Source organism: Bacillus cereus group sp. Bc010 (genome assembly GCF_027716745.1).
Classification (GTDB): Bacteria; Bacillota; Bacilli; order Bacillales; family Bacillaceae_G; genus Bacillus_A; species Bacillus_A pacificus.
Genome location: NZ_JAQFUY010000022.1, coordinates 1 through 57,214, shown reverse-complemented (window position 1 = coordinate 57,214; position 57,214 = coordinate 1). Strand labels below are relative to the sequence as shown.

Here is a 57,214-nt window from a genome sequence, read left to right as displayed (position 1 = left end):
TGATCCTGATCCACCGATCCATACGAACCATTGAATAAATTGCTCTGTAAATAAGTTTGGTAATTGATGTGCATTTCCTGTAGCTGTGAATACTTCCATATTTTCAAGAATTGCTGAATCCCACATTGGACGAATGATCGGTCCTAAAATCGCAGGCCCATGTATACCGAATGACCAGAAGAATACGATTAAGAATACTGTTAATAAACCGCCGAATAAATTATTTCCTACTAATACTGATTTTAGTGGCGCGATTAAATATGTGATTGTTGTATTTACATCAAATTTCAAACCGTAACGAATGCCCCAGAATAAAAGAATAACTGCTAACGTTGGAATTAATGCTGCAAACGAATTTGAAACTGCTGGTGGTACACTATCTGGTAATTTAATCGAGATATTATGCTTAATCATAAAGTGATAAATTTCTACTGCAATTAAAGCTGTAACAATTGCGCCGAATAAAGATGTTGCACTTAATGTTCCTACTGAAATGTATCTACCTGCATCAATAACACCTGGTACGGCTTTCGTAATTTGAATTGGTTCAACTGATGCTAGTAAAAAGGCGAGTACAGATAATAACCCTGCACTTAACTGATTGAGCTGATAAAAGTTCGCGAGTGAAGCCCCTACCCCAAATGCTGCGTATAACGCCATTAGTCCTACTGTAAATCGGAATGGAATATCTAAAATATGGCGAAACGGTGCAATCCACTCCATATATGCATCAATTGGTAAGTTTAAAAAGATAACGAAAAATGATCCGACAATCGTTAACGGCAATGTAGAAATAACTCCGTTTCGAATTGCTAATAAATGTCGCTGTCCGGCAATCTTTTGTGTTGTTGGCATAATCTTTTGTTCCATAAAACTCATAAAACCATTCATCAAAACCCCTCCTCTTTCTCTTTTCTATGAAAGGATGAAATAAAGTTATAACATTATAATGTTTATATTTAAAAAAATATAATTATGCTAAAACTAATTGTTCTGCTTGTTTCAGTACTTTCAAACCATCACACATGCCATAATCTCGTTGGTCTATAATCGCAACTGGTATATTGTATGAGTTTGCAAGAAACTGTACCGCTGGAAATAAATATTTCACTTGCGGACCAATTAAAACAACATCAGCATTTTTTATTTCCAGTTTCACAAGTTCTGAATCAACTGCTTTAATTTTATAATTCTTCCCTTGTTTCATTGCCTCTTCTTGCATTTTTCTTACAACCATACTCGTTGACATGCCTGCTGCACAACATAATAAAATGTACATCTTATACTGTCACTTTCTCTTCTACTCGTTTATGAAGAGTGATAAATTCTTCAGCAAGTTCTTTCACTGTAATTGCATTCATTAAATGATCTTGTGCATGCACTAACAGTAAACTGATTTCTGCATGATTTCCTCTTGCTTCTTCTTGAATTAAGTCTGTTTGAATACGATGAGCTGCTGAAATTTCTTCCCTAGCAAGTGTCATCTTTTCACTCGCATTCTCAAAATCTCCTTGTCTTGCAAAAGCAATTGCTTCAAGTGACGCGCTTCTCGCGTTGCCACCATGTAAAATTAACGCAAATGGAGTTTGCATATCAGTCATTTTAAATTCCCCCAAGCCATCTTTTTTCTATATTGTTATCTTATTATGAAAACGCATACAATTAAACATAAAAAACTTCCGTTGTGTAACGGAAGTTTTTATATACTTCTCTTATAACGATAATAATATCTCTTGAAAATCTTCAACCACTTCAGCCTGAGCTAATTTCTCTATCGTATTTTGATTAGACATAATATCATATAAAAAATCATAAAGCTTTTGTAAATCTTCATTATTATTGCGCTTTACACTAAATAAAATAATAACTTGTACTTTCTTATCTCCCCAGTCAACCGCTTTATCAAGTGTACAAAACATCAAAAATGTTTTCTCACTTAATAACTGCATCGGATGTGGAATCGCAACTAAATTCCCAACTGCTGTAGGGGATGTATTCTCTCTTTCCATAACAGAGTCATAAAAGCTTTCTGGTACATAGTTTTTCTCAGCAGCTTTCTCACATAAAAATTGGATAACCTCTTCCTTTGTAGAAGCACTGTGATTTAAAAAGATTAAATCTTCCTTCATATATTGCTGCACACTAGTATTCACATGCGCAAATAACTGCTGACCAATTGACTTAATCTCTTTATCATCAAATATTGAGTTTACTTTTATAACAGGCACAGGTAAACCACTTGGTATATGAATCGTACTAATAATACAATCTATCTTTTCTTTGTAGAGATCTTCTACTTTCAATTGATAATAGCCTGTAATCCCTACAATCTCTAATTTATCTCGGAACTGTGATAGAATTTTATATTTCAATAGTTGAGCACTTCCTTGACCAGTCGCACAAACTAATAAACATCTTTTCTTTTGATTCTGTTCCTGTAAACGACTCATCGCTCCGCCGAAGTGAATCGCAATATAACCAATTTCACTTTCCGGAATCGATTCTCCCGTATATTCACCAATTATATCTCCAACAAGAACCGCAATTTCAAAAGCATACGGATAATTCTTTTTCACTTCTGCCAAAAGAGGATTTCTCGTATTTAACTTATACTTCAAACGGTTTAATAACGTTTTTAAATGAACACCAAACCCGAATAATAATTCTTCATCATAATAAAAAATAAGATTCCGTTCTTCCGCTACTTTAAAAAGAATATGTTGCATGAATGCATATAGATCTTTTCCTAATAGTTCTTCCACATTTTCATAACGATTTTTCGCTGTAACAGCAGTACTTAATAAATGCATCGTCACATATAAAACTTCTTCTTCGGGAAATGAAAGATGCAACTCTTTCTCTAAATCCCCTAAAATCTCTTTCGCAATTGTATATTCTTTCTTTATTATAAGTTCAGCTTGCTCTGTATGTAGTCCTTTCATATAATGTTGATCTTCACAACGCTTTAATGCAATTGCAATATGAATGACTAAATTATCAATTTCTATATCTGATAAATATATCGCTCCTCCTTCGATATACTTTAATATAATCGAACGGATAAGCGGTATATGAGGTAACGATAAATATGTATCATTCTGCTCAAATTGCTCATGAAACGGAGTATGGTCATAACGCGGTAAACCATATTGTGATAAACAAGAACGAATATGAAACTCCTCTCCGACAATACGTATACCATAATATGGTCTCTTTTCAATTTGTAATTGATAGCGACCACATATATCTGTCACATCTTTCATAATTAAATTTACAGTCGATTTACTTACATAAATCTCCTCTGCTAGCTGTGAAAGCTTCACATACCCATCTGTCGTTAAAATACGTTGCAGAATGTAAGCTATCCTTTCTTCATAAGAAGTCGGGATTTTTTCTGTCTGTTTTTGAAATAGACTCACGCAAAACTCTTCAAACTTCTTCGCTTGTATAATTTCTAGTTCGTATCCAGTCCCTCTTTGCGATTCAATTTTCGCTCCGTTTTCTTCCAATATATCATTTAATAATTTTATATCTTTTTGAATCGTCTTCGTTGATACATGTAAACGGCTCGCTAAAAAAGCTCGATTTAACATCGATTTCTCTTCTAAAAACTCCTCTAAAATAGAAACTAATCGCTGATGCACCTTTGTCATAGCTCTTCCTCTCGCAATTTATATATAAAAAGGAAAAAGCTGCTGAGGTCAGTAGTTTTTTCCTTTTTTAATTTATCTATTTCTTTAATGTAAATCCGAATTTATCCCATGCTTGTAAATAGTCTAGTAAGAAAATCTCTTCTTCTACAATTCGACCAACTACATTTGTTTTTCCTGTATTCACCATATCTTTTAATGCAATTTGCAATTCACCTTTATATTGGCCATATTGCTCATTATCAATTAAAAGATCGCCGCGCTTAATTTCACGTGTATTATGAGGTTTAAACTCTTCTTTTTTATATTTCACACGGCTTTGTGTCGAACGAATCATATATTCAGATACATCCCCGCGATAAAAATGAGGTTCGTCTAATACGATAATTCTTTCTAATTCTGTCGTTGTATCATATAACTCTATATCAAATGTTTGTTTCTCTTTATTTAATGCACCTAGTGCTTGTAATTCTTCTTCTGATGCATAAGCGTTCGCAATAATAACATCATCAATTAATTCTGTCGCAAATAAATGCTTCGCCTGTGTTGTCATTGGTAGTTCACGATGCTGTTCTAACGTACATAATCCTTCTGTTACGGGCCAAGGTCCATATGTTGCATCAAATGATGAAATAAAAGCAGCCGTTCTCATACCGTAATCTTTAAATTGTTTCGAGCATGTAATGAAATGATCGTATGATAATCCAGAATAACGATGCGGATAAAAATTATGGCAACCAATTAAATTTTCACGATTTGGTCTATGGCTCATAATATTATCTACATACTTCGTACCGTTACTCATATTAATCTCAATTTTTAAGCCATACGGATTGTAAGTCATAATTGATTCTTCTAATCCTGAGAAACCAACATCTAAACGAATACCGTACGCACCTAGTTCATGGAAGAATGATAAATCATTATATGAAATACCTAGTTGTTCAAAAACAGCTGGACTAATATCAACTAATACTTGGAACCCTAATGCATTTGCATGAGAGATCGTTTCTTTAAACTCTTCTATAATTTTCTCTTTTTCTCCATCTACAGACAATAAGCATGTGAATACACGTGTAAATCCGTATTTACTTGCTAATGTTAAATATTCCTTATCTTTCTCTACTGTTGAATGTTCTGGATAAATAGAAATACCTAATCGTCTCATATGTACACGCCTCTTTCTTCATTGTTTTGTAAACCTTTTCAAATATATGTAGTGAAAAAGTATATATCCCCTTCTCATTCACTACTTTTTGAATCCGCTTTCTTTAAAGAAAAAATAGTTTCTATCATTCATACCAACTACAAGTCTATACATCTATACTTTACAACTTTTTTTCATAGTTGTGTAGCTTTTACACAAATTTGTCAGTTTTTCACCTCGAAAATTGTTGTACGTTTTCAAGGCACCTTCCTTGACTGTTACATTGGCCAATACATATACTCGAAAGAAAAGAGAAATTTTTTATATAGGGGATGAATACATGGGAGAAGCAATACTCGTAAAACGAGAACCGTTATGGACGAAAGAATTTGTCGCGCTAATTCTAGCAAACTTATGTATGTTTTTAGGATTTCAAATGTTAATTCCTACTTTACCCGTTTATGTGAAAGAAATTGGAGGTACAAGTTCCAATATCGGATTCGTTGTCGGCATGTTTACTGTTGCGGCACTTTTTGTTAGACCGCTAACTGGAAATGCCTTGCAAAAATTTAGCAAAAAAATCATTTTAATGATCGGTACTGCTATTTGTTTACTCGCTATGGGTAGTTACCTTTTCGCTTCAACTGTTTTCCTATTGCTTGCCGTTCGAATTTTACACGGAGCTGGTTTTGGTATTACAACGACTACATATGGAACTGTCGTTTCAGATTTAATTCCGCAAGCTCGCCGTGGTGAAGGCATGGGATATTTCGGTCTTTCTGGAACGATTGCAATGGCGCTCGGTCCACTTATCGGACTTTGGCTTATGCAAACATATAACTTCACGATTCTTTTTTTATGTGCACTTTCCTGTACAATTGTTTCATTAATATTAACGAAACTACTTCAAATCAAAAAATCGCCGCAATCACCACAGCAAACATCTGGTACCTTCCTTGATGGATTTATTGAACGTAAAGCTTTACTTCCTTCATTATTAATATTATGTATTACATTAATGTACGGAGGAATTGGGAGCTTTATTACATTATTTGCTACGGAAGTCGGAATTGCTGATATAAGCCTCTTCTTCTTATTTAATGCACTTGCAATCGCCGTCACTCGGCCGTTTTCTGGAAAATTATATGATGCGAAAGGTCATACATTCGTTATTATTCCAGGAGTTATTATTACGTTTATAGGTATTATTTTATTGTCGTATACAACTACAATTCCAAGTTTAATTATTGCGGCAGCATGCTACGGAAGTGGATTTGGAGCGATTCAACCTGCTCTACAAGCATGGATGATCGACCGAGTAGCACCTCACCGCCGAGGAGTTGCAACAGCTACATTCTTCTCAGCATTTGACCTAGGAATTGGTGCTGGCGCAATTATTTTTGGATTCATTGCACATTTTACAAACTACGCAACTGTATATCGTTATTCCTCTCTACTACTTATTGCTTTCCTGTTCATTTACATCACAAGTGTAAAAAAACAAAAGCACGGAAATAAAAACAGAGAAAAAGCTGCTGGATAATTTCAGTGGCTTTTTTCGTATTTTTGATGTTATAAAACTACATGCATTTTCCTACATATTTTTTTTACTTTCATCAAAAAATATACGATGAACTCGCAGACGCTTTCCTTCATATTCAACCGAACAATACTATTCTAAAAAGTGTGATTTCTTTACAAAATTAAGATTTATACAAGATAAAAACCAATAAAATACAGCCATTTCTTTAAGGAATTGTAAACTTTTCTTCCCTTTGTAAATTTAGTGTAAATTTTACGGATAAACCGTTTACAGTGCCTCAAGGTTCAGTTAATAATTACATCGTACATGAAATTTAAGGAGTGGAATGCGTGGAATATAATGTTCAAGATATGATCTTCCAGTTCATTGGTGGATTAGGTATTTTCTTATTCGGGATTAAATACATGGGCGATGGACTGCAACAAGCTGCTGGAGATCGTCTTCGCGATATTCTAGATCGCTTTACAACAAACCCACTAATGGGTGTACTAGCAGGTATGCTAGTTACTGTATTAATCCAATCAAGTTCAGGAACAACCGCTTTAACAGTCGGACTCGTAAGTGCTGGATTTATGACATTAAGACAAGCAATCGGTGTTATTATGGGTGCGAACATCGGTACGACAGTTACTGCATTTATTATCGGAATTAAAATCGGAGAATATGCTCTTCCAATTATGGCAGTTGGAGCTATCTTACTATTCTTCTTTAAAAATAAAAAAGTACATTCTTTAGGTCAAGTTATATTCGGTTTTGGTATGTTATTCTTCGGTTTAGAACTAATGAGCACAGGTATGAAGCCTCTTCGTTCTTTAGAGTCGTTCCAAGAATTAACAGTTAGCATGAGCGACAATCCAATTCTAGGTATTGTTGTTGGTACAGTCTTCACTTTAATTGTACAAAGTTCAAGTGCAACAATCGGTATTTTACAAGAACTATTCGGTCAAGGTGCAATCGATTTACACGCTGCCCTTCCTGTATTATTCGGTGATAATATCGGTACAACAATTACAGCAGTATTAGCAGCAATCGGTACTTCAATTGCTGCAAGACGTGCAGCATTGGTTCACGTTATCTTTAATATTGTCGGTACAATCATCTTTACGATTTTATTAATACCTTTTACAAATTTAATTCAATATTTCCAAACGTCATTAAACTTAAATCCAGAAATGACAATTGCATTTGCACACGGAACATTTAACGTAACGAATACAATCATTCAGTTCCCATTCATCGCTGTATTAGCATGGATTGTAACGAAAATTATTCGTGGTGAAGATGCTGCTATTGATTTCAAACCGCAACATTTAAATCCAATCTTTATTGAACAATCTCCAGCTATTGCTTTAACAGAAGCACAAAAAGAAATTATTCGTATGGCTGAGTTTTCATTACATGGATTAAAAGAAGCAAACCAATTTTTAAACACACAAGACAAAAAACACGCTGACATGGCTACTCAATTAGAAGGAGCTATTAACAATTTAGATAAAAAGATTACCGAGTATTTAGTTTTACTCTCAGAAAAACCACTTTCACCGACAGACTCTGAGAAGCATTCAGTTCTAGCAGGTGTTGTTGGAGATATTGAACGTGTCGGTGATCATGTAGAAAACCTTGTAGAACTTGTAGATTTCCAAATCTCAAACCGTGTTTCCCTATCAGACGAGGCACTAACTGAACTAAATGAAATGCTTGAGTTAACGATTTCAACATTACAAGACGCAGTTGAAGCTTTAACAAACTTCGATACTGAACTAGCTCAAACTGTTATTGCAAAAGAACGTAAAATCGATCAAATGGAACGTGTTCTTCGTAAACGTCACGTATTACGTCTAAACGAACGTAGCTGTTCAGGTGATGCAAGTATCATCTTCGTTGATATGGTAAGTAACTTAGAGCGTATTGGCGATCACGCTGTAAATATCGCTGATGGTGTTTTAGGTGAACAAGGTAAAGTCAATTTAAAACAATCATTATAATAAAAAAGAGACGCTAACGTGAGCGTCTCTTTTTTTATTTCATATTTACAACCGTTCTTCCTTTTAACTTTCCTTGCAATATAAGTGTAAATTTCTCATCTAATTCTTCTAATGTACATTCTTCTGTATAAGATCGTAACTCTTTATTTCCCCATTCATTGGCTAGGAGCGTCCACACATCTCTTCTCACATCCACTGGGCATTGCACTGAATCTATCCCTAACAGGCTGATACCTCGTAAAATAAACGGATATACCGTTGTTTGTAATTGCTGGCCTGCCACATTACCGCATGTCGTTACGCACCCGCCATACTTTACCGTTTTTAAAGCTGTTTCTAACATATGTCCACCTACAGTATCGATAACCCCGGCGTATATTCCTTTTAACATTGGTCTTCCTGATTCATCATTCAATTCCGCGCGATACATCACTTTTTTCGCTCCTAGACGTAGTAGCATCTGTTCCTCTTCCATTTTTCCTGTCGCTCCTACTACGCTAAACCCTAACTTACTTAAAATACTAACAGCTACACTTCCTACACCGCCTGTAGCACCCGTTACTAAAACATCCCCCATACTAGGCGTTACTCCTGCTCTAATAAGCTTATATACTGATAAAGCGGCTGTAAAACCTGCTGTCCCGTACATCATACTTTCCTTTAATGACATTCCCTCTGGTAAAGGGACAATCCAAGATGCCGGCACGCGAATATATTCTCCAAAACCACCAGAAGTATTCATCCCTAAGTCATATCCTGTTACAATGACTTGATCCCCTACCTTAATGGTAACATCTTCACTACTCACAACCACTCCTGCTGCATCAATTCCTGGCGTATGAGGATATGTTCTCGTAACACCTTTATTACCTGTAGCTGAAAGAGCATCTTTATAATTTAGTGAAGAATAATGAACCTTTATTAATACGTCTCCCTCAGGTAAACTACTTACTTCTCTCTCGACAACGTTTCTTACAAACTGCTTACTTTCTGTTTCGTTCACAACAATTGCTCGGAATGATGTATGATTCATTATGCCCTCTCCTTTATCCGTAAATTTCTTCTTTATTATATAGAAGAAATAATTAAACCTACTCATTTCTTCATGGCTATATTTCAACAAATCTTACTTCTCTATTACTTTCTCACAATACATATTTTCATTTCCACTAAAACAACTTATACTTATTCTACATCTCAAAAATAAAATATAAAAAATCTGACTTTTTATAAATAAATTGAATTTTTACGAAATGTAAATGTTTTGTAATGTTTTTTTTCGTCAAATTTCATTATAATAAGTGGATATGAGTGTCGTATTTCAATCCAAATGAAGGAGTACAGGAAATGGAGCAAAACCCATCTTTGCAAGAAAATACACGCAGTAAACCGAAAAAAAGTAAGAAAAAAACAAAAATTATTATAAGCGTTATTCTATTCTTTTTAATAGTAGGTGGCGGTTATACTTGGTTTTTAGTAAATAAAGCATCTTCTGCTGTTCGAAATGCCGCACACGATTTAGCACGCGGTGATAAATCTGATTTACGTGATAAAGTTGTAAAACCTATTACAAACAATGTCTCTGTCTTAGTAATGGGTGTCGATGAAAGCGATGTCCGAGGAAAAGAATATGGTGAAGCTATAAGAACGGATGCACTATTACTTGCAACGTTTAATAAAGATAGCAAAACTGTAAAACTATTAAGTATTCCACGAGATACATATACGTATATTCCAGTGGAAAAGAAAAAAGATAAAATTACACACGCTCATGCATACGGTTCTACTAAAAACGGAAAAGATGGTGGACCACAAGCAAGTATTGATGCAGTTGAAAAATTACTAAATGTTCCTGTTGATTACTTTGTAAAGTTTAACTTCAAATCATTTATGAAAATTGTCGACGATTTAGGCGGCATTGAAGTTGATGTACCAGTTGAATTTACGGAACAAGATAGTAATGATAATGCTGATGCAATTCACCTGAAGAAAGGTGTTCAAAAGCTAAATAGTGAAGAAGCTCTTGCTCTTGCTAGAACACGCCACATCGATAGTGATGCAATGCGTGGGCAACGTCAACAGCTCGTTATTGAAGCAATTTTAAAGAAACTAACAAGCGTTGGATCTGTAACAAAAGTTGGTAACATCATTGATGATATTAACGGACAGTTCGTTACAAACTTAACATTCGATGATATGCTTTCATTCTATAAGTACGGATCGGATTCAGAAATTGAAAAATTACAAATTCAAGGTGAAGACTGCTACATGGCAAAAGGTGATGATACTTGTAGCCAATCTGCTGGTGGCGGCCGAACGTATTACTACAATCCAGATAAAAAAGAATTAGCAAAAGTTACAAATGATCTTCGTACTCATCTTGGATTACCTGCATATACAAAAACAGACTCTGATTCGAAAAAAACAAGTACAGAGAAAACAAAAGAATCTAAGTCTGAAAATTCAAGTGAACGCGAATCAAGTAACAATGAAGTGAAAAATAAAAATAGCAATGAAGATACAGAAACATCGTCTAACGACAATGAATAATAAAGAAGCAGTTCTCTATGGAGGTAGAGTACTGCTTCTTTTTATTCCGTCACAATCAAAAATCAGAACTTTCTAACTATCTTTTTTAATATTTTTAAATTATAATAAATAGTAGCAATCTATTCCAATTATCAGGGGGCTCATACATATGAAAGCTGCAGTAAAACATAACATCTCAGATTTTAAAGACTACTTAAAGTCAAACGATATATACATGGAAGAAAATATAGATGAAAATGATGGTTCTGTTCATTTTTCAGTAGGGTTAGAGACAGAAGCTGGCGCAAAAATTCAACTTATCGCTGCTTTCCAAAACGAACATCCTACTGTAGATATATACTGCTTCAATGTTGCTCATGTACCTGATGCAACAGCAACAAATGATATTTTGCACGTTATTAATGAATTAAACACATCTTATCGCTTTGCAAAATTCACATTAAACAAGCAAAATGCAATTGACATTTCAACATCTCTTGCATTCTCAGAACCAAACTTTAATCCAGCACTTGTCTTTGAACATACGAGAATGCTATATAAATTAGCAAATGACGAATATAAAAACTTAATGAAAGTGATTTGGGCGTAAATGAAAGGATGGGCTGCAAGCAGCGCCATCCTTTTATTTCGATATCATATCAACCCACATCTTAATAGCAGTTCCTACAATCAAAATCGATAACATATATTGCAGTGCTTTTTGATTGATCCTCTTCCCAACTCGCGCTCCAAGCGGCGCAGCAAAGATACTTGCAATCGCAACAATAAGGGCTGGAACTACAACTACTTGCCCAGTTATCACTTTTCCAGTCGTAATCCCTACTGAGGAAATGAACGTAATAGCGATAGAGGTTGCTATCGTTGTACGTATCGGCAATTTTAAAATAACTAGCATAATCGGAACTAAAAGGAACGAACCTCCAGCACCTATAATGCCTGATGCTCCGCCTACAATAAATGCTAACAAACTTGCTAACCATTTATTATATTTTACTTCATCACCATTATTTCGTTTCGGTACGAACATCATAATAGCAGCTATTGTTGCTAAAGCTGCATAAACAACATTGACCGTATGTTCCTCTAATATGTTAGCACCAAAACTACCTATGAAACTTCCTATTAATATACTAGCTCCCATATATACAACTAGCGTTTTATCCATCTCATTACTTTTCCGATAGGCCCATGCCCCTGCAAAAGTTGCAAAGAATACTTGCACCGCTGTAATACCACTTACTTCATGTGCAGTATAGCCAGTAAATCCTAGCAATACCGGAATGTATAAGATCATCGGATAATTAATAATCGCACCGCCAATTCCAACCATTCCTGATATAAACGATCCTATAAACCCAATTATAAAGAGTAATACGACTAAACTCACCTTATATCCCCCGCCTTCTAAAAAGAAGGTGATTTAAATGAATAAGTTCACATTTCCATCCGAAGCATCTGCTAAATAAGCTCCTACTCCTGCAAACTCTATCCCTTCCATAATCTCTTCCTCTTTTAACCCTAATAAATCTACTGTCATTTGACAAGCTACAAGTTTAATCCCCTGTTCTTTCGCCAAATCTATTAAATCTGGTAAAGGCATCGCATTATGTTTTTTCATAATACCTTTAATCATCTTTGGCCCCATACCGGCAAAATTCATTTTCGATAATCCCATTTTGTCAGCACCACGCGGCATCATCTTTCCAAATACTTTTTCGATGAAAGTTTTCTTTACCTTCACATGCTCATCTTTCCTTAAAGCATTTAATCCCCAAAAAGTATGAAATATAGTTACCTCTTGATCATACGCCGCTGCACCATTTGCAATAATATAAGCAGCCATCGCTTTATCGTAATCTCCGCTAAATAAAACGATTGTTGTTTTCTTCTGTTGTTCCATGTTGTTCTCCCTCCAATTACCTATAGGGGTATTTTTATTGTTATAAAAAATCGTTTCACCCTATTCTACTTTCCCTTCCCACGCTAACATACCACCTACCATATTGATCGCTTGAAAACCGTAGCTCTCTAAAAATTGAACTGCTCGTGCACTTCTTCCGCCAGAACGACAAACGATGATATACTCTTTCTTTTTATCCAACTCATGCATACGAAACTCCAATAGTCCTAGTGGAATATTACACGCTTCTGGAATTTTCCCTTCAGCTACTTCTTCTACTTCACGTACATCTACGATATTTACTGCTTCTTTACGCAACAATTTTTCTTCTAATTCTTTTGCTGTCATTTCTTTCATTTTACATTTCCTCCTCACAAACCATTCATCCCGCCTGAAACATTGATAACGTGCTGAAACCCTAATTTCTTTAATACTTTTGCTGCTTGCTTACTTCTCATCCCGCTCTGACAAATAACGATTACTTCCTTATTTTTATCTAACTGACTTGCTCTACTAGCTAACTCATTTAAAGGGATATTTTGAAATCCTTTCATATGATTTCCTCTATATTCACTTACTGTACGAACATCGATAAGTTGTTTCCCCTTTTTTCCCGCTATATTCTTTAATTGTTTTCCACTTATATTTTGAACACCTTTAACTGGTAAAAAACGCGACATAACAACTACTACAGCAAATACAATGAAAAGCGTACTTAGTATTGTATTCATATAACCAACCTCTCTATATTTATAAAACTACTACGCCTTCTTAATCCAAAACTTCAGCACATCATCTTCTTCTACATGCTTTACAATGTCATGACCACTTTTATTTGCCCATGCTGGAATATCCTTAATAGACCCTTTATCCGTTACATGTACTTCTAACACTTCTCCCGTTTGTAAAGTATCCATCGCTTTCTTCGTTCTTACAATCGGCATTGGACACGCTAAACCTGTTGCATCTAATACTTGTTTTACATTCATCATCTATTCCTCCATTTTTTATTTATTTCATTATTCGTGCACTGCACAACGATTTGGACCAATCTCCATTTCACGCTCTTTATCCACACTTGGGTGAATTTTACCCATATTGGTTTGACGGATTTCTTCATATGCATTTGGCTGAGGTGGTAAGTTTTCTGTTACAGTTTTACGGAACTCTACCTCATCCTCAATATTTAACCCTGCATTATTCGCAAACAAATCTTTTAATTTTGCGCTAACAATACCACTTTCGGTCATTTCACTTACTTTTGAATAATGAGCTGGTAACACAACTAAATTTTGAGATAGCTCTTTATATCGGCTATACAAAGTATTACGTAAATCACTTACCCAATCTTCAGCCTTCCCAGCAAGATCTGGACGCCCGATTGAATCCACAAATAAAATATCGCCTGATAATAAATAGGAATCATCTACAATAAATGATGTACTTCCAATCGTATGCCCCGGTGAGTATAATGCGTCAATTCTAATTTTAGTACCCCCCACCGTAATAACAGTTCCTTCAACAAGCGGTTCGTATGAGAAAACAACTTCCTCCGCATCTTTTGGCGGTAACCAATACGTACCACCGACTTTTTCCGCTAGCTTACGTCCTCCAGAAATATGGTCTGCATGTAAATGCGTATCCATTACATTCGTAATCGTAACACCATGCTCTTTCGCAAATTCTTCATACGCTTCAACTGTTCTTACTGCATCAATAACTGCTGCTTCACCGTTTGAAACGACCATATAAGATAAACAACCTTTTCCAAGGCGGTTAAACTGATACATACTTCCGCCATTTTTTAAATCTCCAACTTTTATAGGCTTTACATATTCACTCCAAGCCTTCATACCACCAGCTAAATAATAAATATTTTCTAACCCAGCCTCTGTTAACTGCTCTGCCACAAATATAGAAGACCCTTCTTTTGCACATACTACTAAAACATCTTTATCTTTAGGCAATTCACTTGCAATATGATCTACACCCTCTAATAAATCAAAGTACGGCACATTCATTGAAGTAACTTCTTTTCCTTCAATTTTCCAATCTTCATAATCCGCCTCATTACGAACATCTAAAATAAACAACTCTCCGAATAAAACTTTCTCTGCAACATCTTTCGCTTGTAACGGTTTAACATTCATTCAATTACCCCCGTAAGTATATTTTTATTTAAAAAATTTTAATTCTTTATATTCCCTTGCCACTCTAACATGCCTGGAATGACATTCTTCACATTTACATAACCTTTCTCTTTCAACATGTGGCAAGCTACATCACTACGGTTACCAGTTCGGCAAACAACATAAATTTGCTTCGTCTGATCTAAAGCTGCACTGTCTAAATCTCCTAACGGCACGGAAACAGCCGATGGTATATGACCAAAAGCGAATTCCGCTGCTTCTCGAACATCTAATACAATATACTCTTCATCACTTAATAATATCTCTTCCAACTCCGTATTCGTAATTGTAAGAGGATACTTCGCTACTTCATTCAATTCATGTTCATGTGCTTTTCTAACGTAATGCCTCAAAACATCGCCCTCTTGTTTCGTCCCGATATATTGATGCCCTACTTTATTCGCCCAGCTTTGTATGTCTACTGTAGACCCTTTATCTGTTGCCTCAATCTCAATCACTTGTCCTGACGTCAATCCTTCCATCGCCTTCTTTGTTTTCACAATCGGCATCGGACAAGCCAAACCTTTACAATCTAAACTCATATCCACTTTTATACTCATAGTCGATTCCTCCACAATTTATATACATATACCTGTAGGGGTATATTAAAATGTTTTTGAAAATCTGTCAACTCTTACGTTTGACAGATTATCGGCTTTTTACAAGTAATTGAACAGCTTCTTTAATTAACTCTTCATTTGAACCATTACCTTTTTCAAACTGCTCACGTAAACATTGCTCTAGATTTGTTCCAACAACAAGTCCAATTGTACGATCAAGTGCAGAACGAGATGCCGTTAACTGTGTAATAACCTCTCGGCAATCTTTTCCTTCTTCCATCATACGAAGCACACCACGAACTTGGCCTTCAATACGTTTTAATCTATTTTTCATATCTTGATTGTATTCCACTATAGACCACCTCCGTAATTATAACTATATTATACATTACTTTGTAACTTTGTATAATATCATATACCCTTAAGGGTATATTGTAAAGCGTTTTATTTTTTGAAACCTTCTAAGGTATAGTAAAAATGCAAAAGCTACTGATTGTATTAGCTTTTGCATTTCTCAACTACACTGCATTATTATCTTACTTCTTATAAACTCTTGTTAAAAATATAATCCATTTCTCCACCTAACGCTGCCGCTGTATCACCCGTTTTTCTAAAATCATGTGTATATATTTCTTCAAATGTACCGAAATCTACTTGCTTATAAAATTCAAAACAAGGGAATCCATCATGCTCTCCTTGAACATCGATAGTACCATCCTTTTTCACACAGACATGTAATACATAATCTACAGGAGGTGCATATACATTTAATGGATTACTTGCACTCGCACTCATTTTAAATTGTACGCCACCGGAATTCCATACGATATCAGTACACACAATATTTTCCGTACTCGCTTTTCCAGTTCTTTTATTCACCGAACCATCTGGATTCGTAACCTTCTCTGTCGTAATACCCGTATTCGCATATGAAAACACTTCTTCTTTATAAAAATCCACTACTACCTCTTGCTCCACTCTAGAGCGCATCGTATTTACCGCATGTGGTGTAAATTCACGTGAATCACCTTCAAATTGGATTACTTGTCCTGTTTCCATATCCTTCTTAGCTTCAGTCCAAGACATTGGAATAAATACACTGGCTCTAATTTTTACGATATTAGTCATAAGAAACACCTCTATAATTCTAATTTTATATACTGCATTATTTAATAAAAAATCCACCATTTCAGCTACATAATTAAAGCCTTTCTCTTTTATGTTGGCTACTTCCTTCATAAAAATGGTGCTATATTTTCGTTTTAAAGTTATATTCCATTTCTCCAGCTAGTGCTGCTGGAGTATCATTTGTTTCTCTGAAATCATGTGTATATATTGATTCAAACGAACCAAAATCTACTTGTTTATAAAATTCATAGCAAGGGAAACCATCATGTACACCTTCAACATGCAAAGTACCACTTTTATTAACTCGTATAGCCAACAAATAATCAGCTGCGGGTGCCGCCGCATTTAACGGATTACTTGCACTTGCTCTCATTTCAAATGAAACTTCATCTTCACTCCATACAATATTAGTACATGCGATGTTTTCTGTACTTGTTTCTCCCTTTTGATACTCAATTGAGCCATCTGGATTTGTAATTTTTACAGTAACGATGCAAGCATCTGCATATGTGAAAATTTCTCTTTTATAAAAATCAACAATCACTTCTTGTTCCAATCTTGAACGCTTTGTATTTACAGCGTACGGTGTAAATACACGTGCATCTCCAGCGTATTCAAACACTCTTCCTGTTGCAGCATCCTTAATAGGCTTCAGCAATGCATACGGTGCAAATACACTCCCTCTAATTTTTACGATATTAACCATGTGAAACCTCCATTGATTCTATATTATATAAATCATTATTTGTTCTACAACATAATATAGTCAATTTGATTGACTATATTATGCATAGTACAATAAGCATCATATATAGTCAACTTAATTGACTACAAATACGGAGGTTATATACATGGATCAAACATTTAACGAGTTAGATCTTACATCGCTTTTATCATTATCATTTAGCACATTAATTACTGAACTACATGACAAATTAAATGAATTGGGATTTGAAGATATTAGGCCAGCACATGGTTTTATGTTCAAACGCATTCTACCTAATGGAGCAACGGGTATAGAACTAGCTGAATATTTAGGGGTTTCAAAACAAGCTGTAAGTAAAATGGTGGATTCTCTTGAGAAGAGTGGCTACGTTACACGCAAAACACATCCTACTGATAAAAGAGGGAAAATCATTGTTTTAACCGAACGTGGTTTGTCAGTATTGAAAGCAAAAGAAAAAATAGTAGCTGAAATAGAGCAACAATGGATTGAAAACATAGGTGCTGAACGAATGCAAATGCTCAAAGAAGATTTAACAACATTCGTTACGAAAGAAAATACAGGAAAATTATCATCAAATATACGACCTGTCTGGTAAACAAAAACTCCATATAAAAACGAATCCATTTTGATTATTCTTTTTCAAAATGGATTCGTTTTCTACAATAATATATTTATTACTCTCGTTTCATCTCTATCATTAACCCTAACTATTTGCGTCTCACTATTTGGTAAAAATACGATATAATTTCCCTTCCTCACATTCTTCCAAATAACTTTCCCTTCTTCATCCGTTTTCCCTATTGAAATCCCAATTTCTTTACTCGGCTCAGGTGATTCATCTTTCATAAGTATAATTTCAAAATCTTTTATTGGCTGTTTTTCTTTATTTTTCACGTGAAAAGTTACAGAATTAACAATCTTACTAAACTTCTTTTCATTATTTGCTATAGAACTAGACATTATGATAATGACCAATATACAACATAAAATCCATATAAACTTATTATATTTATTCAGACCATTTTTTAAGATTATTAAAAACATCATCTGTCACCCGATTTCCAGAATTCCAAGAATTCCTTCCTACTGTATGGGTAGCTATTATTGTTACACCCGTACGAGAATAGTCATGATATACAGGTGCTCCACTTTGACATCCATAAGTGTCCATCTTATATGTTAAAATTCTAGGACTAGTTCCTTCAATTGGTCCATAATCTGTCCACATAGTATATTTTTCATTTCCTACTTTATCACACGGATACCCTGGAACTACTGCAAGTAACCCCTTTGGAGACTCTACATTAGTAGTTCTATATCCTAACCAACCTGTATAATCTCCAGGAGATCCATTTAATTTAATGGCTCCATAATCAAATTCCGAATCTCCATCATCAGTCCATCCACTTACTGAATAAAGCTTTGTCCAACTATAAGGCAAATATGGTGCTTGGTTTCCATTTCTACCAGGAGTCACAATAACATTTTTTGCCCATCCACCAAGCTTTTTATTGTAAACACAGTGCCCAGCTGTAAATACTGTATCTTTACTAATTAGCGCTCCTGTACACCCATAAACCTCTTGTCCATTAAATTGAATTACTAAGTGTACTATAGCCCTATAAGGATACAAAGTTGTATCAGTAACTCTAATTCGATCATCTCTTTCTATTATAGAATGTGTAAGGATATTAGATGAATAATTAAAATTACTGTCTCTTAATAAGTATCCCCAATCTTCCCCACCATGTTTACGCCCTTCAAATGAAGGTGAAACAAGATCTTCTCCCCTTCGATCATTACTATACAAAGATTGTTCTTGAAAAAGTACACGTTCTCCCTCATTGGAAACTGATGTCCACGGTACATCTTCTGCATACACCTTTTGATTCACTAAAAATACTGTACAAAAAAAGATAAAAAGAACACCAAAACTATAAAGAGCCAACCTACATCTTATAGAAATAAAGCTATCCAACATAACTTACCTCCTATACAAATGATAGCGAACAATTGAAGATCCCTTTATAAATTCTAGTTTTTCTTTTTTTAGAAGTCAATGTAATTAATAATAATAATCATTATTAATTACATTGACTTAACAAAATCACACAATTAGTCATATTCTTTACTCTGCGTTCAAAAATCTGTCTCATTAAAGGTTTACTTTATTACATAAACCCGTAACCTTCTTCACAATCAGCTCCGCAGTATTTTCCTCCAGTGGCATCAATAAATTCGTAACCGGTCCATACACTACAGGGCTTAATTCCACTTCATATCCACCATATGCGAATTCTTCTTTCGTTGGTAAGTAACCAATATATCCGTTCGTATATCCACCAAAGAAAGCTAGTTCATTTTGAAGACTCTCTTTCATTTCTAACGCAGTCTCTGAAAAAGGTTCCATCGGTATACCAGAGAATATACCATCATTAATTTGAAACAGTTGCACTTCTAAATCAATACGTAACTGCCGAATACCTTGCTTATATTTTTCTAAAACGATAGTAAGCCATTCATCCGTATTCACGCCCCACTGTTTCTCTGCTAATTGAGCCATGCTTCGTATCTCATTTATTCCAGGAATATCTTTCAACTTCATTTGCATCGTACTCGAAACTGTTCTTAAATTTACAATTGGGCTGTATGTAACTGTTGGCAACATCGTTAATACATGTCCACTAAGCGTGTAAACCATTTGTTTTAACGCTTCCTTTGAACCTCTATACTTCGCATTCACATTACCAGCAGCTCCTTGCACAATCATAACAGGACAGTTTACGATTTTCTCAAGAATCTCTCTCGTCATTCCAGGATAATCTGCTGATAATACATCACTATCACCTTTTAAAACATTCGGATGCGCAGTACAAAATACTACAATACCAGATAGCTCCTTCGTTTCAGCATTTCTTATTGCTAACATGCCAATACGTTTATCTACAACACCATCTATATTTGTTCCCATCTTTGCTCTTCCATCAGATGTTCTCTCTCTTCTGTTTACCCCAATATCACCTGTCGTAACACCCCAGCCAACTTCACATAGCTTCAAGTTGTTATTCGCAGTAACCGCACCGTGCACTACATTATTTACTAAAATCGTTTTATACGACTGTACGAGCGGATTATCACCGACCGTCTCTGGACCGGAATGCGTATGAGTATAAACAACCGTTATTCGCTCAAACGGCACATGAAGTTCACTCGCTACTTGCTCACGAATCATATTCGTATCTTCTACTAACATCCCAATATTATCAATACTTATAAACACAGTTTTCATTTCACCTTTTTCAAATACAAAAACCGTCCCATAAATACGTTCTTCAATATTATTTATTCCTGTCTCTCTATGATATCCGACAAAATCAATACCTATAGGCGGCGTAATATCCACCTTGCATACCCCTATTCTGCTCATTTGAATCGCTCCATTTCTCTATGTAACTCCCTTTTTCAAGAATAGCATATTTGAAAATTTGTTCCAGATGAAAAAGACCGGATATCTATGTCGGGCCTTCCCCAAGGTCTATCATATTAATAGGAAGGCACCGTTAATCAGCTATATATTCACTTCTACCAAATCTATAACAAACCTATACCCCAGGAGGTTAAATATACACTATAAAAACTTATAGTATATCTTACGATTGCACTACATGCATTGCTTTACAATGTAGCTTTTCGTTTCACTTAACATCAAAATATTACAATTTTAGATAGAGAAAGCATTTTCATTGTGATATTATGAATCCATATTATTGAAATTAACGGGAGGATACTATGAAAAATCGCTATTTAAATACTTTATTATTGGGGATTATTGCTGTACTCATCGCAATATTTGTTTTAGGCTATTTTAATATCATTTCTTTACCCCAAAAGAAATCTGTTGTTACAAAACAAATTGATTCAACAAAAGAAACGAATCAACAAAATTCCAACAAGGAAAAGCAAGAGTCCAAAAAGAACAATGAGTTGGCTATAGACGAAACAGAGGTTTCTTTACTAACTAAGAATACAAAAGGAGAAACTATACCACTAGGAAAATCAGATTTAGGCACAGCACTTGACTACGAAATTTCGCCTAGCGGAGATAAAATAATTTTGAATAGCCGTGTATTAGCTGATGAGCCAGGTAAGTTATCCTTGTATGATTTTAAGGCAGACAAACAGACAGTAGTGAAAATAGATTCCAAATTAAATAACTCACAGACTTGTAAGAGCGTTACATGGATTGATAATAATCACTTATTGCTTGTAATAGGTGGAGCTGCAGGAAGTGCTAACCACGGTGGGGATTTATACACTTATAACGTACAAACAAAGGAATTCAAACTCTTTAAAGAACGTCCTAAAAACATTAGTTATACAAAAGTAGTTGGGGATATGGATTCTTTCTATTTTATCGGTATTCAGTACACAGATGACAATTATAATGAATATACTGGTTATGTTGAAACCGTTTCTACAAACGAAATCAAAAATTCTTTATAGTAAATGTGTGCAACAACTTGAATGTGAGTAAGGATTTTTAAGTTTATAGATTTACTAGTATTCTAGTTGTTGGTATAAAAAACACATAATGAAAAACAGATCAAAAAAGCCACTATATACATAGTGGCTTTCCTTATCACACATACTTCCGATGCACCATCTTCCCATCATAAGAAAACACAACACCCTTACTCTCTACGATCGACTCCATATGCACCGTTCTTCCCCATAGCTGATGAAGATATGGCAATACCTTTTCTAAGTATTTTAAATCGAGCTCAATTCCTTCGTAATTATGTTTAATGTACAATTCTCCATTCTTTAAGTAGTCCCCGTCTTCTACTACTAAGTACGGGAAACCACCATTTGTCCGCATATTTACGAGCTGATCACGTACATGCTCCCACTCTTTATCTATTACTTTATATTCTTTTCCTTGACGCTGGAATAAGTACATATCTTCTCTCATTACGAGATCTTTATTTAAGTAGTTTCTTAAAAACGATACGTCCCATTCGATTTCGCGTACTTCAAAGATTTTGTCACGACCAGATCCTGGTTTGACACCTCGTCTTTTCATTTCTTCTGTCGGGTTGTTGTAGCGCTCCTCAATATCTTCAAACATTTTAATACCGAGGTAGTATGGATTAATGCTTGTTTTGGATGGCTGAACGACGCCCGCATTTAATTTCGCAAATTCAATTGCTTCATCAGATGTTAAGTCCATTTCGCGAAGTATGCGTTGATGCCAGTATGATGCCCAGCCTTCGTTCATGATCTTCGTTTCAAGCTGTGGCCAGAAATATAACATTTCTTCACGCATCATCGTTAATATATCTCGCTGCCAATCTTCTAGCTCACGGCTATATTCTTCAATAAAGAGGAGTAAGTCTTTCTCCGGTTGTGGTGGGATTTTCTTCTTTTTACGCACATTGGAGCGTTCCCGCTTTTTATTTCGATTATCTAAATTCCATAAGTCATCGTATTGCGATACCTTTTTCTTTTCTACTTCTTCCTCTTCTAAATCATCAATACTCCATGCAAGTTTTGGACGCATGAGCGACGGATCAATATGCTCTTGAATGGCAAGTACGGCATCTAAAAATGTTTCTACCTCTTCTTTTCCGTACTTATGCTCATACGCTTTCACCCGTTCAGCTGTCGCTGACATACTTTCTACCATATCTCGCTTCGTATTTGAAAAACGAATATTATTTTTAAAGAAATCACAGTGCGCTAACACGTGCGCTACGATTAATTTATTTTGAATTAACGAGTTCGTATCTAATAAAAAGGCATAACATGGATCAGAGTTAATAACGAGTTCGTATATTTTACTAAGACCTAAATCGTATTGTAATTTCATTCTGAAAAACTGTTTCCCAAAACTCCAATGTGAAAACCGCGTCGGCATCCCATATGCACCAAATGTATAAATAATTTCCGCTGGACATATTTCATAACGCATCGGATAAAAATCAAGCCCAAATCCAGTCGCAATTTCCGTAATTTCCGCAATCGCATATTGCAGTGCTTTATCGTCACTTGCTCTCATTATTTTCCCTCCTTACACTTTCCCTTAAGAAAGTGTATGATTGAGAACAAGCTTTCATGAGGATTGATTACATAATAAAAAGACACCCTCGCAAAAACGAGAATGTCTCATCTATTAACCTTCAATAATCTCCATCTTCTCCGTAATCGGTGTACGAGCTTTTCCTTCTGGCGCTTTATCGAAATAGCCAAGGTGAAGAATTCCAACGATGCGTTGACCTCTTGTTAAACCAAGTCCTTCTATAAATAATGGATTGTAGTTTAATCCACCTGATTTCCAAACACAACCTAATCCACGTTCCCAAGCAAGAAGTTGGAAGTTTTGCATAAATGCACATGTTGCAGCGTAATCTTCGTCACGTTGAATTTGACGTGGGTCTTCATTTATATATACAACAATTTGTGCTGGCGTGCTTAAGAAACGATCAGATAAAATTTTACCTCGTTTCGCTCTTTCTTCTTCTGTGAAAGAGTTTAATACTGCATCTACTAATTTCTGACGGCCGTCTCCAATGTATAATTTACAATTCCATGGTTCACGATGTTTATGATTCGGTGCCCACGTTGCGTCGTTTAATAGTTCAATTAACAACTCTTTGTCTACTGCTTTATCTGTAAATGTACGAACAGAACGTCTTTCTTTAATCACATTTGCGATGGAAGTATATGTAGTCATATTTTTCTCTCCCTTATTTTTATCTATATGTATACGTTTATTATTGATATTGATTTTCAATTTCGATTATACCTTAGTTTTTTACTATTAATCAATGTTTTATGTTGGAAAACTCCCAAAAACTTCATTTCATACTGTGAATAAAAAAACTTGATTTGTTCACAAGTATTTCACATTTTATGGAAATGATATGTGTACAGTTTTCCACATCATCTATCTAGGAGGAGTTTATATGTACAAAAAAATCGCAGTAAGTATGACTATGGCAGCATTATTATTCGGTACAACCGTCTTCCCCACTTTCGCTGCTATGCCAAAAGAAGTAACATTGCATCATCATAAACCAATTTCAGAAGAAGAAATGCAATCGCTCGAAAAACTCGGTTATAACAAACATGAAATTTGGAAAGCTGCCCACATTGCAAGAATGAGTAAAAAAAAAATTAAGGACGTTTTAGCTTACTATAAGCAAAATAAATCTTGGGAGAAAACAGCTGAGCATTTCGGGGTAGATCCAAGTAAGTTGAAAAAGCATCATATGAATAAAGAAACGAAAAAGGCACTGCTGCAAGAATTAGCAAATATGCAAAAATCTACACCAGACGGGCTACAACAAAAAATGAAAGAATATAATATCGGATTACGTCAGCTCACGATATTAACAATCATCTCTCAAAAAAGTAATACTCCCCTTGATGATGTGCTAAAAATGAAAAAAGACGGAATGGATATGAAACAAATTGCCGAAAAATTAAACGTAAAAAAAGAAGATATACGAGCAGAAATGATTAAATTAGTAAAGTCTATTAAGGAAAAGAAAACAAATTAATACGCCAAAAAGGAAGAGTTTTTCAATACTCTTCCTTTTCTTTATGAACTTTCAATTTTCAAGTATAAATTCCCGTCTTTCCCAAAAACTAACACAAGTAAATGATATATGTTAGGGGGTGTGAAAATGTTTCGTTTATCATCTAAAAAGAAAAAACAAACCGTCTGTTCTATCCCAGAGTTTATCCATACTATGAAAGAATCAAGTGACTTCTCTTCTTATAACATTATAGAAGATGGCACATTATGTTTGTTTTATTATAAATCGACAGTAGAATCACTTATTATTAAACGATTCATTTTAGCACCTATAAAAGATAAATTGGACGTGATTCAACATATTGATGATATTTTAAATATTGTATCTATTGAAGACATCATCATTTCTCCTTCCATTGATGATATTCGCGAAAAATTATTAGGTGGGTATGTATTATTACAGCTAAAAAAAGATTCAGAACAAGCAGCGTATGCACTTCTACGCGCTGAAAGTACAGTTTTAGGAACGCGTTTAGTAAATGACACAGAAAATGAATATAGTGTTATTGGCCCTAAAGTTGGTTTTGTTGAAAATGTTGATATAAATATACATTTATTACGCCGAAATATCGTAACCGAGCAATTAATTTTTAAAGAACTTAGCGTTGGTTCTATGTCAAAAACTAAAATCGTAGTTGCTTACATCGAAGGAATTACAAATGAACAGCATATTAACACTGCAACGCAACGTCTACAAGATATTGATTTTGATTATCCTTTTGATGCAACTATGATTGAACAGTTTATTAGTGATAATAGTAACTCTCCCTTCCCTGTTTTACTACCTACAGAGCGTTTAGATCGTTCTGTTTATGCATTACTAAATGGAGGAGTTGTCATTTTAACAGACGGTTCACCATATGCGTTAGCTGGACCAGCAACATTACTCGATTTTTTCGTCTCTCCAGAAGACTATTATTTACCATGGATGGCAGGTTCATTTCTTAGATTAGTTCGCTTTTTTGGAGCAGCATTCTCTCTGTTTTCATCAGCTATTTATACAGCTGTACTAACGTATCACTATCAAATGATTCCAGCAGATTTACTTGGACCAATTATTTATTCTAGAGCCAACGTACCATTTCCACCTGTTTTGGAGGCACTTTTTTTAGAAATTACAATCGAATTACTGCGCGAGGCTGGGGCGCGTTTACCGACTAAAGTTGGCCAAACGATTGGTATTGTTGGTGGGATTGTAATTGGGCAAGCATCTGTTGAGGCTGCTTTAACAAGCACCATCTTATTAATTGCTGTTGCGCTGTCTGCACTAGCTTCTTTTACAACACCAACAGTAAAAATGTCTTCTACTATCCGAATATTACGCTTCCCTCTCATCATTTTAGCTGGAGCATTTGGAGGTGTAGGTCTTATCGTCGGATTTGTATTCATATTGGCTCATTTAATTCGCTTAAAATCACTTGGATCACCTTATTTATTACCTTTATATCCATTTCGCGGTTTAGGTACAGCTGAAGGACTCCTTCGCCTTCCATTTAGTCAAACTGCAGGACGAGCTTCTTTTCTAAGACCGAAAAAGAAATGGCGCTATAATCCAAACAAAGCGAAAGAAAAACGCGACGGTGAGGAAAAATGAAAAATATTTTATTATGCTTTTTCATTATCATTTTAATTTTTCAATCTGGTTGTACAGAAGCAAATATAGTTGATACACAACGAATGATTCACATAGGTGGATTCGATATTATAAAAGATAAAAAATTTCGCGGGACAATTTTATATCCTGATTACACAAAAGGCGTACAATCTAAACCAGAAACTCAATCCACTCATGCAGGAACAATTGAAACAATCTCTTCCCTTCTAAACGCCAAATCCCCACATACGATCGCTGTGGGGCAAATGCGTGTTGTCCTATTTGGAAAAGCATTTGGTGAACATGGACTTGGAGATGTTATTAACAACTTACAACGTGATCCTAACATTGGCCGAGATGTGCAACTCGCGCTTGTAGATGGTTCAGCAGAAGAATTACTTAAACATGTCAGAACAAACGGCTCGCTATATCTATCTGAACTACTGGAACAAAATATAAAAAACGAGACAATCCCGCGGACAGCTTTAAATATTTTTTTATATAACTTCTATTCATCTGGATACGATTCATTTCTTCCTTACATTCAAGTATCAGAAGACAAATCTGCTTCCATTAAAGGGCTCGCTTTTTAAAAAAAGGATAAAGTAGCTATGTATACAGATAGGAAAAGGTCTTTTTTATTTAAATTACTCATTAATCCAACTAAAAATGGACGTTACGAAGTTTCGATACGTCAAGGTAAACATAAAGGATTAATTGCTACTCAAAACTTATCTGGAAAAAGTGTATGTTCGCTTTCGCCAAACGGTGATATTCCGAAAGTTAACATACACTTAAAATTAAATGGACTTATAAAAAATGCTCCCAGCTGGCTGGATTTATCAAAGAGTAAAAATATAAATTACGTAAAGCGACATATAGAAAAAACGCTTGAAAAGGATTTAAACGGACTAATAAAACAATTCCAAGAAAATAAAATTGATCCAATAGGAATACGTGAAGAAATTCGTAGTCATTCAAGAAAATGGAGCATGAAACAAATTCAAGATATGTATCCTAATGTAGACGTTGCTGTCAATGTAAAGATTAATGTCGTACAATCTGGTATCGGAGAATAGTGAGGTGCTATCATGACTGGACAAGATAAAACACATACTGTTTCCCCTTATTTCACATTCCTTCTATTACATTCTCTTCAAATTGGAGTAGGTGTATTAGGATACCAAAGGATTATTTCACAATTTGCCGGTTATGATGCTTGGATTTCTCTTATTATTGCTGGTATTGCAACTCATATTGTATTATTTTGTATGCTGAAAATGTTAGAAAAAGATAATGATTTAATGAATATTCATACGACATGTTTCGGAAAATGGATTGGAACATTCTTTTCCGTATGTTTTGCTGCATACCTTCTATTATTTTGCCTTACTGTTCTTCGTACATATATTGAAGTTATTCAAGTTTGGGTCTTTCCTACAATTAAACCATGGAAATTAACTTTACTATTTTTACTGGTAGCTTATTACATAATTAGAGGCGGCTTTCGTTCTGTAACTGGAATTTGTTTTTGGGGCGTTATTATACCGATTTTCGTCCTGTTATTCTTAGTTTTCCCAATGAAATATGCGCATGTCCGTAACATTTTCCCAATTCTTACTCATTCACCTTTAGAAATTCTAACTTCAGCGAAAGCATCTGCATTAGAATTTCTTGGATTTGAAGCAATCCTTGTTTTTTATCCATTTATTAAAAAAGGAAAATCGTTAAATAAATGGGCACATGGTGGTATTGTTTTTACAACAATTCTATACGTAATACTGGCCATCGTTTCCCTTATGTACTATAGCCCAGGGCAATTACATCATACCATTTGGCCAACATTAACGATGCTAAAAATCATTAAAGTTCCTTTTATCCAAAGGTTTGAGTACATTATTATTTTCTTATGGTATCTTATTATTTTACCTAATCTTTGTTTAACCATCTGGTCTTCTTGTTGCATTAGCAAAAGATCTTTTCACATACCGTTTAAAATCACACTGCCATTTTTTATCGCAACCATATTTATTTCATCTTTATTTTTCACAAACCGTGAAAGTATAAACACATTAAACACAGTACTATCTCAAGCTGGTTTATATATTGTATATGCTTATATCCCTATTTTATTTCTATTTCATTCGCTAAGATGGCGCTTCAAAAATCATTCAAAAAAATCTTCAACCGATACACCGTAATCTCTGATACAATTTGATTAATACATTTGTAAAGGGGACAAGCGAATGAAAAAATATGTATTTTCTTTACTTGCAGTACTAAGCTTAATTCTTGCTGGATGCGGAAGTACTGGTACAAATGACCAAAAATCTTCTGAATCAAAAAAAGAGGAACATGACCACGCATCGCACACTCAGCAAGCTGACATTCAAGAGAAAACAAAAGGAATCGACACACTTCCTACCTTCCTAGACAAGCTTGATCCACAAATGAAAGACATCTACACTGTCGCTGGACAAAATGCAGAGCTATTAGATTGGATTCCATGTTACTGCGGTTGCGGTGAAAGTGTAGGACATAAAAATAATAAAAACTGCTTTATTCGTGAAATTAAAAAGAATGGTGAAGTTGTTTGGGATTCCCATGCAACGACTTGCGTCAATTGCCTAGAAATCGCAGTTGAATCTGCTTCGATGAAACAAAAAGGAAAATCAACACTTGAAATTCGTAACTATATCGATAATAAATACAAAGAAGGCTATGGCAAACCAACACCTACGCCAATGCCAAAAGCTTAAAAAACGAGGAAACACCTCGTTTTTTTTCATTCACTTTTTTTCTTAACAAATTCTTTCAAGTGTATTTCTCCTTACTTATCACACACTATATATAACTCTCGGTAAGGAGGGTACACAGTGCAAACATATAACGATTATGATAAAGCTCTCTATTACACGTATTGCTGTAATTGGGATAAATTACTCGTTCTCATGGTTCAAACGAACGATCAATTATTTTCTAAGCGTATTGAGCATTTTTTACACGCTTATCAATACAGTAAAGAACTGCCAGAAGTTGATAAACAATTGCAGCTCCTATTTCAATATATTGACCACGCATCCCAAAAGTCACATATAGAAGAAGTAGAGCAAATTCAAATGTAAACTATAGCGCTATTCTCTTCTGGAGAATAGCGCTTTTTTAAAATGTTCATATCAATAAAAGTTTCCCCTTATAAAACTTTTATTGATAAACATATTTTTTCTTTCTTTTCTGTACCACTTCATACTATAATTTAGTATGTAACTATTATAAGAGAGGTATAAAATATGGGACGAGAAAAAAAGCAAGAATATGCTTTATTTACCGCGTGGGGAGCTTCTTTTATCGCTACACTAGGAAGTCTATACTTTTCCGAAATCATGAAATTTGAACCTTGTGTCCTTTGTTGGTATCAACGTATTTTCATGTATCCATTCGTTTTATGGCTCGGTATCGCTGTAGTAAAAAAAGACTATCGCATCGCAAACTATTCTTTACCAATCGCAAGTATTGGTGCTTGTATTTCTTTATATCACTATGCAATTCAAAAAGTCGCAGCATTTTCGGCTGCAGGGGCAGCTTGCGGCCGTGTACCATGTACGGGAGAATACATAAACTGGTTCGGCTTTGTGACAATCCCGTTTTTAGCACTTATCGGCTTTATTACAATCGCTGTTTGTAGCTTTATTGTCATCAAAAACAAATAAGGAGATGAAAGAATGAAAAAAATGCTTATATTTGGCGGTATTATTATCGTCTTATTTGCGGCAATCTTTGCTGTAACTCAAATGGAGAAGAAAAACGCATCGACAGATGAAAAAGGTTACTACTCAAATAAAATTTCTCTTGAAGATCTCAATAAAAATATAGAAGATAAAAAAGAACAAACGATTTACTTCTATCAAACCTCTTGCGTTCATTGCCAAAAGGTCTCTCCTATTGTTGTACCTTTAGCGAAAGATTTAAATGTTGATATGAAAGTAATTGATATTGAAAATTTAAACGAGCCTTGGGATAAATACAATATCCAAGGAACACCGACAATTATTCATTTTAAAGATGGTAAAGAAGTAAGCCGTATTAGCGGAGAACAGTCAAAAGAAAAGTTTAAAGAATGGTTTGAACAAACGAAAAAATAACGAGAAAAGGAAACTCCTTCTACACATGAAATGGACGTAAAATTCCAAACTAATGTATAAGGAGGGGGTTTTATGCCAGAAGTAAGATGCTCTGTTTCCAATTGCTCATTTTGGGGACAAGGTAACTTTTGTCAAGCAAGTGCGATTATCGTTCAGCCAGATGCCGATGAAACGGGTCAAACTGAAAATGAATCGTATACAAGTGCAGTTTTAACGAACGAAACGCTAGAAAGTTCTGTAGCAACAAGTGTAGAGACTTGTTGTCATACATTTAAGCCAAAATATTAAACATAAAAAAATACAAAATAACAAGAACGGCCGTCCCGCATAACGTAATGCGCCGATATATACTCTTCTCTCCTTCCCTCGCTTTCACAAAGGCTAAAATAAATCCGAAGAACAATATTAAATCAACATATGGAACATAAAAAGAAAAAACGAGAAACGCATACAAATACACGATAAATAAACAGGTCGTTACTAAGAAAACTTTAAACGCAAATTCACTTTTCATAATGTAACCGCCCCCTATCTGTACTGTATTATATTCAGCAAAATACAATAGTTGCAGTTAAACTCGAAGTAGAAATAAGCTACCGTCTATCATACGGTAGCCTATTACGGAACATTATATTTCCGTTTATATATATTACTTAAAGCTGAAGAAGGAATTTGCTCATAACGAATTTTTTCTCCTGTTTCATCCACTATATACAAATTGTTTCCTATATAATATATTCCATCTTTTCGTTTTGAGTACACTGCATACCTTTCGTTTGGCAATACCATTTTCACTTTCGTTAGCTGTCCATTCGGTTCTTGCCAATATATATCCACGCGATCTACTAACGTAAGCATACCAATTTGCTCTTCTTCTACTTTACGACCATTCCAGCTCACAACACGATAACCAAGCTTATTCGCTTCATATTCCGGGCTCGTATGAAACCGAGAAATGATTACTTTCGTCTGTAATTGAACTCGGTCATATAACCACTGTATATCCCTGTCATGCATACGAATACAGCCATTTGATTCCCTACTTCCAATTGTCCATTCCCGATTTGTCCCATGAATCGCATATTCATTTTTATCTAGTCCAAGCCATCTCGTACCAAGAGGATTATTCGGTGCACCACCAGCTATTTTCTTTCGATGATATTCTTTATTTTTAAATTTAGTTATAATACAAAAATTACCTTCAGGTGTAGGAGTACGATCTCTTCCAGTTGTTACGGGGAATGTTTTTGTATAATTTCCATTTTCAAAAAAAGATAATTGGTTTGTCGTAAGGTTCACTAATATTAGATGATCTGTATTAGCAAAGGCACTAACCGGTAGGATGAAAAATAATAGTATGACAAAACATAATTTTTTCATCTATATCCCTCCCCTAGCGCCACTATAATAAGTGGAATTAACTTTACTTTGCTCTTATAAATGAAAACTATCCATTTACAATAACGCCCCCATTTACATGTATCATTTGCCCAGTAACATAGGATGAATCATCAGACGCTAAATATACGTATGCTGGTGCTAATTCATATGGCTGGCCCGGTCTTTGCATCGGAACATTGCTTCCAAACTGTGATACTTTTTTCTCATCAAAGCTCGATGGAATAAGTGGTGTCCAAATCGGTCCTGGCGCAACACCATTTACACGAATCCCTTTTTGCACTAATGACTGAGAAAGTGATCTTGTGAAAGCAACGATTGCCCCTTTCGTTGCGGAATAATCAATTAACGTTTCATTTCCTTCGTATGCAACGATAGACGCTGTATTTATAATGACATCCCCTTGCTTTAAATGAGAAAGTGCAGCTTTCCCAACGTGAAAATAAGAAAAAATATTAATACGAAAAGTCTTTTCTAGCTGTTCTGCTGTAATATACTCTAGTCCTTGCTGCGGATATTGCTGCGCGACATTATTTACCAAGACCTGCAAACTACCTAACTGCTGGACGGTCTCTTGAACAACATCTTTACAATGCCGTTCATCACTTAAATCACCTGGTAACAACACACACTTTACACCTTCTTGTTCCACACGTTGCTTCGTCTCATTTGCATCTCCATCTTCATCAATACGCAATCGCAATATTTGCTCCCTCTTTCGCAAAAGCGATAGAAACAGCTCGTCCAATTCCACTATCTCCCCCTGTAATTAATACATTCTTTCCTTTTAACTTTTCGCTACCTTTATAATTTGGATCTTCAAACTGTGGTAGAGGATTCATTAATGATTCAATACCAGGTTGTTTATTTTGATGTTGCGCTGGCATTGTTATAAAGTTTTTTTGCTGTGGCATAGCTTCTTTCAACTCCTTTTTCTTATAATGTGCATAATAAAAACTGAAATTCACACATCAAGTTACGATTAATATTCGAATTTAAGACACAAAATATGAATTGTTGTAAACTTTTTATGCAAAACTATTGCAAAATAGATAAAAAACGAATATTATATATAACTGTTGTGAAAATTATTCGTAAACAGAAAGGATGTTTATATGTTTAACCTTTCAAAACATAAAACTTCTATTAAAACTGAAATTATGGCAGGTATTATTACCTTCTTAACAATGGCATATATCATTGTCGTAAACCCAGTTATCCTTGGGGATGCAGGTGTTCCATTTGAACAAGCATTTACAGCAACAATTATCGCTGCTGTTGTCGGAACATTATTTATGGCGATCTTTACAAACTTACCAATCGCAATTGCACCAGGTATGGGATTAAATGCTTACTTCTCTTACTCTGTTGTAAAAGCTCATGAAGGCATGACTTTCGCAATTGCATTCTCTGCTGTATTCGTAGCAGGTATGATTTTAATTTTGTTATCATTCACATCTTTCCGTACAAAATTAATGGAAGCAATTCCTGAAAACTTAAAACATGCAATTACTGCTGGTATCGGCCTTTTCATCGCCTTTATCGGTTTACGTTTAACAGGTATCGTTACAAAAAATGAAGCAAATTTAGTTGGACTTGGTGATCTTCACTCTGCTCCAGTACTACTCGCATTAGCTGGACTTGGAATTACAATTGTCCTTATGTCTTTAAATGTAAATGGCGCACTATTTATCGGTATGCTATTAACTGGTATTATCGCTTTCTTCACGGGACAATTATCATTCTCAAACGGTGTTACATCAATGCCTGGATTACCAGAAGGCATTATCGTTTCAAATCCAATTACTGCTGTATCTGATGTAATTAACTACGGATTATACGGCGTTGTATTCTCATTCTTCCTTGTTACATTATTCGATACAACAGGTACATTACTTGGCGTTGCTCAACAAGGTGGATTTATGAAAGATGGAAAGCTTCCAAAAGCTGGACGAGCTCTTCTATCTGACTCATTCTCAGCAACAATCGGTTCTATGTTCGGAACAACACCATCAACAGCTTACATTGAATCATCTGCTGGTGTTGCAGCTGGTGGTCGTACTGGTTTAACAACTGTTACAGTAGCTGTTTTATTCGCACTAGCAGCATTCTTCGGACCATTAGTAAGTGCCGTTTCTGGTGTATCCGCTATTACTGCACCATCATTAATTATCGTTGGTAGTCTTATGATGGGCTCAGTTCGCCACATCGATTGGGACGCATTTGATGAAGCATTCCCAGCATTCTTAGTAATCTTAAGCATGCCACTTACATCAAGTATCGCAACAGGTATCGCACTTGGATTTATTTCATACCCACTTATGAAAGTGGCAAAAGGTAAGTTCCGTGCTGTTCACCCGCTTGTGTATGTATTTGGAATCTTGTTCGCTTATCAATTGATTTTCTTACCACATTAAAAAAGTAGAGCATCGAAATTCGATGCTCTACTTTTCTTTTATAACAATCATTCAAACTATAACAGTCCCTCCAAAATATGAAGGAGCTTATAACCATTTAATACTTTTCTTCTACCTGTAATTCTTTACTGCACTTTTGAATGAAAACTGATGAAATAATCATTACTATGCCCACACTAAAACCAATAAGTTGATCTAATAACATTTCATCATGAATAAACCAGCGAAGTAAAAATACACCACCAAAAATAAGCATCATGATAAATCCAGTATGTCTAAGCCCTTTATATACATTTTTCATATGTATCACCTCTCCACATACCTTTATCCATATTATACCATAATATAAAAAACGTGTATAACCAACATTCGGTATCGAAACCAATAATAAAAAAGACTGCAGAGAATCCCATCTCCACAGCCTAATCATTATTTTTGCAAAAACGCCTGCAAATCAGCAAACTGTCTCTTTGCATCTTCATAGCCTTGTTCGTATAAATTTTGTAATTTTGCTGTATCTTTTTCCATACGATCTACTTGAAGCGGTACTTCTGGACGAATAACAAATAAATTACCCGCTTGTTCTTCTTTTTCAATGTAGTGAAGTGTTTCATTATACACTTCATAACGATTTAGCATCGTGTTAACAAGATTCGGATATTTTTTATAAGCTTTCGCAGCAATCCACCCAAATCTTGATTTTTTCTTTGCGTAACCGTGATTTCTTGTTAAAATTACGACTGATTTTTTAAATCCATCTTCCTGTGCTTTACGAACTGGAATTGGATCTGAAATCCCGCCATCTAATAATTGTTTACCTCGGTAATTTACTACTGGTGCAATGAAAGGTAATGAACTAGAAGCTTGTAATAAATTTAGTGCATCATCATTCGTTCCTTCTTTTTCAAAATAAACAGACTGTCCTGTTTCACAATCCGTCGTTCCTACAAGAAAACGCTCGGGGCTATTAAAGTATGTTTCAAAATCGAACGGCACATGCTTTTCTGGAATTTCATGAAAAATAAAATCCATATCAAATAGCTGACGTTTTCTCCATAAGTTTTTATACGATAAATATTTCGGATGTGATGCATAATCAATATTTACTGTTTTATTTCTATTTCTTTGTCTGGAAAGATACGACGCTGCATGACAAGCACCAGCTGATACACCGATTACATATGGAAAATATAAATCTTGTTCCATAAAGTATTCTAATATCCCACCCGTATATACACCACGCATACCGCCGCCTTCTAATACTAACCCTGTATTTTCAAGCATGTTACTCTCTCCTCTATATATATTGACCCTTTAATTATTCACTATGTTAAGTATCTGTTTCTATTATATATGAGTTCTTTCAGAAATTATATTTAAAAGACTTGAGAAAACGGAATTTTTTCTTCCAATTATATTTCCAAATGATCGGAAACATCCTTGACGAACCTTTGAATAAAATCTTGTTCTTCTTTCGTATATCTATCTAAAAGTAACAGCCACTTTTCTTCAGCTTGTTTATGCAATTTATCATGAGCTTTATATATTTCATTTCCGCTTTCCGTTAAGCGGAAGAAAATTTCTTTTTGATTGTCTAACATTTGCATCTTCTCAACGAATTTCTTTTGGAACAACTTTGTACAAACTTTAGAGATTGCGCCCTTCGTCATTCCCATTTCTATCGTAATTGCCGTTACATTCATCAGACCATTTTTCCCGATACACTCGATTACATGTAACTCAGATAAAGACATAGCACTTACACCTGTCTCACGAAGAAACTTCTCATTTTGTCCTTTCAAATGTTCTTCTCTTTTATGCAAAAGTGTACGAATGTCCGAAAGTATTTCCATTTGTTTCGTTGTATAATCCAATCTATTCGCCCCCTAAGTTTCCAAAGAAACGATTTAACTATATACCATTTTAAAATTATTTTTTCATATTTACAAGTTAGAAAAACATGTTAAAATAAATTTAGTTTCCAAGGAAACCAAAAAGAAGGAGGTTAACACAATGAAAAAATCCAAACTACATTTCATTTTATATGTTGTCTGTATTAGTGCCTTACTCGGTTCCTTCGCTCAAAATATTTACACACCTATCTTGCCCATGATTCAAGGTTCTTTTCATACTTCTCCTTATCTTGTAAATGTCACAGTTTCACTTTTCACATTCATTCTTGCAATTATGCAGCTCGTATATGGACCTTTCATTGATACAAAAGGAAGAAAACCTGTCCTTATCCCTAGTTTAGTCATTAGTACAATTGGTTCAATCGGATGTGCTTTTTCGGCAAACATTTATTTATTTCTCTTTTTTAGAGCTGTTCAAGCTATAGGAATAGCGGCTATACCTGTAGTTTCAGCAACGATTATCGGCGATTTATTTGAAGGAAAAGAACGAGGAGAAGCAATGAGCCTATACCAAATGTTACTTGCCCTCGCACCTGCGATTGGTCCTCTCATTGGTGGTTATCTCGGCAGTATAAATGGCCACTTATCCGTATTTCTCTTTTTATCTATACTTGGCATTCTCTTATTAATGATAAACATTTCACTACTTCCAGAAACAAAACCAACTGTAAGTAAGCAACCACAATCAAAAAAGAATTACTGGTTTATCTTAAAAAATAAAACTGGATTTTCTATTACTCTTATTGGCTTTATTCAATTTTGTATTTACTTTTGCTTCCTCGTTTTTTTACCGAGCATTTTAACAAATTTATTTCACCTAACTGCAAGTGAAATTGGTCTTATGTTTGTACCGATGTCCCTTTCTATTATGTTAGGAAGTTCTTGCTACAAATTTTTGCAAAAACAATTCACAACAAAGCAAGCTTTATTCACCACTAGTTTCTTCAATATTATATGTGTCACTTTATTCTCTTTCACATATAGCATTAATATCCCATTTATCATTATCGTTACATCATTGTACGGTTTTAGTATGGGACTTTCTATGCCAACTCACACTACTTTATTAACGGAAGAATTCGTACAAGAACGCGCAACTGCTATCGGTATGTACAACTTCATCCGCTATCTTGGTATGGGCACAGGGCCACTTATAGGTGGATTTCTTTTATTTAATCAAAATTACTTTTGGATTTTCTTCATAGGTGCAATTACATTTCTACTTATCATTTTATATGCAATGAAAATGATACATTTTCATGCTTTACAAAAAGCAAAATAGAGCCCCCGAAAGGTCGGCTCTATTTTAAACTCGTTGATCCGCAACAATATGAATATCAATATGCTTCGTCTGTCTCATAATTTCATTCACAATCGAACCTTTTCGAATTTCTTCCCATCGCGTTCTCGCTGATTGCCCAAGTAAAATTTGCGTTACTTGTAATCTTTTTGCAACTTCAATAATAACATCCGCTGGCTTTCTTCCTTTCGCTTCTTCTAATACAAAACTTGCGTCAAATTGATTCGTGAGCGCCTTCCACTCTTCAATTGTCTGCTTTTTTCCAACTGAAAGAGAATCTATATTTTCTCTTTCAACATTTAATACATACAATTCAGCGTTTAACCGATCAGCCATGCGCCAGCCCCGTCGTATTAATTTCTCTGCTGTTGAACTGTACTGTACACAAACGAGAATTTTTTCTTTCACGCCAATTGGTTCTATCACTGTTTGACTAATTTTCTCGTCCATATCGTCAGCGACTTCACGAAGCGATAATTCTCTTAGTGCTCCTAAATTATTAAGCGTAAAGAAATTTTGTAAGCTTTGCTGAATTTTTTCTTCTTTATATATCTTTCCGTCTATTAACCTCTTCCGAAGTACTTCCGGCGTTGCATCGACAAGCTGAATTTCATTTGCTTTTTGTAAAATAAAATCTGGAATTCGTTCTCTTACTTTTACATTCGTAATTTGAGCTACAATATCATGAACACTTTCTAAATGTTGAATATTAAACGCTGACAATACGGATATACCAGCCTCTAACAATTCTTGTACATCCATATAACGCTTCTTATTTTTAGAACTGGGAATATTACTATGTGCAAGTTCATCCACAACAACGACTTGCGGTGCACGCTTTATAATTCCTTCCACATCAAGTTCATAAAACACTTTCCCTTTATACTCTATTTCTTTTAAAGGAACCTTTTCTAAATCAGCAATTGCGTCTTCCGTCTCTTTTCTCCCATGCGTTTCAATTAAACCAATTACAATATCCATACCGTCCTTTTTCATCTCTCTAGCATCCAGTAGCATTTTATAACTTTTCCCTACGCCTGGAGCTGCTCCTACATATAGCTTTAACTGTCCCCGATTTTGCTGACGAATATATTCTAAATATTCCTCTGGTGTTCGCCTTTGAAACGTCGGTTTATAGTCATCCGCATACAAAACACTCACAACCTTTCTTTTGAAACAACGCTACCTCAATCCGTTAGATTGAGGTAGCACTGTTACTATTTCATTAGTTTCTGTAATTCTAAATTTAACTTTAAAACGTTTACGCGGGTCTCTCCAAATAAGCCAAGTGCCGCGCCTTCTGTTTGATCCTTAATCAATTGATTTAACGTTTCTTTCGAAATATTCGTTATTTTAGAGATGCGCTCTACCTGCACGGAAGCTGCCTTCGGACTAATGTCAGGATCAAGCCCTGAACCTGAATTTGTCACTAAATCGATTGGCACTTCTGTAACTGGTACGGTGGGATTTTGTTTCTTCCACTCTTCAATACTTTTCTCTACTCGTTTCTCTAAATCTGGATTAGACGGTGCATAGTTATTTGAACCAGATGCCTCTGCTTTATATTCAATACTAGAAACACGCCCATGAAAATAACGTGGATCTGTGAAATTTTGACCGATTAATTTCGAACCAATCACTTCATTTTTATCATTATATATTAGACTTCCATCCGCATTATCCTTCATGACTGCTTGTGCAATACCAGTAATAATAAGTGGATATACAAGTCCGCACAACACTAAAAATGTAAAAGTAATACGGATGATTGGTGATAGTATACTTTGTTTCTTCGCCATCTTTTTCCCCTCTTCCTTATATGAACAAGCCGACAATTATATCAATTACTTTAATTCCAATGAACGGTACAATCACTCCGCCCAGCCCATAAATAAGTAGGTTTCGGCCAAGTAGTGCATTCGAACTCATCGGTTTATATGCGATACCTTTCATCGCCAATGGAATGAGTAATGGAATAATAACTGCATTAAATATTAATGCTGATAAAATCGCTGACAGTGGTGATGTTAGTTTCATAATGTTCAATGCTTCCATTTGCGGAATCGCAAGTGTAAACATCGCTGGAATGATTGCAAAATATTTTGCGATATCATTTGCAATACTAAACGTCGTTAACGCACCGCGTGTCATTAACAATTGCTTACCGATTCCTACTACCTCAATAATCTTCGTTGGATTCGAATCTAAATCAATCATATTCGCTGCTTCTTTCGCAGCTGTTGTACCACTATTCATCGCTAATCCAACGTCAGCCTGCGCTAATGCCGGCGCATCATTTGTACCATCACCTGTCATCGCTACGAGTTTCCCTTTATCTTGCTCCGCTTTAATAACTGCAATTTTATCCTCTGGTTTGCACTCAGCAACAAACTCATCTACTCCTGCTTCTTTTGCAATGGTTGCTGCTGTTAATGGGTTATCCCCTGTACACATAACCGTTTTAATCCCCATTTGACGCAACTGTTCAAAACGTTCACGCATACCAGGTTTTACTGTATCTTTTAAATAGATTAAACCGTAAATACGATTATCTACTGCAACTACAAGTGGTGTTCCGCCCTCTTTTGAAATGAAATCTGCTTTTTGATTTACATCTTTCGGAATTGTTCCACCTTGTGACTGAACCCATTCAATCACGCTACCGACAGCACCTTTTCTCACTTTCGTTCCATCCTGTAAATCAACACCACTCATTCTCGTTTCTGCTTTAAATGGAACAAACTCACCTTGTTCTGCAAGTTCTCTATTATATGATATAGATTTCGCTTGCACATACTCGATAACTGATCGACCTTCTGGTGTTTCATCTAAAACTGAGCTAATCGCAGCCCACTTTCCAACTTGCTCAATCGTTTCATTTCCTACAGGTAATAATGTATGAGCCATTCTGTTCCCGAAAGTAATCGTACCCGTTTTATCTAAAATAATTGTATTAATATCGCCAGCAGCTTCTACTGCTTTACCCGACATCGCTAACACATTAAACTTTGTCACGCGGTCCATCCCGGCAATACCAATCGCTGATAATAATCCACCAATTGTCGTTGGAATTAAACAAACTAACAATGCTACAAGTACAGCTGTATCAATTTGAAACCCTAAATAATTTGTGAAAATCGGCAGCGTCACAACAACGATTAAGAAAATAAGCGTTAAACTCGTTAATACTGTATTTAAAGCAATTTCATTCGGCGTTTTTTGACGCGCAGCTCCTTCTACTAACGAAATCATTTTATCAATAAATGATTCACCAGGATTACTCGTAATGACAATCGTAATCTCATCACTTACAACCATCGTACCGCCTGTCACGGAACAAAAATCACCGCCTGCTTCTTTTATTACAGGAGCTGATTCCCCTGTAATCGCAGATTCATCAACAGATGCTAACCCTTTTATTACTTCTCCATCACTTGGAATCATTTCTCCTTGTTTTACAATAACAACGTCACCTTTTCTTAGATCAGTTGCTGAAACTTGGACGATGTCTCCATTTTCTTTTACAACATTTGCAAACACATCTTTCTTCGATTGTTTTAAAGAATCAGCTTGCGCTTTCCCCCGTCCTTCCGCTAATGCTTCTGCAAAGTTAGCAAATAAAACTGTAAATAATAGAATGAGGGAAACTGTTATATTAAACCATCCTGGTACACTACTAGAACGACTTGGAAGAAACGATAAAATGAACGTAATGATAAATCCAATCTCCACAACGAACACAATCGGATTTTTTATCATAACTTTCGGATTCAATTTCGCAAAGGATTGTTTCATCGCATGTTTCACGATATCACGATCCATCGTTTTCGCTTGTCTAACCTCATCTTCTACTGCATGTATGTGTGACTCATTTACTCTTTTTTCTTTTACTACTACCGGTCTCATCATTTACCCTCCATTACTTCAATGTAAGAAATTCTGCAATTGGGCCGAGTACTAACATCGGGAAGAATGTTAATGCACCGACAATTACAATTGTTCCGATGAAAATGCCGCCAAATAAACTATTATCCGTACGGAACGTTCCGACTGTTTCTGGCACAACCGTCTTCTCTTTCAATGAAGCTGCAACAGCTAGCATCGTAATTAAACTAAAATAGCGTCCTAAAAACATAACTAAACCAGTTGTAATATTCCAAAACGGTGTATTATCTGCTAACCCTTCAAATCCAGATCCGTTATTCGCAGCTGATGACGTATACTCATAAACAACTTGTGTTAAACCGTGGAAGCCCGAGTTAGAAATCGCTTCTGTTCCTAAATGTGTAGAAAGAGCCAATGCCGAAAATCCTAAAATAAGCAGTGGATGAAATAGTATCGTTACCGCAATTAATTTCATTTCCTTCCCTTCAATTTTCTTACCTAAAAACTCCGGTGTCCGTCCAACCATCAATCCAGATATAAAAACTGCAATAATCGCATACATAATAATGTTCACAAAGCCTGCTCCAACGCCGCCGTATACTGTGTTTAACATCATATTTACGAGTGGTACTAACCCGCCAATTGGTGTTAACGTATCATGCATCGTATTCACCGCTCCGGTTTCAGCAGCTGTCGTTACTGTTGCGTATAGTGAAGAAAATACTGTTCCGAACCTTACTTCTTTTCCTTCTGAACTTCCTTGTACATGTTCGATACCCATTCCATTTAAAGCTGGATTTCCATGTAATTCAGATGTCGTAATCGTTATAAACCCTAGTAAAAAGACCATGAATAGTGAAACGAAAAGGATGCGACCTTGCTTTTTATTGCCCACCATTCGTCCATACGTAAATGGAAGTGCTGTTGGCAATAACATCATAAGCATCATTTGCAAAATATTACTCATTTGTCCTGGATTTTCGAAAGGATGTGTAGAGTTTGCTCCGAAAAATCCACCGCCGTTATTTCCAAGTTCCTTAATAGAAACGAATGATGCAACTGGCCCGCGTAATATGCTTTGCTTTGCCCCATCAATTGTTTGTGCTGTAACGGCACCGTCTAACGTTTGTGGTACGCCAAGTGCAACAAAGACTAGTGCCGCCATAAATGCGATAGGAAGAAATACTCTCGTTAATGCTCTCGTAAAATCAACGAAAAAGTTACCGAGTTCTTTTCCAGCAAGCCCTCTTATAAATGCCATAACGAGCGCTAAAGTCGTTGCCGGTGCTGCAAACATTAAGAATGTAATTCCGATTAATTGTGATAAATAAGATAAACCATTTTCACCGCTATAATGCTGTAAGTTCGTATCAGCCATAAAACTAATTGCTGTATTAAAAGCGAGCGTAGGCTCCATTCCTTCAATGTGTGCTGGATTTAATGGCAATACTCCTTGTAGTCTGAAAATGAAATATACGACAACAATCATAAATCCATTTAATAAAACTAATGATAATGCGTACTGTTTCCACGTTTGATTATATTCTTTTACACCCGTAATTTTAAAAATAAGTTTTTCAAAAGGCCCGAATACTTTATCCAGCTTTTTACTCCCTTGAAAGGCTTTCTCTAAATAAATTCCCGTTGGCTTTGCCACAAGAATAAACAATAGCATTGTAATAACGACTGCAACCCAGATCATAATGAATGACTCCCCCTAATTAAAACTTTTCCGGATTTAATAATGCATACACTAAGTACACCGTAATTGCTGCAACAATAATTGATAAGGCAATCATCATGATTGCTTCCCTTCTTTCACAACTTTATCTGACCAACTTGCAAGACTTGCCATCGATGCGACTAACACAACAAAAATTCCGATCATTACAACATCTAACATAGCTACCCTCTCACCTTTCTGTAAAAATTTACCATTAAAATATTAAAAAAGAACACTGAGCTCTACTCAGTGTTCAAAAATGAACAACAAAAAGTAAACCTCCTCTCTAAACGCTTACGAGGTTAGCTGTCGGATTCGGGCCTAAAGAGTAGCCCTACTTTCAAAACTGAAAGATTCACCCCAAGTGACAATGCACAAAATTGGTTCCCCCGCTCCATTTCTGGAACTCAGCGATTTTAGGTTTTTTTGGAAATTTTATGAATGATTTATGAGAGTAAATATACTCCTCTATTTTTCACTTGTAAAGAGCTAAATTACTGAAAATAAGAAAATATCCATCTATTTAAACGCTTACATTGAGTGTTATTAATATTTTTTCATCTGTTTTCTCATCTTTTCTTTCTTTTTCACATAAATGATCTTTTAAATACGAAATAAAAAGAGCGAATGACATGAAGTGCATAGCTTGTTGCACTTAGCATTCGCTCTTTTTTCATTCACTATTTATTCTCCTCGTAAAAAAGCACGTAAATTTCTCCCGCGAATATAAACTTGTGACAATTCTGCATGTAGCTGCTCATATTCGATAACATCTGTTTTTAAATATAAAGCGTCTTTTGATGGCAATATGATATAGGGCCTTGGAAAAATAGGATCAAGTACGACCAATTCTTGAACTCGCTCTACCGATACCGCCCAACGATTCGCTATATCTCCTAGTAACAACACCTTCATCTTCTTCTCCCCCGCCCTATTCAAAAAATAAAAAAGAAATATTATCACAATTCGTAAACACGACAAATGTAGCTCCAATTGTTTCATAGAGCCTCGCTGGATACCGTTTATTCCTTGTAACAACAGTAATAGGCGCTTGAAAAGAAAAGCGAATGTGTTCTGTAAAGAAGCTAACGATTGGAAGCTCATCCCCTAGTAAAATCACCTTCTTAATACACTCATAAATACTAGTAAAATCCTGCTCCTTACTACAACTATACGTCCAATCAAATCCACAATTCCTCACTTCAGCCGCTATCTCTTCATTTGCTGTAAAAATAATTAACTCATGTTGAAAGGCTACTAAATCTATTAAACTATTTATCTTGCTTTCTTCTCCAACACAAATAAGTGTTAGTTCCATGTACCTCATCCTCCTTAGCATAAAAGAATTCAAACATAGATTGATATTCCCCTATACTAATCAGATCGATGAAGTGATGTATCCATCATGGCACCGTCCTCTCTCAAGACGCTTACGAAGTTAGCTGTCGGATTCGGACTTTGAGAGTAGCCCTACTTTCAAAATTGAAAGATTCACCCCTAGTGACACTGCACAAATTGGTTCCTCCGCTCCATATAATTGGACTCAGCGTATTACAAAAAATATATTCTGGCTGATATATTACTCCTGTATTTGGAAAAAGTAAACAGAAAAAAAGTCAGTTATACAACTGACTTTTTTTCTACTTATACATGTGATTTATTTAATTTATACGCAAAATGATTCGTCGGTCCATGACCACTTCCAATATGCAGCGGCTCTTCAATTGCTATACTAATAAATTGTTTTGCTTCTTGAACTGCCTCTTCAATTGAGTATCCTTTCGCAAGTCCTGCTGTAACCGCTGAAGCAAATGTACAACCGCTTCCATGCGTTTGCTTTGAAGGAATTCGTTCACTTCTAAATTCAATAAACTTTTCTCCATCAAAAAGTAAATCAATTACTTCATTACCTTGATATTCTGCATGTCCGCCCTTCATAAGTACATATTTCGCACCTAATTCATGCAGTACTTTTGCAGCCTCTTTACTATCTTCAACGTTATGGATTTCCAACCCAGTTAACACTTCTGCCTCAGGAACATTCGGCGTTACAACTGTTGCTACTGGTAATAAATATTCTTTTAATGCTTGTACTGCTTCTTGTTGTAATAATGATGCACCGCCTTTAGCAATCATAACAGGATCTAGTACAATATTATTCCAGCCAAATTTATTAATATGTTCTGCTACAATTTGAATAATTTCGCTGCTAAATAACATTCCTAATTTCACAGCATCTGGTGTTAAATCCGTACCAATTGAATTCAACTGTTCCGTAATACCTTCTAATGGAACTGGATATACCCCTTGAACGCCAAGCGTATTTTGAGCAGTAATTGCCGTAATAGCCGTCATCCCATACACACCAAACTCTTGGAATGTTTTTAAATCTGCTTGAATGCCGGCACCGCCGCCACTATCAGATCCTGCAATTGTTAAAGCTTTATTTACTTTCATCCCACTCATCCTTTTCTATCCAAAATAGCGATGATAAATCGTCTTTGCTTCGCTTATATCTTTCGTTCCATGTACAAGTACACGACCATCTTTAAAAGCAACTAATCTCTTTTCTTCCACAGAAAATGATAATAAATATGGATTTACATTTAAATCATGCACACGATCATTCAGCAGCTCTTTATATCGTTCAAAATCTATTTCCTCTTTATGAGGTGGTCTAATTTGAACTGTATTTCTCCCGCATAACACTGCTGTTTTCGATGTATTATCTTTATTTAAATACGGATACAAGGCATTCTCTCCGCACGAAGGACAATTGTGCTTACGAAGCTTTTGCACATTCATACATGAATATTCATTCTTCCATACATCAAACGATACAAGTCCATCTCGAAGCGATTCGTAATCTTCTACTAACAGTTTAAGAGCTTCCGTTACTTGATGAGAAACGACGAGAGATACAGCAGGTGATATAATCCCCGCTGTATCACATGTCGCCCCGCCAAGCGGAATCGATTGTAATAAACAAGATAAACATGGCGTTTTACTAGGAAGAATTGTGTAAGAAAGGCCGTAACTCCCTACACATGCTCCGTAAATCCATGGAATAGAATATTTTTGCGCTATATCATTCACAATGAAACGCGTTTCGAAATTATCAGTTGCATCAATCATTACATTAACGTTTGTAACAAGCTCTTCTAATTCCTCAGCTGTTACATCTTGAACGAGCGCTTCTACTCTTACTTCACTATTAATCTCTTCTAGACGCTTCTTCGCTGCTACAGCTTTCGGAAGATTATTTTTCACATCACTCTCTGCATACAATTGCTGCCTTTGTAAATTACTCCAATCGACATAATCTCGATCAACAATCGTTACTGTACCAACACCAGCTCTTACAAACATTTCTGCATTTGCACTACCTAATGCACCTGCGCCGATAATAAGCACATGCTTTTCCCTTATCTTTTGCTGTCCTTCTTCTCCAATTGGAGAAAATAGTTCTTGGCGAGAATATCGATTATTCAACTACGCTCATTCCTTCTAAAGGACTACTTGCCGTTGCACAACGCTTACGTGCAATACGACCTGCTTCAAATCCTAAACGGCCTGCCTCAATACTTAATTTCATTGCTTGTGCCATTTTAATAGGATCTTTTGCTCCTGATACAGCTGTGTTTAATAACACGCCATCTGCTCCTAATTCCATCGCAAATGCCGCATCAGCCGGGCTACCGATACCAGCATCAACGATAACTGGTACTGTCGCTTGTTCAATAATGAAGCTCAAATTCAATGGATTTACAATACCAAGTCCTGATCCAATTGGAGATGCTCCTGGCATAATCGCATGCACGCCAAGTTCTTGTAATTTACGTGCTAATACAACATCATCAGATGTGTACGGAAGTACGATAAATCCTTCTTCTAGTAACATTTCAGATGCCTTTAACGTCTCTACCGGATCAGGTAATAACGTTCTATCATCACCAATAACTTCTACCTTTATCATGTCGCAAAGCCCTGAAGCTTTTGATAATTTTGCAATACGAACAGCTTCTTCAGCATTTTTTGCTCCGGCTGTATTCGGTAATAACGTATATTTTTTCACATCAAGTTTCTCTAATAAATTAGGCTGCTTTGCATCAAATATATCCATACGACGTACTGCGAACGTTAAAACTTCAGCCTCAGATACATCAATTGCCTTTTGCTGCACATCAAAATCAGGGAATTTTCCTGTTCCTAATAAAAGTCTAGAATGAAATGAAAATGGTCCAATGTTTAACATAATCAACCGCCTCCTACGAAAGTTACAATCTCAATTTGGTCTCCATCAAAAACAGATGTATCTGTATGATCATCTTTTTGTAAAATATCTTTATTACGCTCTACTACAACAATTCTGTTATCTAACTCTAAATGTGTAAGTAACTCAGCTACTGTTTTCACACTCTCTGGCACTTCAATTTGATTACCATTAATTTTTAAATTCAAACTTCCATCCCCTTTCTAAACTGTTTTAGAAAGCAATGAATCTAGCAAGTGAGTCTCCTGCTTTCCCTCTATTAAATCAGCCATATATTGACCAGAAACAGGACTTAATAAAATGCCGTTTCGATAATGGCCTGTGCAAGCATATAAACCTTTTATTTCTTCATGCTCTCCCATATAAGGAGCTTCATGATTCGACTGTGGTCTTAATCCTGCCCATGCACTTTCCCATTCAGCTTCTTTTAAAGCAGGCAATATTGTATACGCGCGCTCTAATATAGAAGTAATACTTTCTGGTTGCACAGTTTTATTGAACGTACGAGGCTTCATCGTTGCTCCAATTACGTAACGTCCGCCGCGCTTTGGTGCAATGTAAAATCTTTCTTGGAAAATAGGCGCCTTTAAAAGTGGTTTTCTACTTCTTACCGCTACTACTTCTCCTTTAACCGGATATGTACCCCATTCGCGGTGAAAATAACCTAGTAACTTCGTGCTCCATGAGCCACCTGCAATAACAACTTTCTCGCAAGTGATCATACCTTCGCTTGTCACAATTCCAGTCACTTTATTATTTTCAATACGAATATCAAACACTTCTGTCTGTTCATATATATCAGCGCCCGAAAATGATGCGGAATGTGCGAATGCTTTCGTAAGCTCTGGTGCAATAACATGACCATCTTTTGGATAATATACAGCCCCTATAATTGACTCAGATAGATACGGCTCTTTCTCTCGCAAACGATCTCCCGCCAGAAAGTAAGAATCTTCACCGGTTTTCTGCTGCCAATCCATAATGTGAAGAATTCTTTCCTTCTCCTCTTCATTTTGAGCAATGCGATAAATGCCTTTCTCTTCATACCCAATATCGATGCCTGTTTTTTCACGTAAAACTTCTGCAAGTTGTGGAAATATAGCACGGCTTTCTCTAGCAAGTTCAAATAGCGGGTCATATTCATCCCATTCTGCCTGCACCCCAAGTAAACCAGCGGCTGCTTTCGAGGCTTCAGATGCAATCTGTTGCTTCTCTACAATCGCTACTTTATGTCCTCTTTCTGCTAGAAAATGTGCAACTGAACTACCAATTACACCACCGCCAATTATCGCTACATCATACTTCTTACACATGTTTTTCCGCCCACTTTCTTATTGATTCCTTATAAGACTTCGCTTTGCTATACGGGTTACTACTACTTATAATCCCAGACATAACAGCAATACCACTGACGCCGTTAGTAAGAACATCTCCAGTGTTTTCCGGAGTGATTCCTCCAATTGCTGTAATCGGTATGGATAAACACTTTGCAATGTCTGAAATTTCTTCAAGCCCTCTCGCTGGCACACCTTTTTTACAATCTGTCGGAAATACATGACCATAGACGAGTGAATCCGCGCCATTCTTAAATGCATCAATCGCCTCTTCTAAAGAATGTACAGAATAACCGACATGCAAATAAGAAAACTTTTCTTTCACTGACCTTACATCTGCGCTTCGATATCCTAGCTGCACGTGCGGAATGTTTAATAAAATAGCAATATCAATTCGATCATTTATCACTATTTTTGATGCTGGAAAGCCTTTCTTCAAAAGACTTTCCACACCTTCATACAATTCCTTCGTGCTTTTCTCACGCTCACGAATATGCAAATAATCAATTTCACTTTCAATTTGCATCGCTACATTCACTAACTCTTCGAATGACATGTGACCATTTGAGATTACATGAAGCTCATTTTTCATATTCATTCGCCTACTTTAAAATGTTTTCGAATAACTCATCTGCCGGAACGATTTCTTTCGTCATTCCTTTATCTTTCAACCATTTATTTTGTTTCTCCCATGACTCTTTTGAATCTGATAAAAATGGTTCATCCTTCGTTTCCATTTTCTCTAATAAAATTTTCATACTTTCTTTTTCAACTTCTGGTACAAGTGGGAAGTTTTCTTTTTCCTGATGATTTAATAAAATATTTAATGCTTCATCTGGATTTTTCTTCATGAAATCATAACCTTTTTTCGTACCACGTAAGAAAGCTTGCAACGCTTCTTTATCTTTTTTCAACGTTTTATCACCTGTTACAAATACGAGCTCATGATAATTCGGTACACCGTAATCTGCTGGATTAAAGTATGCTGGTTCATGACCTTCATGACGCATAACAGGTACTTCATGGTTAATGTATGCCCCTGTTACCGCATCCACTTTTTTTGTAATTAATGCTGGTACTAAATCAAAACCAACATCGACTACTTTCACTGTATCTGGATTACCACCAGCTTCTTTTACCATCGTTTTTAAATACATCTCACTTAAAGGTGTTCCAGAATATCCAACTGTTTTACCCTCTAAATCTTTTGGCGATTGAATGCCTACAGACTTCAGCGATACAACATGATTTAATGGTGAACGTACAACAGCCCCAATTGATTTCACTGGAATTTGTTCATTTGCTTTTGCCATGACAACATCTGGCTGATAATATAAGCCCACTGTTACTTTTCCTGCAGCTGCTAACGTTAATGGGTCAGTCGGATTAGAAGGGAATTTAATATTTACCTTTACTCCTTCTTCTTTAAAGTAACCTTTTTCAATTGCCGCATAAATAAAGCTATGTACCGCATTTGGGTACCAATCAAGCATGACCGTTATTTCTTTCTCTTTTTTACTTTTTTCTGATGCTGAATTACTCGAACATCCAGCAATCATTGCAACTAATAATGTAAACACAAAGATGCGCTTTAAAAATTTCATGAATGCTTCCTCCAACTAATGAATTTTTTTTCTACTAACGAAATAAGTATGACGAAGAGAATAGCTAATAATGATAACAATACAATGGGTGCAAATACACCTGCCCCGTCTAACTGCGTCATCATTCTCTTACTGAAATATCCTAGCCCCGCTTGTGCACCGAGCCATTCACCAATTGCCGCCCCAATTACACTAAGCGGTACTGCAATTTTTAAAGCTGAGAAAAAATAAGGAAGAGCAGACGGCAATTTTAATTTAAGAAAAACATCTTTTTTCGTTGCCCCATACGTAACTAAAAGCTCTTCCCATTCTTTTTTCGTACTGCGCAGTCCATCATACGTATTAACCGCAATTGGGAAAAACGTAATTAAAACCGTAACAACAACCTTACTCCAAATCGTATATCCAAACCATAAAACAAATAGCGGAGCAAGCGCTGTAATAGGAATCGTTTGCGAGGCAACTAATAATGGATAAAATGCTCTCTCCATCCATGTACTCGCATTCATTAACATCGCTAGCCCTACCCCAAGTACGATAGAAATAGCCACCCCTATTAAAACGACATATAATGTTGCTGGCAAATGAACTGTAAATAATATGTCTTTTAGTTTCCATATCTTCATTACAATCGCAGACGGTGACGGTAAAATGTACATTTCATCTACAATTCTTGCGCCTACTTCCCAAAGAGCAAGTAAAATACTAGAAAGTGTAAGAGCAGGTAATAGCTCCTTCAACCGGTTCATCATACGAGTACCTGCCTTTGCAACATACTAAGAAGCTCATCTTTCAGCGCTAATACTTCTGGTTTATATAAATCTTTTCTTGTCCGATTATGATCAAGCGGTACAATCCTCTCGGTTAAAGTAGTTATCGGTTGCTGCTCTACTACTAAAATTCGATTAGAAAGAAACAATGCTTCTTCCACATCATGAGTGATAAATAAAATTGTTTTTTCCCACTCTTTCCATTGTTCAAACAACCATTCTTGCAAAGAGGCCTTCGTTAAAGCATCCAACGCACTAAACGGTTCATCTAACAGCAATATCTCCCCACCTGTTAATAAAGTTCGAATAAAGGATACACGTTGTCTCATACCACCAGATAAATCTTTCGGATATTTTGTCTCATACCCTTGTAAGCCAAATTTATGCAATAGTTCCTTCGCCTTTATTTGTGCTTCTTTCTTCTGTACACCTTGGCACTCTAACGGCAGGGCAGCATTCTCAATAATCGTTCTCCACGGCAAGAGCATATCTTTTTGGGGCATATATCCTACAGGATGGCTCTTTGTCTCTGTCAGCTCTATCTGTCCCGTACTTGCTTCTTCTAAACCCGTAATAAGGCGAAATAAAGTACTTTTCCCGCATCCACTCGGTCCGATAATGCTTACAAACTCTTTATCTTGTATAGAAGCATTTAATTCATTAATGATTGGCTTCTCATCATAATGAAAAGAAACATTATGAAACTGTAGTATGTTCTTGCTCCTCAAATCCCCACATCTCCTTACGGTAGGACATATCCCAGAATAAATATTCAAATCGACTGGAATATAGGAAAATCTCCTCTAATCGATCTAGCTCTTTTTCAGACTTTCCAACTGCCATTTCATTTAATAAATCGATTAACCAAACACAAAGGTTGCCATATTCTTCAGAGCTATAGCCTTGAATCCACTCACCAAAGAACTCATGATCTCTTGCTCCAGGAATATCATTTAAACGCTTTCCAATCTCCCAGTAGCTCCACATACATGGAAGAAGTGCTGCTATTAATTCCGCAAGTGTGCCATTTTGAGATACAGACATCATGTAATTTGTATAAGCTAAATTTTTAGCAGATGGCTTTGCAGACTCTATCTCCTCTATAGAAATTCCAAGTCTTTTTGCATACTGTTTATGAATGGTCATTTCTCCATTTAATATCCCATCAATTTGTTCAGCAAATTTCCCCATAACTTGTGGATTTGTTGCCTTTACAACACCGATCGCATATAACTTTGCATAATCTAACAAGTATAAATAATCTTGAATAATATAATACTGAAACTTATCTTTTTCTAACGTACCATCCCCCATACCTACAACAAATGGATGATTATGACTCATCTCCCAAACTGGTTGTACAGTTTCTAATAATCTATCGCAAAATTTCATTTCTCTATCCCCTTTCAATTTATATATCTAAATAAAAAACCACTTCTAAATAAGAAGTGGTTACAGCAAATAAAATTATAATTTATTCGTTGCTCCACTTCCCTTCGCTAGTATTACCTAGATCAGGTCTGTAAGGGTTAAGGATTATTCCTCTCTCAGCACAACAAGCACCCCTAGTGGTTTCAATATGAAATTTTCAAATAAAAAAGCCCCGTTTCTATACGCAAAGAAACGGGGACTCATTGTTAGTGTCCGAATTGCTTCCCTACGCTAGCATAATCTAGATCAGGTAATAAAAAGGATCAAAGACTTAAGGCCTTACTCTCAGCTGGCAACACCAGCTCTCCTAGCAAACTATAAAATTATCACTGTCAGTATAACATCGTAATAAGACATCATCAACTGTTTTAATTTTCTCAATTGTCAACAAAATAACAAAACCATATAATACTTATATTCTATCTTAGAAATTATTATCCTAATGAATTGGATAATAAGGAATCATTATCCTCAAAAAATTTATTTTTATATTGATTTCATATTACATTTATGTGAATACACCCACTATATTATATCTTTATACTATAATAAAATTACAACTATACAACTAGAGGAGGTCTCTATTATATGAATATGAAAGCTACTGCTTTAACAGCAACTACTGTCGCAATTGCTTCTTTACTTCCTTCTATGGGAGAAACAAATGTACAAACAGCCAACGCTGAACAATTATCTAATGTGAAAACTGGATATGTCAAAGTCGATCAAGTAGCCTTACATACAAAAGATAACGCAAATAGCTCATCAATTGATACAATTCGCTTTAATACGAAAGTGAATATACTTGAAACAACTAATGGCTGGTATAAAGTATCTGTTAATAATAAAGTAGGTTACGTACAAAAAGATTCTATTCTACTAAAAAACAAACTTCAATCTAATAATCAATATATCGTCAATGCCAATGCATTAAACGTTCGTTCTGAACCTAATTTAGAATCTTCAATTTTAGATGTATTACCAAATGGAAAATTCGTTACTATTCAAGAAGAACAAGGTGAATGGTATAAAATTTTACATAATGGCAAAACAGGTTACGTACAAAAGGCATTCGTATCTAATGGTTCACAGCCTTTAGTAAAAGGCATCACAGTTCAAAATAATGCGAAATACACAGTTGCAACACCTAAACTTAATGTACGTAGCAACGCTAGTACAAGTAGTGCACTACTTGGTTCATTACAAAATGGTACACAATTACAAGTAGTGGAAACTGTAGGAACTTGGTATAAAATTCGTTTTGGCACAGGATACGGATATGTGGCAAAGCATTATGTAGTGCAAAATCAATCACAAGCTCAAACGGCTCAACCTACTTCCATTCCAGCCGTTTTCAAATTCCCTACTCAAGGAAAAATTAGCTCAACCTTTGATATGCGCTGGGAACAAATGCATTATGGTATAGATATCGCAGCTCAGGGTAATGTCTCTATCCAGGCGGCGGCTGCAGGTAAAGTCGTGAAATCATATTATTCAGCTAGCTATGGCAATGTTGTGTTCATCGCCCATCAAATAAACGGGAAATTATATACAACAGTCTATGCTCACATGAAAGATCGCACTGTACAAGCTGGTGATCAAGTACAAGCTGGACAATTAGTAGGTCATATGGGCAACACAGGTCATTCATACGGGCAACATCTTCATTTTGAATTGCACAATGGAGAATGGAATTTTGAAAAAACAAATGCAGTAAACCCACTGCCATATTTAGTTAGGTAAATTGTATGCCACGCAATATACCTCTCTTAATTGAATACTTAGCCTTTTTAGGCTTAATCTGTTGCTTAGTAATTTATAATACAAATACTGTATTTTTATCTATTATCATTGCTTTTGTTGCTTTAGAAATTATGATGGAAGCTTTTCAAGTTCAACTAAAACAAAAAATTGCCCATATTTATAATGCCATCTTTCTATTAAGTGCTTTAATAACAAATATTATTAGTAATGGTTTTTATCTATCTACCGTATTTCCCGTATTTTTTATGGCTGTTTTATTATTCATAGCTAGATACATTCATGTCCCTAATAACAAAAAACACGAACAAGAAGCTTAGAAAGAGGAGACACTGTGTACCAATCTTTCAAAGATAATCCGATAAAATATATATTGAATTTCTATAAAAAAACAAATACTTTTTTTGGTATACAAGGAAGCTATACGGCACAATTTCTCCTTTATGGAATGTTATTTCTCGTCTTAATTACATTCTCCTTGCTTTACTAATAACAAAAGGATCTCACAATTGAGATCCTTTTTAATTTATATAGAAAATGCTCTTTACCCGCAAGCATATTTTTCATAAATAAAGCTAAGGTTATATTTTTTCTCTAAGCTCATTCTTTGTTCATCATCACACCAATAGAACAAAATATCATGAATCGTTGCATAACGCTTATTTTTAAGAAACAGTTTAAAGAAAGATGGTAAACAGTCATGTAATTGTATAAATATATAATTGCGTAATATTTCTTCTTTATATTTAATGCCCTTACAAATATACAATAATTCTTCACAATAATATGCATGTTGTGGAACTTGGATCATTTCGAAAAATGGCACATATGATAATAACTTTCCAATAAAATGATCATATCGATCCATTATCCCTATCGTCATATGCTCCATCATATCTTTCATTACATATAAATAATCATCTACATGAGTAGTCTTGAGTGGGTCTAATCGATCTGAAATTTGAGAAAGTACAGCCCTTTGGCAAGCTAACACCGCTTGACTAGGTCCATAATATGATAGAAAGTCTGTACACTTACGATACTTTCGTAATAAATCATATGTATATAAGTCATAAACAAAAGTATTACAATACATCGCTAAACTCATCATATCACTATTTAATTGCTCTTTTGATAGTGACTTAGCTCTCTTACACATATAAAAAAATGTAAATTCTAATACTTCTTTATGGGATAATAAATGTTTACAGTCTGTTATACATTTCTCATTAAATTTAACTCTATCCCAAATTTCTACATCTCCATCAGTTAATTCACCAATACGATATTTAATTATTAAATAGTTTAAAGCAACCGCCTGCGTCAAAAGGTCCCACGTTTCATATTCCAATGAAGTATGAACAAACTCAGCTAGCCCTTGAGTTACCATAAAAGTATTCGCTTCTTCATACCAACCAATTTCTTGGCATAAGCGAAGAATACGTACTAAAGTTGGAATTTCGTCTTTATGAAATTGCGGTAAATTTTTTGCTTTATTCATTCCATATACGATAAATGCCGCTAAATTTTCTTCTTTATAAAATTCTTTTTCTTTCCACACTAATATAGTTCGTTCTTTCCCTTCACCTTTTGGATGACAAGGTACAAGCAAAGAAAATAATTCAGCGAAATTATTTGGCTCTATATATGTATCTGTAACCAAATTCCAATTTGGATCGCGCTGTACAGCCTTCATATAATTCCCCTTCCCTTTTATCTACATAGGAAATATTAATCCATTATCACATCATTAACAATAAATATTGTTATATTCGAAATCAATCATAATACTTATATCTATCAGTATATCATTTTTTCTCTTATTTATAATTAGGAATGACAAATTTAAATAAACTGTCGAAATTACTAACTGTATACTTATTATATAATGGCTCAGATACATCATGCTAACATATTAGCTTAACCCTATATACTAGAATAATGTATCTGATTTTTATACGTAACGTATTACACTAATTAAAGTCTCACTTCATTCCGTATGCTCTGATATTTCACTTAAAGCAAATCCCGCTTGCTCATCTGCCGATTCTTTTATAGCTAAATCTCCTAGTGCTAACATCCCAACGAGTTGACCACTCTCAACTACTGGCAATCGTCTAATTTGATACTGCGCCATTAACTCTGTAGCCTTTTCAATAGGATCATCTGGAGAAACTGAAACAATGTTTGTTGTCATTACATTTGTAATTTTATTAGATCCAGGATGTTTTTCAGCAATCCCTCGAACAACTAAATCCCGGTCCGTAACAAGACCAACAACTTGTTCATTTTCAACAACCGGAATCAATCCAATCGATTCTTCTTTCATCTTTACAGCAGCTTCATATACATTGTCTAACGGTGTACACTGTACAATATGAGTGCTCATCAAGTCTCTCACTCGTGTCATTTGTATCTCCTCCTTTTTATACATACCATAGCTTTTCCTAAATCCCTTTATTTATTTCAGGAAAATCAGTTGATAAAGGAGAATGAACGCACAATAAAAAAGAGTCAGCATATTGCTGACTCTTTTTTTTATGACCCGTACGGGATTCGAACCCGTGTTACCGCCGTGAAAGGGCGGTGTCTTAACCACTTGACCAACGGGCCATGGCTCCGCAGGTAGGACTCGAACCTACGACCGATCGGTTAACAGCCGATAGCTCTACCACTGAGCTACTGCGGAA

64 protein-coding genes, 2 tRNA genes, 2 pseudogenes and 4 riboswitches (1 of these 72 cut by a window edge) are annotated in these 57,214 nt (G+C 35.5%); of the genes and pseudogenes, 19 read left to right on the top strand and 49 right to left on the bottom strand.

Going from position 1 to position 57,214, the window contains the following annotated elements:
- The 5 genes from PDQ68_RS20585 to PDQ68_RS20565 all read right to left on the bottom strand — a co-directional run.
- On the bottom strand, window positions 1–891 hold the 5' portion of the coding sequence (locus tag PDQ68_RS20585; protein WP_001013055.1) for a PTS sugar transporter subunit IIC. It extends 420 nt beyond the left edge of the window; the window shows 891 of its 1,311 coding nt (coding positions 1–891); it begins with the start codon at window positions 889–891; its stop codon lies beyond the left edge, outside the window.
- 82 nt (window positions 892–973) lie between these two features.
- Window positions 974–1,279 carry a PTS sugar transporter subunit IIB gene (locus PDQ68_RS20580; protein WP_016716536.1) on the bottom strand — a complete coding sequence of 102 codons (306 nt, stop codon included), beginning with the start codon at window positions 1,277–1,279 and terminating at the stop codon, window positions 974–976.
- Window position 1,280: 1 nt separating this feature from the next.
- Window positions 1,281–1,601: a PTS lactose/cellobiose transporter subunit IIA gene (locus tag PDQ68_RS20575; protein ID WP_000131337.1), complete on the bottom strand. Its 321-nt coding sequence runs from the start codon at window positions 1,599–1,601 to the stop codon at window positions 1,281–1,283.
- Window positions 1,602–1,712: 111 nt separating this feature from the next.
- Window positions 1,713–3,653, bottom strand: a complete 1,941-nt coding sequence (locus tag PDQ68_RS20570; RefSeq protein ID WP_016716535.1) for a BglG family transcription antiterminator — start codon at window positions 3,651–3,653, stop codon at window positions 1,713–1,715.
- 76 nt (window positions 3,654–3,729) lie between these two features.
- Window positions 3,730–4,818 carry a DUF871 domain-containing protein gene (locus PDQ68_RS20565; RefSeq protein ID WP_001253342.1) on the bottom strand — a complete coding sequence of 363 codons (1,089 nt, stop codon included), beginning with the start codon at window positions 4,816–4,818 and terminating at the stop codon, window positions 3,730–3,732.
- A gap of 319 nt (window positions 4,819–5,137) precedes the next feature.
- Between PDQ68_RS20565 and PDQ68_RS20560 the strand changes: the two genes are divergently transcribed.
- Window positions 5,138–6,340, top strand: a complete 1,203-nt coding sequence (locus tag PDQ68_RS20560) for an MFS transporter (RefSeq protein WP_016716534.1) — start codon at window positions 5,138–5,140, stop codon at window positions 6,338–6,340.
- Between the two features lie 329 nt (window positions 6,341–6,669).
- Entirely contained in the window at window positions 6,670–8,325 is a 1,656-nt protein-coding gene (locus PDQ68_RS20555; RefSeq protein ID WP_061183489.1) for a Na/Pi cotransporter family protein, read from the top strand.
- 34 nt (window positions 8,326–8,359) lie between these two features.
- Here PDQ68_RS20555 and PDQ68_RS20550 read toward each other — a convergent pair whose 3' ends face one another.
- Window positions 8,360–9,358: a YhdH/YhfP family quinone oxidoreductase gene (locus PDQ68_RS20550; RefSeq protein ID WP_016716533.1), complete on the bottom strand. Its 999-nt coding sequence runs from the start codon at window positions 9,356–9,358 to the stop codon at window positions 8,360–8,362.
- Window positions 9,359–9,672: 314 nt separating this feature from the next.
- Between PDQ68_RS20550 and PDQ68_RS20545 the strand changes: the two genes are divergently transcribed.
- Both PDQ68_RS20545 and PDQ68_RS20540 read left to right on the top strand, forming a co-directional pair.
- The gene (locus PDQ68_RS20545; RefSeq protein WP_016716532.1) at window positions 9,673–10,875 is read left to right on the top strand and encodes an LCP family protein; all 1,203 of its coding nucleotides are present in this window, start codon (window positions 9,673–9,675) and stop codon (window positions 10,873–10,875) included.
- A gap of 148 nt (window positions 10,876–11,023) precedes the next feature.
- Window positions 11,024–11,464, top strand: a complete 441-nt coding sequence (locus PDQ68_RS20540; RefSeq protein ID WP_000642359.1) for a hypothetical protein — start codon at window positions 11,024–11,026, stop codon at window positions 11,462–11,464.
- A 33-nt stretch (window positions 11,465–11,497) separates the two neighbouring features.
- On the opposite strand, the gene PDQ68_RS20535 is transcribed toward PDQ68_RS20540, so the two are convergent.
- The 10 genes from PDQ68_RS20535 to PDQ68_RS20490 all read right to left on the bottom strand — a co-directional run bounded on the left by PDQ68_RS20535 (window position 11,498) and on the right by PDQ68_RS20490 (window position 17,358).
- The gene (locus tag PDQ68_RS20535) at window positions 11,498–12,262 is read right to left on the bottom strand and encodes a sulfite exporter TauE/SafE family protein (protein WP_016716530.1); all 765 of its coding nucleotides are present in this window, start codon (window positions 12,260–12,262) and stop codon (window positions 11,498–11,500) included.
- 33 nt (window positions 12,263–12,295) lie between these two features.
- Window positions 12,296–12,775: a DsrE/DsrF/DrsH-like family protein gene (locus tag PDQ68_RS20530; protein WP_016716529.1), complete on the bottom strand. Its 480-nt coding sequence runs from the start codon at window positions 12,773–12,775 to the stop codon at window positions 12,296–12,298.
- Window positions 12,776–12,835: 60 nt separating this feature from the next.
- Window positions 12,836–13,132, bottom strand: a complete 297-nt coding sequence (locus PDQ68_RS20525) for a rhodanese-like domain-containing protein (RefSeq protein ID WP_061183490.1) — start codon at window positions 13,130–13,132, stop codon at window positions 12,836–12,838.
- 14 nt (window positions 13,133–13,146) lie between these two features.
- Window positions 13,147–13,506, bottom strand: a complete 360-nt coding sequence (locus PDQ68_RS20520; RefSeq protein WP_016716527.1) for a rhodanese-like domain-containing protein — start codon at window positions 13,504–13,506, stop codon at window positions 13,147–13,149.
- Between the two features lie 30 nt (window positions 13,507–13,536).
- Window positions 13,537–13,767, bottom strand: a complete 231-nt coding sequence (locus PDQ68_RS20515; RefSeq protein WP_016716526.1) for a sulfurtransferase TusA family protein — start codon at window positions 13,765–13,767, stop codon at window positions 13,537–13,539.
- Window positions 13,768–13,794: 27 nt separating this feature from the next.
- Window positions 13,795–14,925, bottom strand: coding sequence for an MBL fold metallo-hydrolase (locus PDQ68_RS20510; RefSeq protein ID WP_061183491.1), 1,131 nt, complete (start codon window positions 14,923–14,925; stop codon window positions 13,795–13,797).
- Between the two features lie 38 nt (window positions 14,926–14,963).
- Entirely contained in the window at window positions 14,964–15,524 is a 561-nt protein-coding gene (locus tag PDQ68_RS20505; protein ID WP_270786927.1) for a sulfurtransferase TusA family protein, read from the bottom strand.
- A gap of 88 nt (window positions 15,525–15,612) precedes the next feature.
- Entirely contained in the window at window positions 15,613–15,876 is a 264-nt protein-coding gene (locus PDQ68_RS20500; protein WP_000456204.1) for a metal-sensitive transcriptional regulator, read from the bottom strand.
- A gap of 191 nt (window positions 15,877–16,067) precedes the next feature.
- Window positions 16,068–16,652, bottom strand: a complete 585-nt coding sequence (locus PDQ68_RS20495) for a DUF3238 domain-containing protein (protein WP_029141060.1) — start codon at window positions 16,650–16,652, stop codon at window positions 16,068–16,070.
- Between the two features lie 121 nt (window positions 16,653–16,773).
- Entirely contained in the window at window positions 16,774–17,358 is a 585-nt protein-coding gene (locus tag PDQ68_RS20490; protein WP_270786926.1) for a DUF3238 domain-containing protein, read from the bottom strand.
- Between the two features lie 145 nt (window positions 17,359–17,503).
- Between PDQ68_RS20490 and PDQ68_RS20485 the strand changes: the two genes are divergently transcribed.
- The gene (locus tag PDQ68_RS20485) at window positions 17,504–17,974 is read left to right on the top strand and encodes a MarR family winged helix-turn-helix transcriptional regulator (RefSeq protein WP_000372889.1); all 471 of its coding nucleotides are present in this window, start codon (window positions 17,504–17,506) and stop codon (window positions 17,972–17,974) included.
- 62 nt (window positions 17,975–18,036) lie between these two features.
- Here the strand turns inward: PDQ68_RS20485 and PDQ68_RS20480 are convergent, their stop codons facing one another.
- The 3 genes from PDQ68_RS20480 to PDQ68_RS20470 all read right to left on the bottom strand — a co-directional run bounded on the left by PDQ68_RS20480 (window position 18,037) and on the right by PDQ68_RS20470 (window position 20,806).
- On the bottom strand, window positions 18,037–18,423 hold the full coding sequence (locus PDQ68_RS20480) for a DUF2606 family protein (protein WP_000478580.1): 387 nt from the start codon (window positions 18,421–18,423) through the stop codon (window positions 18,037–18,039).
- Window positions 18,389–19,360: a trypsin-like serine peptidase gene (locus tag PDQ68_RS20475; RefSeq protein ID WP_061183493.1), complete on the bottom strand. Its 972-nt coding sequence runs from the start codon at window positions 19,358–19,360 to the stop codon at window positions 18,389–18,391. The genes PDQ68_RS20480 and PDQ68_RS20475 overlap by 35 nt, the downstream gene beginning before the upstream one ends.
- Window positions 19,361–19,534: 174 nt before the next feature.
- A complete protein-coding gene (locus PDQ68_RS20470; protein WP_029141059.1) occupies window positions 19,535–20,806 on the bottom strand; it encodes a neutral/alkaline non-lysosomal ceramidase N-terminal domain-containing protein in 1,272 nt (423 codons plus the stop codon).
- Window positions 20,807–21,168: 362 nt separating this feature from the next.
- On the opposite strand from PDQ68_RS20470, the gene PDQ68_RS20465 reads away from it, so the two are divergent.
- Entirely contained in the window at window positions 21,169–21,882 is a 714-nt protein-coding gene (locus PDQ68_RS20465) for a DUF4652 domain-containing protein (protein ID WP_016716520.1), read from the top strand.
- Window positions 21,883–22,018: 136 nt separating this feature from the next.
- On the opposite strand, the gene spoVR is transcribed toward PDQ68_RS20465, so the two are convergent.
- Window positions 22,019–23,437 carry a stage V sporulation protein SpoVR gene (gene spoVR / locus PDQ68_RS20460; protein ID WP_016716519.1) on the bottom strand — a complete coding sequence of 473 codons (1,419 nt, stop codon included), beginning with the start codon at window positions 23,435–23,437 and terminating at the stop codon, window positions 22,019–22,021.
- A 114-nt stretch (window positions 23,438–23,551) separates the two neighbouring features.
- Window positions 23,552–24,112: a nitroreductase family protein gene (locus PDQ68_RS20455; protein WP_000214805.1), complete on the bottom strand. Its 561-nt coding sequence runs from the start codon at window positions 24,110–24,112 to the stop codon at window positions 23,552–23,554.
- A gap of 232 nt (window positions 24,113–24,344) precedes the next feature.
- On the opposite strand from PDQ68_RS20455, the gene PDQ68_RS20450 reads away from it, so the two are divergent.
- The 9 genes and pseudogenes from PDQ68_RS20450 to PDQ68_RS20410 all read left to right on the top strand — a co-directional run bounded on the left by PDQ68_RS20450 (window position 24,345) and on the right by PDQ68_RS20410 (window position 31,003).
- A complete protein-coding gene (locus tag PDQ68_RS20450; protein WP_061183494.1) occupies window positions 24,345–24,941 on the top strand; it encodes a hypothetical protein in 597 nt (198 codons plus the stop codon).
- A gap of 126 nt (window positions 24,942–25,067) precedes the next feature.
- Entirely contained in the window at window positions 25,068–26,573 is a 1,506-nt protein-coding gene (gerYA, locus tag PDQ68_RS20445) for a spore germination protein GerYA (RefSeq protein ID WP_061183495.1), read from the top strand.
- Window positions 26,570–27,652 (top strand): annotated as a pseudogene (gerYC, locus tag PDQ68_RS20440) (spore germination protein GerYC). The gene gerYA and the pseudogene gerYC overlap by 4 nt, the downstream one beginning before the upstream one ends.
- A 12-nt stretch (window positions 27,653–27,664) precedes the next feature.
- Window positions 27,665–28,774, top strand: a complete 1,110-nt coding sequence (locus PDQ68_RS20435; RefSeq protein WP_061183496.1) for a GerAB/ArcD/ProY family transporter — start codon at window positions 27,665–27,667, stop codon at window positions 28,772–28,774.
- 45 nt (window positions 28,775–28,819) lie between these two features.
- Window positions 28,820–29,332: a PCYCGC domain-containing protein gene (locus tag PDQ68_RS20430; RefSeq protein ID WP_000761023.1), complete on the top strand. Its 513-nt coding sequence runs from the start codon at window positions 28,820–28,822 to the stop codon at window positions 29,330–29,332.
- Between the two features lie 117 nt (window positions 29,333–29,449).
- Window positions 29,450–29,698 (top strand): YhdB family protein, encoded by a 249-nt coding sequence (locus PDQ68_RS20425; RefSeq protein ID WP_001195458.1) that lies wholly within the window; start codon window positions 29,450–29,452, stop codon window positions 29,696–29,698.
- 165 nt (window positions 29,699–29,863) lie between these two features.
- Window positions 29,864–30,283, top strand: coding sequence for a disulfide formation protein C (locus PDQ68_RS20420; protein WP_000532255.1), 420 nt, complete (start codon window positions 29,864–29,866; stop codon window positions 30,281–30,283).
- Between the two features lie 12 nt (window positions 30,284–30,295).
- Window positions 30,296–30,715, top strand: a complete 420-nt coding sequence (locus PDQ68_RS20415; protein WP_000738460.1) for a thioredoxin family protein — start codon at window positions 30,296–30,298, stop codon at window positions 30,713–30,715.
- Between the two features lie 72 nt (window positions 30,716–30,787).
- A complete protein-coding gene (locus PDQ68_RS20410; protein ID WP_001115486.1) occupies window positions 30,788–31,003 on the top strand; it encodes a DUF1540 domain-containing protein in 216 nt (71 codons plus the stop codon).
- On the opposite strand, the gene PDQ68_RS20405 is transcribed toward PDQ68_RS20410, so the two are convergent.
- The 3 genes and pseudogenes from PDQ68_RS20405 to PDQ68_RS20395 form a co-directional block, all read right to left on the bottom strand.
- Window positions 30,987–31,229 carry a hypothetical protein gene (locus PDQ68_RS20405; RefSeq protein WP_061183497.1) on the bottom strand — a complete coding sequence of 81 codons (243 nt, stop codon included), beginning with the start codon at window positions 31,227–31,229 and terminating at the stop codon, window positions 30,987–30,989. The genes PDQ68_RS20410 and PDQ68_RS20405 overlap by 17 nt on opposite strands.
- Before the next feature lie 104 nt (window positions 31,230–31,333).
- Window positions 31,334–32,095, bottom strand: a complete 762-nt coding sequence (locus PDQ68_RS20400; protein WP_000732021.1) for a L,D-transpeptidase — start codon at window positions 32,093–32,095, stop codon at window positions 31,334–31,336.
- Window positions 32,096–32,162: 67 nt separating this feature from the next.
- A pseudogene (locus tag PDQ68_RS20395) lies at window positions 32,163–33,027 on the bottom strand (SDR family oxidoreductase).
- Window positions 33,028–33,228: 201 nt separating this feature from the next.
- Here PDQ68_RS20395 and PDQ68_RS20390 point away from each other — a divergent pair.
- Window positions 33,229–34,530, top strand: a complete 1,302-nt coding sequence (locus PDQ68_RS20390) for an NCS2 family permease (protein ID WP_000482726.1) — start codon at window positions 33,229–33,231, stop codon at window positions 34,528–34,530.
- Between the two features lie 97 nt (window positions 34,531–34,627).
- Here the strand turns inward: PDQ68_RS20390 and PDQ68_RS20385 are convergent, their stop codons facing one another.
- The 3 genes from PDQ68_RS20385 to PDQ68_RS20375 form a co-directional block, all read right to left on the bottom strand.
- Window positions 34,628–34,831: a hypothetical protein gene (locus tag PDQ68_RS20385; protein ID WP_049113661.1), complete on the bottom strand. Its 204-nt coding sequence runs from the start codon at window positions 34,829–34,831 to the stop codon at window positions 34,628–34,630.
- A gap of 128 nt (window positions 34,832–34,959) precedes the next feature.
- Window positions 34,960–35,814, bottom strand: a complete 855-nt coding sequence (locus PDQ68_RS20380; RefSeq protein ID WP_000892679.1) for a patatin-like phospholipase family protein — start codon at window positions 35,812–35,814, stop codon at window positions 34,960–34,962.
- 128 nt (window positions 35,815–35,942) lie between these two features.
- Window positions 35,943–36,404 (bottom strand): MarR family transcriptional regulator, encoded by a 462-nt coding sequence (locus tag PDQ68_RS20375; protein WP_016716503.1) that lies wholly within the window; start codon window positions 36,402–36,404, stop codon window positions 35,943–35,945.
- 139 nt (window positions 36,405–36,543) lie between these two features.
- Here PDQ68_RS20375 and PDQ68_RS20370 point away from each other — a divergent pair, with 139 nt between their 5' ends.
- The gene (locus PDQ68_RS20370) at window positions 36,544–37,725 is read left to right on the top strand and encodes an MFS transporter (RefSeq protein WP_061183498.1); all 1,182 of its coding nucleotides are present in this window, start codon (window positions 36,544–36,546) and stop codon (window positions 37,723–37,725) included.
- Window positions 37,726–37,749: 24 nt separating this feature from the next.
- Here PDQ68_RS20370 and kdpDN read toward each other — a convergent pair whose 3' ends face one another.
- The 18 genes from kdpDN to tenA all read right to left on the bottom strand — a co-directional run bounded on the left by kdpDN (window position 37,750) and on the right by tenA (window position 52,724).
- Window positions 37,750–38,904, bottom strand: coding sequence for a KdpD-like non-kinase potassium sensor (gene kdpDN, locus PDQ68_RS20365; protein WP_073529809.1), 1,155 nt, complete (start codon window positions 38,902–38,904; stop codon window positions 37,750–37,752).
- A 56-nt stretch (window positions 38,905–38,960) separates the two neighbouring features.
- The gene (gene kdpC, locus PDQ68_RS20360) at window positions 38,961–39,542 is read right to left on the bottom strand and encodes a K(+)-transporting ATPase subunit C (protein ID WP_016716500.1); all 582 of its coding nucleotides are present in this window, start codon (window positions 39,540–39,542) and stop codon (window positions 38,961–38,963) included.
- Window positions 39,543–39,558: 16 nt separating this feature from the next.
- Window positions 39,559–41,649 carry a potassium-transporting ATPase subunit KdpB gene (gene kdpB, locus PDQ68_RS20355; RefSeq protein ID WP_061183499.1) on the bottom strand — a complete coding sequence of 697 codons (2,091 nt, stop codon included), beginning with the start codon at window positions 41,647–41,649 and terminating at the stop codon, window positions 39,559–39,561.
- A gap of 13 nt (window positions 41,650–41,662) precedes the next feature.
- A complete protein-coding gene (gene kdpA, locus PDQ68_RS20350; RefSeq protein ID WP_016716498.1) occupies window positions 41,663–43,330 on the bottom strand; it encodes a potassium-transporting ATPase subunit KdpA in 1,668 nt (555 codons plus the stop codon).
- 19 nt (window positions 43,331–43,349) lie between these two features.
- On the bottom strand, window positions 43,350–43,430 hold the full coding sequence (gene kdpF, locus PDQ68_RS20345; protein WP_000972376.1) for a K(+)-transporting ATPase subunit F: 81 nt from the start codon (window positions 43,428–43,430) through the stop codon (window positions 43,350–43,352).
- A complete protein-coding gene (locus PDQ68_RS20340; protein WP_000887889.1) occupies window positions 43,427–43,531 on the bottom strand; it encodes a SipW-dependent-type signal peptide-containing protein in 105 nt (34 codons plus the stop codon). The genes kdpF and PDQ68_RS20340 overlap by 4 nt, the downstream gene beginning before the upstream one ends.
- Window positions 43,532–43,628: 97 nt before the next feature.
- A riboswitch (cyclic di-AMP (ydaO/yuaA leader) is annotated at window positions 43,629–43,774 on the bottom strand.
- A gap of 261 nt (window positions 43,775–44,035) precedes the next feature.
- Complete coding sequence (locus PDQ68_RS20335) at window positions 44,036–44,266, bottom strand: hypothetical protein (protein ID WP_000866315.1); 231 nt, start codon at window positions 44,264–44,266, stop codon at window positions 44,036–44,038.
- A 16-nt stretch (window positions 44,267–44,282) separates the two neighbouring features.
- Complete coding sequence (locus PDQ68_RS20330; RefSeq protein ID WP_061183500.1) at window positions 44,283–44,669, bottom strand: hypothetical protein; 387 nt, start codon at window positions 44,667–44,669, stop codon at window positions 44,283–44,285.
- Window positions 44,670–44,762: 93 nt separating this feature from the next.
- Window positions 44,763–44,910, bottom strand: a riboswitch (cyclic di-AMP (ydaO/yuaA leader).
- Between the two features lie 85 nt (window positions 44,911–44,995).
- Window positions 44,996–45,817: a bifunctional hydroxymethylpyrimidine kinase/phosphomethylpyrimidine kinase gene (gene thiD, locus PDQ68_RS20325; RefSeq protein WP_270786925.1), complete on the bottom strand. Its 822-nt coding sequence runs from the start codon at window positions 45,815–45,817 to the stop codon at window positions 44,996–44,998.
- 6 nt (window positions 45,818–45,823) lie between these two features.
- The gene (thiF, locus tag PDQ68_RS20320) at window positions 45,824–46,843 is read right to left on the bottom strand and encodes a thiazole biosynthesis adenylyltransferase ThiF (protein WP_016716496.1); all 1,020 of its coding nucleotides are present in this window, start codon (window positions 46,841–46,843) and stop codon (window positions 45,824–45,826) included.
- Window positions 46,836–47,606: a thiazole synthase gene (gene thiG / locus PDQ68_RS20315; RefSeq protein ID WP_016716495.1), complete on the bottom strand. Its 771-nt coding sequence runs from the start codon at window positions 47,604–47,606 to the stop codon at window positions 46,836–46,838. The genes thiF and thiG overlap by 8 nt, the downstream gene beginning before the upstream one ends.
- 2 nt (window positions 47,607–47,608) lie before the next feature.
- A complete protein-coding gene (gene thiS, locus PDQ68_RS20310; RefSeq protein WP_001049505.1) occupies window positions 47,609–47,812 on the bottom strand; it encodes a sulfur carrier protein ThiS in 204 nt (67 codons plus the stop codon).
- A 15-nt stretch (window positions 47,813–47,827) separates the two neighbouring features.
- Window positions 47,828–48,937: a glycine oxidase ThiO gene (gene thiO / locus PDQ68_RS20305; RefSeq protein ID WP_016716494.1), complete on the bottom strand. Its 1,110-nt coding sequence runs from the start codon at window positions 48,935–48,937 to the stop codon at window positions 47,828–47,830.
- Window positions 48,930–49,550: a thiazole tautomerase TenI gene (tenI, locus tag PDQ68_RS20300; protein WP_061183501.1), complete on the bottom strand. Its 621-nt coding sequence runs from the start codon at window positions 49,548–49,550 to the stop codon at window positions 48,930–48,932. The genes thiO and tenI overlap by 8 nt, the downstream gene beginning before the upstream one ends.
- A gap of 10 nt (window positions 49,551–49,560) precedes the next feature.
- Window positions 49,561–50,562, bottom strand: a complete 1,002-nt coding sequence (locus tag PDQ68_RS20295) for an ABC transporter substrate-binding protein (protein ID WP_016716492.1) — start codon at window positions 50,560–50,562, stop codon at window positions 49,561–49,563.
- Entirely contained in the window at window positions 50,559–51,311 is a 753-nt protein-coding gene (locus tag PDQ68_RS20290) for an ABC transporter permease (protein ID WP_011040017.1), read from the bottom strand. Before PDQ68_RS20290 ends, PDQ68_RS20295 begins: the two co-directional genes overlap by 4 nt.
- The gene (locus PDQ68_RS20285) at window positions 51,311–52,060 is read right to left on the bottom strand and encodes an ABC transporter ATP-binding protein (protein ID WP_001256806.1); all 750 of its coding nucleotides are present in this window, start codon (window positions 52,058–52,060) and stop codon (window positions 51,311–51,313) included. Before PDQ68_RS20285 ends, PDQ68_RS20290 begins: the two co-directional genes overlap by 1 nt.
- Window positions 52,029–52,724 carry a thiaminase II gene (tenA, locus tag PDQ68_RS20280; protein ID WP_000666831.1) on the bottom strand — a complete coding sequence of 232 codons (696 nt, stop codon included), beginning with the start codon at window positions 52,722–52,724 and terminating at the stop codon, window positions 52,029–52,031. Before tenA ends, PDQ68_RS20285 begins: the two co-directional genes overlap by 32 nt.
- Before the next feature lie 82 nt (window positions 52,725–52,806).
- Window positions 52,807–52,909: riboswitch (TPP riboswitch) on the bottom strand.
- Window positions 52,910–52,969: 60 nt separating this feature from the next.
- Window positions 52,970–53,082: riboswitch (TPP riboswitch) on the bottom strand.
- 269 nt (window positions 53,083–53,351) lie between these two features.
- Here tenA and PDQ68_RS20275 point away from each other — a divergent pair.
- Window positions 53,352–54,506 (top strand): SH3 domain-containing protein, encoded by a 1,155-nt coding sequence (locus tag PDQ68_RS20275; RefSeq protein WP_016716490.1) that lies wholly within the window; start codon window positions 53,352–53,354, stop codon window positions 54,504–54,506.
- A gap of 5 nt (window positions 54,507–54,511) precedes the next feature.
- Window positions 54,512–54,844: a hypothetical protein gene (locus tag PDQ68_RS20270; protein WP_061183502.1), complete on the top strand. Its 333-nt coding sequence runs from the start codon at window positions 54,512–54,514 to the stop codon at window positions 54,842–54,844.
- Between the two features lie 224 nt (window positions 54,845–55,068).
- Here the strand turns inward: PDQ68_RS20270 and PDQ68_RS20265 are convergent, their stop codons facing one another.
- The 4 genes from PDQ68_RS20265 to PDQ68_RS20250 form a co-directional block, all read right to left on the bottom strand.
- Entirely contained in the window at window positions 55,069–56,220 is a 1,152-nt protein-coding gene (locus PDQ68_RS20265) for a DUF3965 domain-containing protein (RefSeq protein ID WP_000648924.1), read from the bottom strand.
- Between the two features lie 294 nt (window positions 56,221–56,514).
- The gene (locus PDQ68_RS20260) at window positions 56,515–56,934 is read right to left on the bottom strand and encodes a CBS domain-containing protein (protein ID WP_016716489.1); all 420 of its coding nucleotides are present in this window, start codon (window positions 56,932–56,934) and stop codon (window positions 56,515–56,517) included.
- 131 nt (window positions 56,935–57,065) lie between these two features.
- A tRNA-Glu gene (locus tag PDQ68_RS20255) sits at window positions 57,066–57,137 on the bottom strand.
- Between the two features lies 1 nt (window position 57,138).
- Window positions 57,139–57,213 (bottom strand) — tRNA-Asn (locus PDQ68_RS20250).
- Window position 57,214: the final 1 nt, after the last annotated feature.

What these genes read in the sequence shown, in the direction of transcription:
- PDQ68_RS20435 (WP_061183496.1), top strand. Translation starts at nt 27,665, where the DNA reads ATGACTGGACAAGATAAAACACATACTGTTTCCCCTTATTTCACATTC.
- PDQ68_RS20485 (WP_000372889.1), top strand. Translation starts at nt 17,504, where the DNA reads ATGGATCAAACATTTAACGAGTTAGATCTTACATCGCTTTTATCATTA.
- PDQ68_RS20480 (WP_000478580.1), bottom strand. Translation starts at nt 18,423, where the DNA reads ATGTTTTTAATAATCTTAAAAAATGGTCTGAATAAATATAATAAGTTT.
- PDQ68_RS20580 (WP_016716536.1), bottom strand. Translation starts at nt 1,279, where the DNA reads ATGTACATTTTATTATGTTGTGCAGCAGGCATGTCAACGAGTATGGTT.
- PDQ68_RS20265 (WP_000648924.1), bottom strand. Translation starts at nt 56,220, where the DNA reads ATGAAGGCTGTACAGCGCGATCCAAATTGGAATTTGGTTACAGATACA.
- PDQ68_RS20525 (WP_061183490.1), bottom strand. Translation starts at nt 13,132, where the DNA reads ATGAAAGAAATGACAGCAAAAGAATTAGAAGAAAAATTGTTGCGTAAA.
- PDQ68_RS20550 (WP_016716533.1), bottom strand. Translation starts at nt 9,358, where the DNA reads ATGAATCATACATCATTCCGAGCAATTGTTGTGAACGAAACAGAAAGT.
- spoVR (WP_016716519.1), bottom strand. Translation starts at nt 23,437, where the DNA reads ATGAGAGCAAGTGACGATAAAGCACTGCAATATGCGATTGCGGAAATT.
- PDQ68_RS20390 (WP_000482726.1), top strand. Translation starts at nt 33,229, where the DNA reads ATGTTTAACCTTTCAAAACATAAAACTTCTATTAAAACTGAAATTATG.
- tenI (WP_061183501.1), bottom strand. Translation starts at nt 49,550, where the DNA reads ATGAAAAATGAGCTTCATGTAATCTCAAATGGTCACATGTCATTCGAA.
- PDQ68_RS20490 (WP_270786926.1), bottom strand. Translation starts at nt 17,358, where the DNA reads ATGGTTAATATCGTAAAAATTAGAGGGAGTGTATTTGCACCGTATGCA.
- PDQ68_RS20475 (WP_061183493.1), bottom strand. Translation starts at nt 19,360, where the DNA reads ATGTTGGATAGCTTTATTTCTATAAGATGTAGGTTGGCTCTTTATAGT.
- PDQ68_RS20370 (WP_061183498.1), top strand. Translation starts at nt 36,544, where the DNA reads ATGAAAAAATCCAAACTACATTTCATTTTATATGTTGTCTGTATTAGT.
- thiG (WP_016716495.1), bottom strand. Translation starts at nt 47,606, where the DNA reads ATGTTAAACATTGGACCATTTTCATTTCATTCTAGACTTTTATTAGGA.
- PDQ68_RS20520 (WP_016716527.1), bottom strand. Translation starts at nt 13,506, where the DNA reads ATGAATACAATACTAAGTACGCTTTTCATTGTATTTGCTGTAGTAGTT.
- tenA (WP_000666831.1), bottom strand. Translation starts at nt 52,724, where the DNA reads ATGAAATTTTGCGATAGATTATTAGAAACTGTACAACCAGTTTGGGAG.
- PDQ68_RS20540 (WP_000642359.1), top strand. Translation starts at nt 11,024, where the DNA reads ATGAAAGCTGCAGTAAAACATAACATCTCAGATTTTAAAGACTACTTA.
- PDQ68_RS20410 (WP_001115486.1), top strand. Translation starts at nt 30,788, where the DNA reads ATGCCAGAAGTAAGATGCTCTGTTTCCAATTGCTCATTTTGGGGACAA.
- PDQ68_RS20405 (WP_061183497.1), bottom strand. Translation starts at nt 31,229, where the DNA reads ATGAAAAGTGAATTTGCGTTTAAAGTTTTCTTAGTAACGACCTGTTTA.
- PDQ68_RS20430 (WP_000761023.1), top strand. Translation starts at nt 28,820, where the DNA reads ATGAAAAAATATGTATTTTCTTTACTTGCAGTACTAAGCTTAATTCTT.
- PDQ68_RS20505 (WP_270786927.1), bottom strand. Translation starts at nt 15,524, where the DNA reads ATGAGTATAAAAGTGGATATGAGTTTAGATTGTAAAGGTTTGGCTTGT.
- PDQ68_RS20575 (WP_000131337.1), bottom strand. Translation starts at nt 1,601, where the DNA reads ATGACTGATATGCAAACTCCATTTGCGTTAATTTTACATGGTGGCAAC.
- kdpF (WP_000972376.1), bottom strand. Translation starts at nt 43,430, where the DNA reads ATGATGATTGCCTTATCAATTATTGTTGCAGCAATTACGGTGTACTTA.
- PDQ68_RS20385 (WP_049113661.1), bottom strand. Translation starts at nt 34,831, where the DNA reads ATGAAAAATGTATATAAAGGGCTTAGACATACTGGATTTATCATGATG.
- thiO (WP_016716494.1), bottom strand. Translation starts at nt 48,937, where the DNA reads ATGTGTAAGAAGTATGATGTAGCGATAATTGGCGGTGGTGTAATTGGT.
- PDQ68_RS20515 (WP_016716526.1), bottom strand. Translation starts at nt 13,767, where the DNA reads ATGATGAATGTAAAACAAGTATTAGATGCAACAGGTTTAGCGTGTCCA.
- PDQ68_RS20260 (WP_016716489.1), bottom strand. Translation starts at nt 56,934, where the DNA reads ATGACACGAGTGAGAGACTTGATGAGCACTCATATTGTACAGTGTACA.
- PDQ68_RS20565 (WP_001253342.1), bottom strand. Translation starts at nt 4,818, where the DNA reads ATGAGACGATTAGGTATTTCTATTTATCCAGAACATTCAACAGTAGAG.
- PDQ68_RS20420 (WP_000532255.1), top strand. Translation starts at nt 29,864, where the DNA reads ATGGGACGAGAAAAAAAGCAAGAATATGCTTTATTTACCGCGTGGGGA.
- PDQ68_RS20450 (WP_061183494.1), top strand. Translation starts at nt 24,345, where the DNA reads ATGTACAAAAAAATCGCAGTAAGTATGACTATGGCAGCATTATTATTC.
- PDQ68_RS20510 (WP_061183491.1), bottom strand. Translation starts at nt 14,925, where the DNA reads ATGAATGTTAAACCGTTACAAGCGAAAGATGTTGCAGAGAAAGTTTTA.
- PDQ68_RS20530 (WP_016716529.1), bottom strand. Translation starts at nt 12,775, where the DNA reads ATGGAACAACAGAAGAAAACAACAATCGTTTTATTTAGCGGAGATTAC.
- PDQ68_RS20415 (WP_000738460.1), top strand. Translation starts at nt 30,296, where the DNA reads ATGAAAAAAATGCTTATATTTGGCGGTATTATTATCGTCTTATTTGCG.
- gerYA (WP_061183495.1), top strand. Translation starts at nt 25,068, where the DNA reads ATGTTTCGTTTATCATCTAAAAAGAAAAAACAAACCGTCTGTTCTATC.
- PDQ68_RS20465 (WP_016716520.1), top strand. Translation starts at nt 21,169, where the DNA reads ATGAAAAATCGCTATTTAAATACTTTATTATTGGGGATTATTGCTGTA.
- PDQ68_RS20275 (WP_016716490.1), top strand. Translation starts at nt 53,352, where the DNA reads ATGAATATGAAAGCTACTGCTTTAACAGCAACTACTGTCGCAATTGCT.
- PDQ68_RS20290 (WP_011040017.1), bottom strand. Translation starts at nt 51,311, where the DNA reads ATGAACCGGTTGAAGGAGCTATTACCTGCTCTTACACTTTCTAGTATT.
- PDQ68_RS20340 (WP_000887889.1), bottom strand. Translation starts at nt 43,531, where the DNA reads ATGTTAGATGTTGTAATGATCGGAATTTTTGTTGTGTTAGTCGCATCG.
- PDQ68_RS20380 (WP_000892679.1), bottom strand. Translation starts at nt 35,814, where the DNA reads ATGCTTGAAAATACAGGGTTAGTATTAGAAGGCGGCGGTATGCGTGGT.
- thiD (WP_270786925.1), bottom strand. Translation starts at nt 45,817, where the DNA reads ATGAGTGGGATGAAAGTAAATAAAGCTTTAACAATTGCAGGATCTGAT.
- kdpC (WP_016716500.1), bottom strand. Translation starts at nt 39,542, where the DNA reads ATGGCGAAGAAACAAAGTATACTATCACCAATCATCCGTATTACTTTT.
- PDQ68_RS20295 (WP_016716492.1), bottom strand. Translation starts at nt 50,562, where the DNA reads ATGAAATTTTTAAAGCGCATCTTTGTGTTTACATTATTAGTTGCAATG.
- PDQ68_RS20560 (WP_016716534.1), top strand. Translation starts at nt 5,138, where the DNA reads ATGGGAGAAGCAATACTCGTAAAACGAGAACCGTTATGGACGAAAGAA.
- PDQ68_RS20495 (WP_029141060.1), bottom strand. Translation starts at nt 16,652, where the DNA reads ATGACTAATATCGTAAAAATTAGAGCCAGTGTATTTATTCCAATGTCT.
- PDQ68_RS20400 (WP_000732021.1), bottom strand. Translation starts at nt 32,095, where the DNA reads ATGAAAAAATTATGTTTTGTCATACTATTATTTTTCATCCTACCGGTT.
- PDQ68_RS20455 (WP_000214805.1), bottom strand. Translation starts at nt 24,112, where the DNA reads ATGACTACATATACTTCCATCGCAAATGTGATTAAAGAAAGACGTTCT.
- PDQ68_RS20330 (WP_061183500.1), bottom strand. Translation starts at nt 44,669, where the DNA reads ATGGAACTAACACTTATTTGTGTTGGAGAAGAAAGCAAGATAAATAGT.
- kdpB (WP_061183499.1), bottom strand. Translation starts at nt 41,649, where the DNA reads ATGAGACCGGTAGTAGTAAAAGAAAAAAGAGTAAATGAGTCACACATA.
- PDQ68_RS20570 (WP_016716535.1), bottom strand. Translation starts at nt 3,653, where the DNA reads ATGACAAAGGTGCATCAGCGATTAGTTTCTATTTTAGAGGAGTTTTTA.
- PDQ68_RS20545 (WP_016716532.1), top strand. Translation starts at nt 9,673, where the DNA reads ATGGAGCAAAACCCATCTTTGCAAGAAAATACACGCAGTAAACCGAAA.
- PDQ68_RS20470 (WP_029141059.1), bottom strand. Translation starts at nt 20,806, where the DNA reads ATGAGCAGAATAGGGGTATGCAAGGTGGATATTACGCCGCCTATAGGT.
- kdpA (WP_016716498.1), bottom strand. Translation starts at nt 43,330, where the DNA reads ATGATCTGGGTTGCAGTCGTTATTACAATGCTATTGTTTATTCTTGTG.
- PDQ68_RS20270 (WP_061183502.1), top strand. Translation starts at nt 54,512, where the DNA reads ATGCCACGCAATATACCTCTCTTAATTGAATACTTAGCCTTTTTAGGC.
- PDQ68_RS20335 (WP_000866315.1), bottom strand. Translation starts at nt 44,266, where the DNA reads ATGAAGGTGTTGTTACTAGGAGATATAGCGAATCGTTGGGCGGTATCG.